Below are 57,318 nucleotides of genomic sequence, written 5' to 3'. Positions count from 1 at the left end.
ATCCTGCCGTTCGACACCACCATCGTGCCGATGGTGTATCTCGTGGCGAACCTGCCGTGGGTCGGCTTCGACGGCCTCACCCCGGTGCTGGAGTTCGGGTGGCTCAACACCTACCGGGTGCAGATCATCCCGTTCATCGTGAACGCGTTCTCGATCTTCCTGTTCGCCCAGTACTTCACGAGCCTCCCCAAGGGACTTGAAGAGGCAGCCGCGATCGACGGGGCCGGATGGCTGCGCACCTACTGGCGCATCATCGTGCCCCTCTCCAAACCCGTGTTCGCCACGGTCGCGATCCTCACCGTGGTCACCTCCCCCGCCACCTGGAACGCCTACCTGTGGCCGCTCATGACCGTGCAGAGCGAAGAACTGCGCCCCGTCATGGTCGGCGTCCAGTACTTCTTCCAGCTCGACACCGCCTGGGGCGAAGTGATGGCCTACATCACCATGATCACCGTGCCGATGGTGATCGTGTTCCTCGTCTTCCAGCGCGCGTTCATCCAGTCCATCGCCTCAGCGGGCATGAAGGACTGAACTCCCCCACCCACTAGTAAGGACACTCATGCTCAAGCTCGCCGACCACTGGGTCTGGGACTCCTGGTACGCGACCGACCCAGAAGGCCGACACCACGTGTTCTTCCTGCGCGCCTCCCGGGCGCTGCAGGAAGAGGGCCGCCGCCACCACCGCGCCTCCATCGGGCACGCCGTCTCCGCGAACCTGAAGGACTGGACGCTGCTGCCGGACGCACTGGTCTTCGCCGACGCCCCCGCCTGGGACGACCAGGCCACCTGGACCGGCTCGATCGTGCGCGAGGACTCGGGCCGGTGGCGCATGTTCTACACCGGCGTCTCCCGGGCCGAGGGCGGGAACATCCAGCGGATCGGCTCGGCCGTCTCTGACGACCTGCTGGTCTGGCACCGCGAACCGGGCCCGCAAGTCGAGGCCGATCCGCGCTTCTACGAGCGGTTCTCCCCCGAGTCGGACTGGTTCGACGAGGCCTGCCGCGACCCATGGGTGTTCCGGGCCGAGGACTCGTGGCACATGCTGTTCACCGCGAGAACCGAGGGACCCGAGGCGACTCGCGAACGCGGCGTCGTCGGGCACGCGCGCTCGGCGGACCTGGAGACCTGGGAGGTGCTGCCGCCGCTGAGCCGGCCGGACGCGCTCGGCTTCGGGCAGATCGAAGTCACGCAGCTGCACCAGGTGGACGGCCAGTGGCTGCTGCTCTTCTGCTGCGGCAAAGGCGAAGCGGCCGATGCGCGCCGGGCGCTGGACGAGACGGGCGACAACTACGTCGTGCCCGTCGACGATCCGCTGGGCGGACTGGACGGCGTCGTCTTCGACATCGCCAAGGCCCGCCCGTTCGAGCACGAGAGCCTGTACGCCGCACGACTGCATGATGTGGACGGGCAGACGGTCATCATCGGCTTCCGCAACCTCGAGGACGGCGAGTTCGTGGGCGAACTCGTGGACCCCATCCCCGTCCGCTGGGACGGGGAGAGGCTGGTTCGCGCGTGATCGGCGTGATCGGTGAGGCCCTGATCGACTTGAAGGTCGAGCATGAGGACGCCGGGCATCCGGTCGCGCACCCGGGCGGCAGCCCGATGAACGTGGCGGTGACCTTGGGGCGCTTGGGCTCCGAAGTGGCCTTCCTGGGGCGGGTCTCCGGAGACGCGTTCGGGGAGCTGCTGCGGTCGCACCTGGCCGAATCGGAGGTCGATCCGCGTTGGATCGTCGACGCGGACGAGCCCACGAGCCTCGCCATCGTCTCGGTCGACGCGGGCGGCTCGGCGAGCTACGCCTTCCACGTCGACGGCACCGCCGATTGGCAGTGGCGGTCCGCCGAACTGCCGCGCAGTCCGGGACTGGACGCGGTCCACGCCGGGTCGCTCGCGCTCGCCCTCGACCCCGGCAGCACGGTGGTCGAGCAGTGGCTCGCCGACCTCAGCGCCGACACCACGATCAGCCTCGACCCGAACGTGCGCCCGGCGCTCCTCGACGACCGCGAGGCCTATCGGGAACGGCTGAAGCGCTGGCTCGAGTTCGCCGCGATCGTGAAGGTCTCCGACGAGGATCTGGAGTGGATCTGGCCCGGGACCGACCCGGCGGATCTCGCCGCTGAGTGGATCGCGAAGGGCCGCAAGCTGGTCGTGATCACGCGAGGCGGCGAGGGAGCGCAGGTCTGGGTCGGCGGCGAGTCCTTCGCGGTGCCCGCCGCGCCGGTCGACATGGTCGACACGGTCGGCGCGGGAGACTCCTTCAGCGGCGCGCTCCTGGACTGGCTCGACCGCAACGGCCGCCTGCGACCGGAGGGTTTGGAAGGCTTGACGGCCGACGAAGCCCGGGACGCCGTCGGATTCGCGGCGAAGGTCGCGGCCATCACCTGCTCGAGGGCGGGGGCGAACCCGCCGTACCGATCGGAATTGTGACTTCCAACCATTCGAAATGGTCGATCCGCATGAGCGGTTCGGCCATTTCGAATTAACCGATATTAACCTCTAATATCGATGGATTTAACTACGTTTAACCAAATACGATCTTGGAAGTCAAGTCCGATTTCAGTGCACGAGTTTGGAGCGACGATGCTGCGAACCTCAAGAAGGAACCTCCTGCGCGCCGCCGCCCTCGGCGGCACGGTGAGCCTGATGGGAAGCCCCGCTTGGGCGCAAGACGAGACCTATCGGCCCGTCTATCACTTCTCCGTCCCCGACCATTGGAAGAACGATCCGCAGCGGCCGATCTACGTGGACGGCAAGACCTACTACTACTACCTCTACAACAAGGACTACCCGACTCCCGGCACCGGCACCTCTTGGCGGATCGCCGCCTCACACGACAATGTCGCCTTCACCGACCTCGGCACCGCCATTCCGAAGGAGACGAACCCGAACGGCTCGATCTGGTCCGGCTGCCTCGTGGTCGACGAGGCGGACACCGCCGGATTCGGCGCGGGAGCGATCATCGCCCTCGCCACCCAGGAGGACCGGTTCGCGACGGCCCCGCACCGCCAGGCGCAGTTCCTCTTCTACTCCACCGACGGCGGCCGCACCTTCGGCCGCCATGAGCCGGCCGTGCTGCCGAACCCCGGCGTCGTCGACTTCCGCGACCCGAAAGTCATCTGGGACGCGCAGCACTCGCAGTGGGTGATGGCCCTCGCCGAGAACGACAAGATCGGGTTCTACCGCTCCACGGACCTGAAGAGCTGGGCGTACACCGAAGGCTTCATCAAGCAGGGCATCGGGGTCCTCGAATGCCCCGACCTGTTCTGGCTCGAATCCTCCACCGGTCCCGGCCGCTGGGTGCTGGGCGCCAGCGCCAACGCCAAGGGCTCCGGCGGGCCCGCGACCTACGCGTACTGGACGGGCGAATGGAACGGCACCACGTTCGTCCCTGACCACCCGGACCCGAAGTGGCTGGACCACGGCTGGGACTGGTACGGAGCGGTCACCTGGGAGCGGCGCACGGGCGGCCGGATCGACCCGAGGACCCGTTACGCCATCGGATGGATGAACCACTGGGACTACTTCGGCGACACCCCTTCGTGGGGGGCCGACGGGTTCAACGGCATCGACTCGATCGTGCGGGAGATCGCCCTGCACTGGTACAGCCCAACGGAACCGGTGCTGCTCTCGACGCCGGTCCGCACGCTCGCCGACCGGGCCGCGCGGACGGTGAGCCTCGGCGACGTCGCGGTCGACGGCATCACGCCGCTCGACTATCGCGGCCGCGCCTACGAGGTCCGGACCAGGGTCGCCTGGAACCAGCTCGACAACATCGGGATGCAGCTGCGGTTGTCGGCGGACGGCTCGCGCCACGCCGACGCGGGCGTCTACCTCGCCGGTGGCTTTGCGTACCTCAATAGGGCCTACACGGGGAACCCGGACCCGACGGGCCGGTGGATGGAGAGCCGCACGCCGTTCGACGCCGCGCGGAAGGAGGCGACGCTGCGGATCCTGGTCGACAACCTGTCCGTGGAAGTCTTCGTGGACGATGGCCGCTACGTGCACTCGAGCCTCGTGTACGCCCGGCCGGGGGACGACCGCCTGGCCCTGTTCACGGACGGCGGCCCGGCGGTGTTCAACGACGTCACCATTACCGAGTACCGCCAGATCTGAGCTGGCGGGCTCGCGGCTCGACCCTGGACCGGGAGCGGCCATCGCACGGATGGCCGCTCCCGGTGGCGTTGCTCCCCTGGCGTTCGCGCTATTGAAGTCAGCGCCGGTCCGGGGGCTGCGATCGGGCGCTGCCCGCACCACTTTCCCACCACAATGGCTCCACGCCGCCGCGTAAGACTGGTTCCTCTCCGCACGGCAGCACCGCAAGTCGCCGCTCGGCCCGAGCGGCGGTGCGCGACTCCACCCGATCGGCCAGGAAGGGAAAACCCCCTATGCCAAGAACTTCTGCGAAACGCCTGAGCCTCAGAGCCATATGCATTTCCGTCGTCACCTTCACGACCGTCGCGGTGACGGCGGGAGTCGCCTGGGCGGCCTACACCGACAACATGTACCCCACGCAGTACTTGACGGTGGGGTGCTTCAGCATCAGCGGCCCCAGCGGGCCGGGCTTCTGCCAGACCGACAACTCGGACCTCACGTACTACATGGACAGCGGCGGCAGCAACATGCTCGAATCCGGCGACCGCACTGTCGTCCACAATGTCATGAACAACATCTACGAGCCGACCGACCTCTCCGTCACCTACGACTCGACCCCCTCGTTCTCCGGCAGCGCCGAGACCGACATCGTCTACGAGGAGAGCGCTGTGGGCCTGTCCTCGACCGCCGACGGCGCGACCTTCTGCAACAACGCCGCCACGACGCTCAAATGCGACCAGCAGTACATCCGCATCCGCGGCGGCGGGCACTACAGGCAGGGCCTCACCTGCCATGAGACCGGTCACGCCGTCGGTCTGACTCACGGCCAGGACGCGTCGCCGAGGAAGAGCAACACCGACGAGAAGCTCGGGTGCATGGAGAAACCGACCGATGCCGACGAAGGACTCCAAGCGAACAACATCGAGAACATCAACGCCACTTACTGAGGAGGGTCCATGAGCATCCGCACCCGTATAGCAGCGGCCGCCGGCATCATCGCGGCCGCCTCCGTCACCGGCATCATCGTCGCGGCCATCGCCGCGCCCGCAGGGGGCTCCTCCACGCAAGGGGCCGCCGAATCCCAGCCGGAGGTGATGCTGGGACAGGGCGGTGACCACCTTCCGAGCGTGACGGCCGCCGACTGGGTCACCTATGCCGACCATGTCGTCGTCGTCGAGGCCGTGGAAGAGCAGGCCATCGCGCCGACCGCGGAGGAACTCGAACGCGGCGAGGGCATCATCGGCCGCATCGTCTCGCTCACGGTCGAGGACGTTCTGTGGTCGAGGGAAGGGGCCGCACAAGCGGCCCCCGCCACCTGGGAGTACTCGGGCCTCGGCTGGTACTTCGCAGATGGCGACACCACCAATACGGTCGAGATGGCGCTCATCGACCTTCCCCGGATCGAGGTCGGCCACCAGTACGTCATGGCCATCCGCTGGGAGAAGGCCGTCTGCGACGAAGACGGCGAGTACACCCGGGCCCAGTGGCGCGGCCTCGGTGAGGGCTCGGAGATCCCTTACGACGGCGGCACGATCGGCAACGGCGAGTCCGAAGGCACGGTGCAGGACGCCGCGGCCTTCGCCACCGCTGCCGAGGACGAGGTCGACCAGGGCGTCGAGGAACTCCTGGCCGGTGAAACCGCCGACGCGCTCGTCAGCGCGCTGAACAGCGCGGTGCCGGACACCGCGGCACAGGCCGAGATGACGACCATGGACGCCGAGACCTCCTGCGTGTAGGGATCCGCTCGACCAGAGAGCGGCGGGGGCCGTGAACGGTCCCCGCCGCTCTCCGCGGCTTCAGGCTTTCACCGGCTGCGAGTCCTCGTCCGTCCCACTCGATCCGGGCGGATGCAGCGCACCGAGTTTGGCCCTGACCTTCTCCGCGTCGGCATGGCCGACGTGCTCGAGGATGGCCAAGGCGCGCCGCCAAGTTCGCCGAGCCGCTGCGGAATCGCCGTTCGCGTGCTGGGCATCGGCCAGGTTGACGAAGGTGGTCGCCTCGCCTTGGCTATGGCCGAGGTCTCGGTACAGGGCGAGGGCGCGCTGATAGAAGGCGATCGCTTCGGATTGCCTGCCTAGGCAGTGGTGGGTGTAGCCGAGGCTGTCCAGTGCGGCGGCCTGGCCGTGGCGGTCCCCGATCGCCTCTAGGAGTGCCACGGCTTCTTCGCAGTAGGCCAACGCCTTCCGGTGGTCTCCGGACTGGGAGTGGGCCCACCCGATCCCGTTGAGCGCGTTGGCTTGGCCGACGCGATGTCCTGTCGCCCGGTACAGGTCGAGCGCGCGTTGCGCGCTTTCAAGCGCCTCGGCGTTCCGACCCTGCCTTGTCCAAAGTCGACCGTGCATGAGATGGGCGTGGGCTTCACTGACACGGTCGTTCGAGTGTCGGCACAGGGCGAGCGAGCGGTCGAGGAGCGCACGGGCGTCCTCCGTTCGGCCCAGCTGGCTGTACGCCTCGGCGAGCAGACGGCTGAGGCGGGCCTCGGCGTCGGAGTCGCCGAGCGTTCGGGCGGCCTTCATGGCGGTCTGCCAGACGGCGGTCTGGTCCTCCCAAGGCCCGCGGTCGAGGTGGTCCCTGAGGGTGTAGGCCAATTGCCAGCAGTGCGTGTCGAAGCCGTGCTCGGCCGCATGATGGACGGCCGCTGTCAGCGCCGCCCCCTCGGAGGCGAACCACACCATCGCGGCTCTCCCGTCGGCGAGCCGGACAGGCGGAACCCCAGAGGGCGCAGTGGAGAGTCGGATCGGATCGCGGTTCGGGTCGACCAGTCGACTGGCGGCGTGGGCGGTGTGGAGGTAGAAGTCGAGCAGTCGACGCGTCGCCTCCTTTCTGTCGCTGCACGTGTCGACGGCGTCGGCGAGCTCGGCGGAGTACGCGCGCAGGAGGTCGTGGAAGGCGAACCGTCCGGGAGTCGGTTCGGTGAGGAGGTTGCCGCGGGTCAGTTCGACGAGCAGCCGACTCCCGGCAGACGCGGTGGTCCCTGCGACGGCCGCGGCCGCCGCCTGTGTGATGTCCGGTCCTGGATGCGTGCTGAGGAGCCGGAACAATCGGGCCGCGTCGGCAGTGAGGGCCTGATACGACCAGGAGAAGACGGTGCGGAGATCGATCGCGGGGTCGGGATCGGCGAGCACGTCGAGGCGGTCGCGCGCATCGTGCAGCGCCGCTGCGAGGGACGTCAGCGAGAAGTCCGGCCGGGTCGCGGCTCGGGCAGCCACAATGGCCAGTGCGAGGGGAAGTCCTTCGCACGCTTCGGCGATCCGTTCGGCGGCCTCGGGTTCGGCGGCCGTCCGCCCGTCCTGGATGCGGCGCTCCAGGAACCGCGCGGCCTCCTCGGGGTCGAGGCCCACCAGGGCGATCGGCCGGGCACCGTGAGCGATCAGCCCGGAAATGGAGTTGCGACTGGTGACCAGTACCAGGTCCGAAGCGGTGCCGGGCAGGAGCGGACGGACCTGGTCGAAGTCGCGGGCGTTGTCGAGGACTACGAGCACCCGCTTGTCGGCCAGCAGACTGCGGTACAGAGCGGCCTGGGCGTCCAGATCGCTCGATATCTGGTTCGGCGGTGTGTGCAGTGCTTCGAGGAAGCCCCGGACGGCCTCGCCCGGCGTCACGGGCTGCCCGACCGGATCGAAGCCGCGCAGGTTGACGTACAGCTGCCCGTCGGGGAACCGGTCGGCGACCCGGTGCGCCCAGTGGACCGCGAGGGCGGTCTTCCCGATCCCGGCGGCGCCGGTGATGACCGCGGCCGTGGCCGCGCCGGTCGACTCGGCCGGAGCGGCAAGCAGTCTGTCCAATGCGGACAGCTGTGCTACTCTGCCGGTGAAGTGGGCGGCCGAGGACGGCAGCTGCCTCGGTACCGTCGGCCGCGAGACGACGCCTCCTCCGGCCGGGTCGCGATCCGGGACAGCGAGCCGCAGTCGGGGGTCGTACCGCAGGATCTGCTGGTGCAGCTCCTCGAGCGGCGGTGAGGGCTTGATGCCCAGCTCCGCGTCGAGCAGGCGGTACAGGCGCTGATGCGCCGAGAGCGCCTCGGCCTGCCGTCCGGCACGGTACAGACCGAGCATGAGCAAGCGCCACAGGCCTTCGCGCAGCGGATGCGCCACTGTGAGCGCTTCCAATTCGGCAATGGTGGTCGTCGGCATGCCCGATTCCAGCTCTGCGGCGAGACACCGCTCAAGGACCTCCAGCCGCAGCTCGTCGAGCAACCTGGCCTTGTCTCGCACGGCCGGGGCATCGATGTCGGCGAACGAGGCGGCACCGCGCCAGAGTCCGAGCCCTTCCCGGAGCATGGCGCCCCCTTCGCCCGGCCGATTGCCCTGCAACGCCTGTCGGCCTTTGGCGGCAATCACCTCGAACCGGTGCGCGTCCACGGCCTCGTCTGCGGCCTCCAGCACATAGCCCTTGTTACGGCCGCGAAGCACCGGGCCGCCCTCGTCGCCGCGCAGGCGCTTCCGCAGTTGGTACACATAGGATCTCAGGGTCGCGTCGGCGGTCTTGGGCGGGTGCTCGCCCCACAGCTGATCGATCAGCCAGTCCTGGCCGACCGGCCGGTTCAGGTTCAGCAGGAAGAGCGCCAGCAGCGTCCGCGGTTTTGCGGCGTCCAAGGCCGCCGCCCGACCGTTCACCGCCAGCTGCAGCGATCCCAGCACCCGAAATTCCTGCGCGTTGGCGGACAAGTCGACTCCCTGCGGTGTGGATGCGAGCAGAGCAAGCTGTTCACTCAGAGGTCATACGCCGTGCGGAACATTCTGGTTGCAAGGAAGCGAGCGACCCCCGGCGGCGGTCTGACGATGGTGCTGGCGCTGCCGCAGACGAAGGGGCCGACGAGCTGACTCGGGCGTAAAGAAATCGTCAAGATTCGGATTGGGTATACCCGTGAGCTCGGCAAGTCCTCCTGGTACGCGGTGTCGTGTCGCGTTCGCTCGGCATGCCGCGAGGTTATCCTGCTTCCGCGGGCCGGTCCGGTGCCGCGAACTCCAGACCACAGGAAGGCCGAGTCCTGCAAACCGTCCTGCGCGCCATACTCGACGGCTTCATCCGGCAGCCCGTCCGCATCGTCCCAGTCGCTTTCGCCGCGGGGATCCTCGCCGCCACCGGACTGCTGATGCTGCCGGTCGCGCAGGCCGATCCCGGCAGCACCCGGTTCGTCGACGCGCTGTTCACCGCCACCTCGGCGATCGCCGTCACCGGCCTGGTCACCGTCGACACCCCGACGCACTGGTCCGGGTTCGGCGAAGCGGTCATCCTCGGCTGCATGCAACTCGGCGGCCTGGGCATCATGACGACCGCGGCGTTCCTCGGCATGCTCGTGAGCCGCAAGCTCCGCCTGCGGTCGAAGCTGATGACGCAGGCCGAACTGCACCCGTCGATCAGCCTCGGCGACGTCAGGAGCGTGCTCCGTTTCGCCATGCTGTTCACGCTGGTGGTCGAGGGCACGTTCGCCGCGATCCTGGCCCTGCGGTTCCATTTCGCGTACGACCTCGGTGCGGGCGAAGCGACCTGGCACGGCGTGTTCCACAGCGTCGCCGCGTTCAACAACGCGGGATTCGCCCTCTACAGCGATTCGATCATCGGCTTCGCGACCGATCCGTGGATCAGCCTGCCGCTCGCGTTCGGCACGGTGCTCGGCGGCCTCGGCATCCCGGTGGTCTACGAGCTCTTGCGCCGCCGGAGCCAGCTGACCTGGTCGCTCCACACCAAGATGACCCTGGCGGGCACGGCCGTCCTCCTCTTCGGCGGCTGGCTCGTCCTGCTGGCCCTGGAGTGGTCGAACCCGGGCACGTTCGGCCAGTTCGCCTGGCACGAGCGGTTCCTGCCCGCGTTCTTCCAGTCGGCGGTGCTGCGCACGAGCGGCTTCAACTCGATCGACGTGGGCCAGTTGAACGACGACTCGCTGCTGGTGTCGATGGTGCTCATGTTCATCGGCGGCGGTTCGGCCTCGACCGCCGGGGGCATCAAGGTCACCACGTTCTTCATGCTGATGCTGGTGATCTGGGCCGAGATCCGCGGCGAGCGGGACGCGTCGGCGTTCCGCCGCAGCCTCCCGATGCCGGTGGTCCGCGAGGCGCTCACCGTGGCCCTGGTGTACCTCGCCCTCAATGTCGTCGCCGTCATGCTCATGCAGCGCTTCGAGCCGGACATCATGCTGGCGCCCATCATGTTCGAGGTGGTATCGGCGGCCGCCACAGTGGGCCAGTCCACCGGCATCACCTACGACCTGGGCGATCCGTCGAAGTGGCTGCTGGCCATCGTCATGTACGGCGGGCGCATCGGCCCGGTCCTGTTCGCGACCTCGCTGGCGATGGCCACCCGCAAGCGCCTCTACCGCTACCCCGAGACCCGCCCGCTCGTGGGCTGACCGGCCGCGTCCCGGTCCACTTCAGGTGAGCACGGGGCGATGCCGTGCTCGCCGCCGCGCTTTCCAACGCGGGCCCACATGACGCGCTGGATGAAGAGGGTCGCGATCCCGGCGAGGAGCATGCCCGCGAGGTTGACGCCGAGCTGCACGAGCGAGGCGCCGACCTCGTCCCAGTGCGCGAGGGCGATCGCGACGGCGATGTTCCCGGCCGCGGGCACGGTCGTGACGGAGATGAAGACGCCGACGAGCGTGGAGGATTTGCGGGCGGTCATGGAGAGGATGCCCGCGACGCCCGCGAGCACGGCCACCACGAAGGACCAGCGGTCGGGGTGGATGATGAAGCTGGTGAGCGGGCGGTCGTCGAGCATCGTCGGTTCGATCCAGCCCAGGAGGCGGCTCGCGGCCGCGCAGGCCAGGGTGATGGCGATGGCCACGGCGAAGCCGAGGGCGAGGGTGCGGCTGGCGGCGCCGATGAGGCGCAGGTTGCGTTGCAGCACACCGAAGCACATGGCGGCGACCGGCCCGAAGTCCGGGCCGAGGACCATCGCGCCGACGATGAGGATGGGCTGGTCCAGGAGCGTGCCGATCGCGGCGATCTGGACCGCCAGCGCCAGGAACGCGAAGTAGGACCAGGTCATCCGCGTCTCGGCGGCGGTGCGCGCGGCGAGTTCCTCCCAGACGACGGCGTCCTCGGATTCGCCGGGGGCGGCGTGCTGGGCGGTCTCGGCGGCGGAGGAGATCGAGAGGTCGATCTGCTCGACGCTGATGCCGCCGGTGTCCTTGAGGCCGAGGGCGCGCAGGTCGGCGAGGACCGAGTTGGCGCCTTCTCTCGCGACGTCGAATTCGACGACGTCGCCTTCGGGGTCGTAGGCGGCGCCGGGCAGTTTGATCACGTTGACGGCTGCCGGGCAGTCGGCGACGAGGCGGAGGACCTCATCGGTGCGGGCGGCGGGGCTGATGACGCGGACATGCAACACGAGGGGAATTCTCCCCCACTCCTGCCAGCCCGGCAGGGCCGGTCAGGCCCGCCGGGCCCATCTGGCCCGGTACTTCCAGGCGGCGGACCGCCACCGGGCCCGCATCAGGTTCGCCGCCACGCGAAGCCGCCACATGCGTCTACTCGCTGAAGATGCGGACCTGGGCATCGGAGCTGTCGATGTCCACGATCACCTCGTCGAGGTGGTTCACGAACTCCTCGAGCTCGTCGGGCTTGAGCTGTGTCAGGTCGAAGGGCACGCCGGATTTGGCCATCTCGGCGTTGGCCTTCTCGAGCGCCTGCGCCGGGACGAGGGCCGAGAGCCGGACTCCGGCGCGCAGGAGCGCGATGGGGGTGCGGATGTTGACGCGCCCGGGTTCGCCGTTCTCGACGTATTCCACGACCAGGCGCAGGTACTTGGCTTTGCCTTTGGGTCGGCCGGGGGTGCTCGGCGCGGGCTCGCCGGGCTCGATGGCGGCGAGCAGCCGCTCGGCCTCGTCCACGGTGATGGTGCCTGCGGCCAGCATGTCCAGGATGGCTTTGCGCTGTTCGTTCATTGCGGTTCCTCTCTAAGCGGATGGTCACGAGCACGGCGTTGCGGCCCTGCTCGATGTCGAAGCGGGCGCCGGGGAGCGCGGAGATGACGCGCCAGACGCCGGCGATGGTGGGTAGCACTTTCATGTCGAAGATCAGGCAGGCGATGACGCCGCCGATGAGTGCCAGGAGCAGGATCGGCGAGAACACGATCGCTACGAGGAGCACGGGGATCCAGAGTCTGATGGTGCGGTGGCCGGGGCGTTCGAGGCGGACGGTGACGAGTTGGGGCATCACGCCGGTCCCTCCAGTTCGGATAGTGCTTGCTCGGCGGTGATCTCGCCGCGGCGGAGGCGGTCGATGACGTCGGCGCGGGAGGGCGCCGGGTCGGTCTCGATGAAGTCGAGGGCCTGGGTGATCCGGTTGAGACGCGATTTGATGGTGGGGTAGCTGACGCCGAAGGTCCGCTCCATCTCCTTGATCGAGCCGTGGCACCGCACGAACGCGGTGACGAAGACCTGGTCCTCGACGCTGAGCTGAGCGAGCTGCGGGAGCTCGAACGCGCCCTCGATCGCGACGCCGCTGTCGTCGAGCCGTACGCGTTCGACGGTGAACGGGCGGCCGCGGGTCAGGTTCGTGAGTTCCTGCCAGTCCATTGCCTCATCTGCCATATTTCAAGTTGTACTCGCGAGAATCTTAATTTTCAAGAGTCAGAGATTAATTTTCTTAAGGTTGAGCTTGGGAATGTCGTCGGCATCTGGAACGACTACCTCTCGCCGCTGCTCTACCTCAGCGACACCGGCATGATCCTGCGCCAGGTCACCGCCGCGGCTTCCCTCTCGGCCGACGAACTCAACTCGGACGTCCCGCCGCCCGCCCAGGGCATCAAGTCCGCCGTCGTCATCATCGCTACGATCCCGGTGTTCCTGGCGTATCCGTTCCTCCAGAAGCACTTCGCAACAGGCATGCCCATCGGAAGCGTGAAAGGCTGACCATGATCCACCTCGCAGGCGACTCCACCGTCGCCCCCACCGACGGCGGCGCCACCTCCGGCCACGCCGACCTGCCGCTCCTCGGCTGGGGGGACGAACTCGCCGCGTTCCTCCAAGAGCCGGTAAGCAACCGCGCCTTCGGCGGCGCCACCACGAAGACCTTCCGCGAGCAGGGCAACTGGAAGCTCATCATCGACGATCTCCAGGCGGGCGACACCGTCGTCTTCGGCTTCGGCCACAACGACCAGAAGGAACCCGACGAGCTCGCGGCCGAAGGCGGCTACCGCGAACGCCTCACCGCCTTCATCGAAGAGGTCCGCAGTGCGGGCTCCAGACCCGTCCTCACCACCAGCGTCGAGCGCCGCATGTTCACCCCCGAAGGGACACTGCGGTACTCGCACGGCCCCTACCCGGCCGAGGTCCGCCGCCTCGGGCACGAACTCGACGTCCCCGTCATCGACCTCAACGCCTTCACCCGCTGGCTCTACACCTGGCTCGGCCAGGACGAGTCCGCCGCGCTCTTCGTCCACGGCGCCGCCGCCGCGCGCGGCATCGACGTCAGCGCCGACCTCAAGAAGGACAACACCCACTACACGACCGCCGGAGCCGCCGCCGTCGCCCGATACGTGGCCGAAGCACTCCGCGCGCTCGACGGCGACGGCACCGACGCCGTACCCGCCGGGCTCGAGATGGTCCGCATGTGAACATGTAGCGCATCCGCTGGCCCGGCCTTCGGACCTCGAAGGCCGGGTCGCGGAAGGCCCTGTCGGCGTAGCACACCGCGACGACGGGATGGTGCTCGCGAGCACTGTGGACGGCCCTCCCCATCGGCGATCACTGCCTGAACGCTCTTGAGAGGGGGCGCTGGCAGCGTTCATCCCCACCAGTTCTAACCCGATCACCGACGTCTTTAGGGGCCCCGGTCCCGTTTCACTGGCGGTTAGAGCGGGCAGCGACGAGGAGGTGGACGGGCGGGGTTGGTTCGTCGGTGGCGGGTTGACATGCGTTGGGGTGCAGGGGCTCTGGTGGAACTGGGGGCACGGCCGGGGCGCCGAATGTGAGGGTTTTCCCTGCGTGTGGGTGATGACGGCGGGGTCTGTAGTGGGGATAATTGAGAGTACGTACAGGGATACGGAATCCGTGTAGGTGAACGATATGGTGGTAAGCAGACTACGACATAAGCCTCTGGCCATATGCCTGCATTGCACGGACGTTGAGATCGGTGTCGGAGCCATGAGGAGCTCCGGCGTCACTTGGCCACGGCCCTTTGCGATGAGCTGTTGAACTGTCCTGGCAGGGACAGGGACACGGCATGCACCCCCCGGACCGGGGCGAGACCCGGGACGGACAGCGGCAGGCGCTTGAACGGTGCCTGCCGGCAGGTCCAGGCCCGATCAGACGATCAGGAGCCAAGGGCCAAGGAAGCAGAGGCCAGCGGCCCCCGATCTGCAAGTGGGAGTGAGGGTCTGGAGGCCAGCGCCCCGATGTGCAAGAGGGGCAAAGGCTCAGAGGCCAGTGCCCTGAAATGCAAGAGGGGCAAAGGCTTGGAGGCCGGTGCCCCGAAATGTCTCGGCGGCAGGGGTCTGGCGGCTGGTGCCTGCGAAGGAAGGTCAGGGCCGCTGATCGAAGGCTCAGGCGAAAGCCGAAGCCTGAATCGGAAGCCTAGGCCAGGGAGGCCGAGGCGCGGGAAGCGCGAGGAGCAGCGGGAAGGAGGCGAGAAGGACATGACGACCACGACCATGCGCACGGCCCGCACCGCAGCCGCGACCGAGGCGACGCCCGCCGCTGACGGCTCCCGCATCGCCTCCCGCTTTGTCGCTCCGCCGTCCACCACCGTCGCTGCGGCTTCGAGCCGGACTCACCCGGTCGCTTCGGCACCGGCACGAATCCGCCCGGCCCGGCCGGTAGCGGCAACCGGCCCCGCCCGGCCCGCATCGCCTGCCGGGTGGCGGCGACCGGCCCCACCCCGGCGACGCACCCCCGAGCAACCGCTCACCCCTCCATCGCTGCCCGCCTGAACCGTGTGCCGAAAACAACCCGGCCCCGGCTAGCCACCCCGAGCGAACGCCCACCCCTCCATCGCTGCCCGCCTGAACCGCACGCCAAAGACAACCCGGCCCCGACCGGCGGCCCCAGGCGAACTCCCGTCCCTCCATCACCGCCCGTTTGAAGTCGGCCCGAAGGTGACCCGGCCCCCGGCCAGCCACCCCGAGCAACCTCTCGCCACTCCGTCGCTGCCCGCTTGAAGCTAACGAGTAAATAAGGCCGGCCCCGGTCTATTCATTGAGCAGCTTCTTCATCTGGGCCGTCCATTCCTCAGCCAGCCTGCGGCCGTTGGGGAACTGGTCTCCGGGGTCCCAGCGCCAGGCGATGATCATGGCGAGCATCAGGATTCGGGACTGGCGCAACAGGTCGTGGTCGACGCCCGGGTAGTGGTCGGCGACAGGTTCCGGAGCGTGGGCGAGGTCGAATTCGATGGGACCTCTGCAGCAGGTCTCGAAGTCGATGAACAGCGGCCCGTGATTCGTGGCGAGCAGGTTCCCCGGGTGCGGTTCGCCGTGCAGCAGTTGGTCCTTGCCGCGTTCGGCAACTTCCCGCCCCAGGTTGCGCAGGGTGTCGGCGAGCAGTTCCCGGTCCGGCTCGGGGAGTGCCGGGCTGCATTCGCGGTCAGACAGGATCTGCCGCGCTTCGTTGACGCGGTCAATGAAGTGGGGTGCGGCGATCCGGACATCGCGCATGCCGATATGCAGTCGTTCAAGCGCTTCGGCGTAGTCCGCAGGGGCGACCGTTCCTCTGCCCTCGTAGTAGGTCCACAGTGTCACCGTGAATCCGTCGCGTTGGTGGACGACCGGCGGCACTCGCGGATCGAGTGCCGCCACGGGACTGCCGGACGCCGCGAGGTTCTGGGCGAGGTCGATTTCGAACTGGGAGACCTGTTCGGCAATCGGCGCAACCCTGGCCATCGCGTCGCTTGGCAAGAGCCGCAGCGCGAGTTTGTTGGAGTTGTTCAGGACGATCGCGTCGTCGGCATGAAGTCCGAGGGACCCGGCGACCGACTTGGCCGCGGCCACCGCCCGCTCGAGCGCTGTTGCCTCCATCGTCGCCGAACCCCTCTTCCTCTGCGGTCTATCGCCTCCGCTGCACGGTGAGCACGTCGGAGGTGTTGCCCGCGTGGTCGGTCGCGCGGGCCTCGACGACATCGTACGGGCGGAACCGGATCGGGTTCGAGTACGTTTTCCATTCGCCGCCGTTGACCCGGTATTGGATCGCGGCGGCACCGGAGCCTTCGCCGGTGGCCGCGAACGCCAATCGGGTCTTGGCGGGCGAGGTCCAGGCGTAGGCGAGCTCGGGTGCGGTCGTGTCGGCGTCGGAGGAGGTAGGCTCCGGTGCCTTGGATCTCGGTGACCAGCTGGTCAGCGCCGCCTGCGCGGGTCCTCGGAAGGGTTGGCGTACAAGGGCGGGCGGCCGTGTTCGATCGCTTCGGGGCGCAGTTCGTAGTGCCAGGGCTCGTTGGCGTAGATCTGGCAGAGGCCCTACGGTCGGCCTCCTAGGCGACGGGAAAGTCGAAGTACGTGTCCGGGAAGGGCTCGTGCTTCAGCGTGTAGTGCCACCACTCCCATTGGTACGCGGCGAACCCGCAGTCCTCCATGATGGATCGGAGAAGCATCCGGTTCGCGGCCTCGCCGCGCGTGAGTCCCTTCGCCCCGTGGTGTGAAACCGGGTCCATCAGGTCGTGGTGGCCACCCATGGGGAGGGGTGCGCCGGTGTCGGGACGGCAGAGCGTCAGGTCGACGGTGCTCCCTCGGCTGTGACCTGATTTCGGTGCCACGTAGTGTTTCGCGACCATCTCGGAACGCTCGATGTTCGGGTAGTGGCTCGCCTTCGTGCGGCCGTCCTCCGGCATCGCCGCCCAGCGCAGGAAGTGGTCGACGGCGCGCTGCGGCCGGTAGGCGTCCCAGAGGAGCAGGCCGAGGCCAACGGCCTCCGCTTTGCCCTGCGCCTCAAGCAGAGCGGCGCACAGGGCTCGCGTGCCGATGACGCGGTCGGTCAGGTAGCCGTCGACGGGGGCGCCGGTGAAGTTGTCGGCGGTGGCGTACTTCGCGTCCCAGCGTATGCCGGGCGCCAGGTCGTCCACGTAGGCGAAGTCATCGCGCAACGGCCGTTCCCTCCAGTGCCAGTGCGATCATCCGGTCGAGCACCTCAGCGAGCGGCAGTCCCGAGGCCGCCATCATTCTCGGATAGCGGCTGTAGGAGGTCAAGCCGGGCATGGTGTTGACCTCGTTGAGGACAACGGTGCCGTCCTCCTTGAGGAACAGGTCCACCCGCGAGAGGCGCCCGACAGCCGAGGGCGCGGTAGATCGCCTCCGCCGTCTCCTGGACGAGCGCCCGCGACTCGGCGGGGATGTCGGCGGGGACGATGAACGTGGAGTTCTCGGAACCGGACTGGGGCGCGTCCTCCTGGTGGATCCTGAAGAAGCCGTGGGAGAGTGCGACCCGGTCCACCTCCCTTGTCTGGTCCGGCGGTCGGCGTAGAAGATCCCCTCCTCGCCTTCGAGCACGTCCAGCGCCGCGCCGCCGAGCCTGCCGCTCTCCAGGGCCGAGACCAGGGCCTCGGTGTCGATGAGGGCGCCGCGCCCGGTACGCCGCCGCCCGGGCCGACATCGTGCTCGCGGTCGGCGCAGCCGCCACGCCAATCGCCGACGGCGCGGGCGCACGCGCCGTCGCCTTGCGCGGCAACGGATCAGCTGTCGCCCGACTCTGCGGACTCTTCGCCCCCGGCGACATCGTCCTGGTCAAAGCCTCCCGCGAAGCCCGCCTCGACGAGGTGGTCGATGCCGTAGCCGCCGAGGAGTCCCAGTGAGACCCGCAGAGGGGCCTGGGCCACGTTGACCGCCTCGCGGATCTGGGCGGCCAGGGCCATGCGGCCGTCATCGAAGAGGGCGGTGCGCATGAAGGTGAAGGCGCGCAGGCGCCCGTACCGGTCCACTGTGGCGCGGCAGAGCCTGCCGGAGGAGTACGCCTCGCGCCGATAGGCGTCGCCTCTGCCCTTGCCCGAGCCGATCTCGGGGAAGTCGTCGTACTGGCCGAGCTCCTTCGCGCGGCGCCAGCGCTGCTTCTCGGCCGCCACCCAGGCGCGTACGAGGCACATGCCGAGCGTCCGGCCGCCGACGCGCTCGACCCCGCGGAGGAGTTCGAGCTCGCGCAGCGTGCCGTCGAGGTTGATCGTCACCTTCACGGCGTTGTGCGGGTCAGAGCCGGTGAACTCGGCGGTCGGCTCCACGATCTCGTCGGCCCGGTCCAGGAAGGCCGGCTCGAGCTTGGCGATCTCGCGGATGACGAGGTGCCGTGCGGTGAGCACCTGGCGCACGCTCATGCCGCCGCTGGAGGATCCTTCTACAGTGGAGCGAATGACGCGCCTGACGCCGCCCGCGTACTGCGGGTGGCGCTCGCCGACGCGCTCGACCAGTTCGAGCACCTGCTCCCGGGACGGGTGCCTGCCGAAGTGGTGTGCGAGCGCGGTCTCGAACACGCGGCGCACCAGAGCGTGGTAGGCGAATCGCTCCTTCTCGGGGAGTTCGCGGTAGGCGATGCGGGCCTCGCGGCTGCCGGTCCGGATGTAGGTGACGAGCGCCCTCGGGCCGGGCACTGGTGGGGTCATCGCGGTCCTTGTCCTGGGCGGGTCATCGAAACCCGCCCAGTTTACAAAGCGACCACAATTCCAAAATGGACGTTACGGGACGGTGTACCCGGCGGCGCGGACGAGTTCGTACCATTCGGGGCGCGTCAGCGGGATGTCGGAGCCCTGGGCCGAGGCGGCCACGCGCTCGGGGTTGGTGGTGCCGATGACGACCTGCATCTGCGCCGGGTGGCGGGTGATCCAGGCGACGGCGATCGCGATCGGCGGGACGCCGTACTTCGCGGCGAGCCGGTCGATCACGGCGTTCAGCTCCGGGTAGCGCTCGGAGCCGAGGAACGGACCGTCGAAGAAGCCCGCCTGGAACGGCGACCACGCCTGGAGGGTGATGCCGTGCAGGCGGCAGTAGTCGACGATGCCGTCGTCGCGGGACACGGACTGGTCGAGGCCCTGCATGTTCGCGGCCACGCCCTGGGCGATCAAGGGCGCGTGGGTGATCGAGAGCTGCACCTGGTTCGCCACGATCGGCTGGTTCACGTACTTGCGCAGCAGGTCCATCTGGCGGGCGGTGTGGTTCGAAACGCCGAACGCGCGCACCTTGCCGGCGGCGGACAGGTCGTCGAACGCGCGGGCGACCTCCTCGGGCTCGACCAGGGCGTCGGGGCGGTGCAGCAGCAGGATGTCGAGGTAGTCGGTGTCCAGCGCGGCCAGGGACTCGTCCACGGACTCGACGATGTGCTCGTAGGAGAAGTCGAAGTACGGGCCGGGGTGCATGATGCCGGTCTTGGTCTGGATGACCAGGCGCTCGCGCTCGGAGGGCGTGAGCTGCATGGCCTCGGCGAAGCGGCGCTCGCAGCCGTGGCGGCCGCTGCCGTAGAGGTCGGCGTGGTCCAGGAACGTGATCCCCGCGTCGGTCGCGGTCTTGAGGAGGGTGCGCACCTCCTCGTCGGTCTTCTCCTGGATGCGCATCAGGCCGAGCACCACGTTCGGTGCGGTGATGTCGGTGCCGGGCATGGTGAAGGTCTTCATCGGTCTCTCCTCGCCGGAGCTGGGAACGCGAAGCCCCAGGTGGGCCCGCCTCGCCCATGCTAGGGACCGCTAATCTAGAAGTCCAACAACTGGTCATTCTAGGATTGAGAAGCACGGGGCATCATTCATGGATCTGCGGCAGATGGAGTACCTGGTCGCGCTGGCGGATGAGAGGCACTTCACTCGCGCCGCCGAACTCACCGGCATCTCGCAGTCCGGCCTGTCCGCGGCGATCCGCGGGCTCGAAGAGGAACTGGGCACGAGCCTGTTCATCAGGACCACCCGGCGGGTCGAGCCGACCGAGGCCGGGTTCGCGCTGCTGCCGTTCGCCAGGGCGATGCTGGAGCAGGCGGCGGGCGCGCGCGACGCGGTCGTCAAGGCCAGCCGCGACCTCGCCGGGACGCTGCGGATCGGCGCCGAGCAGTGCCTCGGCCTGGTCGACATCGCGGCGCTGCTCGACCGCTTCCACCGGCGGCACCCGCGCGTCGAGACGCACTTCGTGCAGTCCGGTTCGCACGACCTGCTCGGGCTGCTGCGCGCCGGAGCGCTCGACGTCGCCTTCGTCGCCACCGATCGGCACCTGAGCGGGTTGCCGCGCTTGGAGATCGGCCGTGAACCGCTGCTCGCGCTGCTGCCCCACGACCACCCGCTGGCGAACCGCGCCTCGGTGCGGTGGGAGGCGCTGGCCGACGAGTCGTTCATCGACTTCGGACCGGCGTGGGGCGTGCGGACCTTGAACGACGACGCGTTCGCCGCGCGCGGCGTGCACCGCCGCGTCCGCTGCTCGGTCAACGACGTCCACACCCTGCTGGATCTGGTGTGCCGAGGGCTCGGCATCGCGGTGGTGCCGCGGCACGTGGCCGCCAAACCGCAGGCGAGCGGGCTGCGGGCCCTGCCGATCGCGGCCGAGGACGCACCTGAGTGGACGGTCTCGGCGGTGTCCTCCGGCCGGGACCGGGCCGACTCCCCCGCCGCTCACCTCCTCGACCTGGTCAAGGAGCCGCGCGGCTAGGTGCTATCGGTGGTCAGGACTCGGCGGTGAACCGCTTCGTGATGTCCGCGATCACCGGCCGCGCCACGACCCAGAGCATGGTCGCGAACGCCCAGGCGAGCAGGAGCATCACGGCTTCCGACGTCAGGAGCACGGCGGCGGTCGCCACGATGAGCAGCGAGAGCATGCCCAGAGAAGACTTCCAGGAGAGGAAGAACTCCGCTGCCGCCACCCGCAGCACGTCACGGAAGCGGAACGAGAAGAACGAGGACACCACCAGCAGGTGCCCCGACCACACGGCGAGCACTGCCAAGAGCACCGCGCACACCGGCCGCAGGAACCCGCCCCCGGCGACCTGCCCCGCGAAGAGCACGTTGACCGCGAGCACCGTCGCGAGCGCCAGCACCGGCACCGACCAGGCCAGCGTGTCGCGCAGGTTCATGCGGAGCCCGCGCAGCAGCGGGCGCGCCGGGCTCAGGTCGGGCTCCTTCGCCCACGCCCGCTGCGCGTACAGCGCCGCCGAGAGCGCGGGCGCCGCCGGCAGGAGCGCGGCGACGAACCACGCGACGTTGCCGGGGACCGGGGCGAGCAGCATCCACGCCAGCAGCGTCGGCAGCCCCGCGACCGCGAGGAACACCCCGAGGACGAGGTACCGGTAGACCGCGGCGGTGAACCGGGAGAGCACTCCCGGGCCGATCTCCCCCGCGTGCTGCTGCGTGCTCATGCTGCCGCCCCTTCCCTTGCCTTCACTAGCCCTTGACCGATCCAAGCATGACGCCCGAGACGAAGTACCGCTGGACGAAGGGGTAGATCGTCAGGATCGGGATGACGGTGAGGATCATCGTCACCGCCTGGATGTTCGCCGAGACCTGCGCGGTCGTGCTGCCCGCGGCCGCCGCCCCTTCGGACGCCGTCGTCGACGCCCCCGCGATGAGGTTGCGCAGGAACAGCGTGATGGGGAACAGCTCGCTCTTGTCGAGGTACAGGAACGCGGCGAACCAGTCGTTCCAGAACGCGACCGAGTAGAACAGCACCATCGTGGCGATCACGGCCTTCGACAGCGGCAGCACGATCCGGCCGAAGATGCCGTACCAGCCGAGCCCGTCGATCTGCGCGGCCTCCTCGAGCTCCTTCGGCAGGTTCTCGAAGAACGCCTTCATGACGAGCAGGTTGAACACCGAGATCGCGCCCGGGAGCACGAGGGCCCACATGGTGTTCTTCATGCCCAGCGCCGAGATCAGCACGTAGTTCGGTACGAGGCCGCCGTTGAAGAACATCGTGAACACGGCGATGCCGATGAGGACCTTGCGGCCCTTCAGGTGCGGCTTCGACAGCACGAACGCGTAGGTCGTGGTCAGGACCATGGCGATCGTCGTGCCGACCACGGTGTACAGCACCGTGTTGCCGTAGTTGCGCCAGAACATGTCGTTCGACATCACGGCGCCGTACGTGTCGAGGTTGAACCCGACCGGCCAGAAGCTCACTTGGCCGGCCTTGATCGCCCCGGAGGAGCTGAACGACTGGGCGAGCACCGTGATGAACGGGTACAGCATCCCCAGGCACAGCAGCACGAGCAAGGTCGCGTTGAACGCGCCGAAGACGCGCTCGCCCCTCGTCCGCTGCGTCGTTCGCGGCTTCACCGACGCCAGGTCGGTCGTGCGCACATCGGTCACCACAGGCTCGTTCCCGTCGTCCGCCGCGAGATCAGGTTCGCGGAAAGCACCATCACCAGGCCGATCAGCGCCTGGAACAGGCCGATCGCCGTCGCGTAACTGAGATTATTCGACACGAGGCCGACCCGGTAGAGGTAGGTCGAGATGACGTCGGCCGTCTCGTACGTCAGCGGGTTGTAGAGGAGGAAGACCTTCTCGAAGCCCACGTTGAGGAACATGCCGATGTTGAGGATCAGCAGTGTCACCATCGTGGGCCGGATGCCCGGCAGCGTGACGTGCCAGGTCTGGCGCCACCGGCCCGCGCCGTCGATCTTCGCCGCCTCGTACAGGGAGTCGTCGATCGAGGTGAGCGCCGCCAGGTAGAGGATCGTGCCCCAGCCGACGGTCTGCCACACTTCGGAACCCACGTAGATGAAGCGGAACCACTCGGCGCGCTGCAGGAACGGGATGCCCTCGCCACCGAAGGCGCCGATCACCTGGTTCACGGTGCCTTCCAGCGACAGGAGCTGCATGACCATGCCGACGATGATGACGATCGACAGGAAGTGCGGCAGGTACGAGATCGACTGCACGAGCTTCTTGAAGTACTGCTGCCGCACCTCGTTCAGCATGAGCGCCAGCACGATCGGGAGCGGGAAGCAGACCACCATGGTGAGGCTGCCGAGGACCGCCGTGTTCGTGAAGACATGCCAGAAGGACGGGTCCTGGATGAACATCTCGATGTAGCGCAGGCCGACCCATTCGTCGCCGAAGATGCTGCCGCCGGGGCGGAACCTCCGGAACGCGATGACGTTCCCGACCATCGGGCCGTACTTGAAGATCAGGAAGAAGATCAGCGGCACGATCGCCAGGGTGTAGAGCTGCCAGTCGCGTTTCAACGCGGTCTTCCAGCTCGTCTTGCGCTTGCGGGGCCGCGCCTTCGGCTTCGCCGTGGGCGGGCGCGGCGGCGCGGCGGGCGCCGCAGCACCCCCGCGGGCCTCGGCCCGCGGGGACTGCTCGTCTTGAGTGAGGGACATAGACACTCCCTCCCGTCCGCGCCGGGGCCGCGGCCCCGGCAGGCGGACTAGGAGTTCTCCTCCTCGAAGCGGTCGCGGGCGGTGTTGATGAGGTCGACATAAGCCTGGAGGCCGGCGGCCTCGAGCTCGCCGACGTAGGCGTCCCATTCGGCGATGTCGCGGTCGCCCATGATGAACTGCAGCGTGGCGGTGTCCACAGTGTCCTTCAGCGGGGTGGACATGAGCGAGGCCTGCTCCAGCTCCATCTCCTCGAGCGGGGCCGGCGGGTTCGGGTCGCGCGGCGTGCGGGTGGAGAGCACGGAGTCGATGTACTCCACGAACGAGGCCGCGTTGTAGGACTCCTTGAGCGCCCGGGACTCGGTCGAGTCGGCGAACACCGCGTTCGACCAGCCGAGGTCCTTCTGGATGTCGGTCGCCGCGCCGGGGTTGATGCCGTAGGCGTCGAGGCGGTACTCCGGCTTGAGGGTGATCTTGCCGGAGGCGTCCTTCGTGTAGGTCTCGTCGAGCACGCCCCAGCGGAGCAGCTCGCGGGCCTCCTGGTTGTAGTAGAGCCAGTCGAGGAACTGCAGGATGGCGACGAAGTTCTCCGAGTCCGCGATCTCCGCGTTCAGCATGAAGCCGTTCCAGAAGTTGCGCGGCTCGCAGATCTGGCCGGCCGGGCCGCCGGGCGGGGCGATCTGCAGGATCTCGTAGTTGCCTTCGCCGACGGTCTCGTTGAGGGCCGTCGCGAACTCGATGGCGGTGCCGGCCGAGCCGGACGCCGCGAACACGAGGTTGGCCGCGACCTTCTCGGTCACGCTGCCGCCGCCGGAGCCGTCGTTCGCCGCGGTCATCGAGTCGGTGTCGAGCAGGCCGTCCTCGACGAGGCCGCGGAAGTACTCGACCATCTGCTTGTAGCCGTCGGTCGCGGCGGTGTACACGAGGCCGCCGGAGCCGTCGTCGATCATGCCGCTGCCGAAGCCCCAGCCCGCCTGCGCGCCGAACGCGTGGGCGGCGTAGTTCAGCATCGAGGCGCCCTCGAAACCGTCCGCGAGCGGCTTGGAGTCGGGGTACTCGGCCTTGATCTTGACCAACGCCGCGCGCATCTCGTCCCAGGTCTGGGGGATGCCGCCGGCGACGGTCTCGAAGACGTCCTTGCGGATGACGAGGGTGAACACGGGCACCGACACCTCTTGGAGGCCCGGCAGCATGTAGTACTTGCCGTCGGCCTGCTTCAGGTTCTCGATCATCTCGCCCAGGTCCCACTCCTCCACGTACTTCTGGAAGTTGGGCATGTGCTCGACATAGTCGCTCATCGGCAGGATCGCGCCCGAGGAGACGAACGAGTTCTCCTCACCGGTGTAGACCAGCGGGATGACCGTGGGCGCGTCGCCCGCGCTGATCAGGAGACTGCGCTTCTCGGTCGCGTCGCTGAACGGGATGTTCGTGACCTCGAGCTTGACGTTGGTGCGCTTCTCGATCTCCTTGAAGAACTGCCACTTGTCGGTGATGGGAAGGTCGGGCCAGTCCGTCCAGAGCACGGAGAGGGTGAACGGTTCCGTGGCCTTGAACTGGGTGTCCGCCGCGAAGTTCTCCATCGCGCCCTTCGACTGGGCCTCGACGTCCAATTCGCCGCCGCCGTCGTCACTGCACGCCGCGAGCGCGGCCATGCCTGAAGCGGCGAGCGAGAATCCGATGACTCCGCGGCGGGTGGCTCCGATGGGCGTCCGCCCGAACACACCTGACATGTCTCTCCTCCTTGAGGGATTGCCCAAAAAACCGCCCCTGCGGTCCGCTTCGGCGAGCGAGGGATTTCACTGCCGTACCGATCGAAACTTTCGGGGCTATTTCCGATAACTTCCAGAGCTTAGTTACCGCAAGCAGTGATGTCAATGAATCTCTTTTCGTGACCCATACAACACGTAGAGTGAGAATCGAGAGGCGGTGGGCAATGCGGAGGAACGGCGGCAAACATGTCTATGCGACCGCGATTCCCCCAGGCAGCGCCGGTTTTTTCGGCTGCCCTCGCCCGCTTTCCCGGAAAGCTCGCCTTTCGCGTCGATTCACCGGTTCCCCGCCGAATGCCCCGTCCGCGGCAAGCCTTATCCACGTCGACTCAGGCCAGGAAGCGACCGGAACTTTCAAAGATCCGTTGGCCCTGCGTGATCTGCAACCTGATCGATATCTTCGCTTGACAAATTTCCTGAGTCGAGTCATAATTGAGTCAACTCGGCAGATCGTCGAGATCGCAGAGGAGACATCATGCACACGCAAGACCGCGGCGAATCCGTCATCACGTCCTACGCCCAGGCGCCCGCCCGCACCGTCACCGCCGGGGGCGTCGACTACGCCTACCGCGAGCTGGGACCGAAGGGCGGCATCCCGGTCGTCTTCTTCGTCCACCTCGCCGCGACCCTCGACAACTGGGACCCGCGCATCGTCGACCCGATCGCGCGGCACCGACACGTGATCACCTTCGACCAGCCCGGCGTCGGCGCCTCCACCGGCACGGTGCCGGACAGCGTCGAAGCGATGGCCGACGACGCCCTGGCGTTCATCGACGCCCTCGGCCACGACCGGATCGACGTCTTCTCCTTCTCGCTCGGCGGGATGGTCGCCCAGGCGCTCGTGGTCAAGCGGCCCGAACTCGTGCGCAAGCTCGTCCTCACCGGCACCGGCCCGAAGGGCGGCAAGGACATCGACAAGGTCGCCGGCGTCACCTACTACGACATCCTGCGGGCCGCGTTGACGCGTTCGGACCCGAAGGAGTTCCTGTTCTTCAACCGCAACGCCGCCGGCAAGTCCGCCGGGAAGGCGTTCGTCAAGCGCCTCGAAGAGCGCACCGAGGACCGCGACGCGCCCATCAAGCTGCGGGCGATGCAGACGCAGCTCAAGGCCATCAAGCGGTGGGGCCGCGGCGCGCCCGACGACCTGTCGGCGTTCACGCAGCCGACCCTGATCGCCAACGGCGACAACGACCGCATGGTGCCCAGCGTCCTCTCCGAGGACCTGCACCGCCGCATCAAGGAGTCCGAGCTGATCATCTACAGCGACTCCGGTCACGGCGGGATCTTCCAGCACCACCGGGAGTTCGCGCCCGTCGCCGTGCGGTTCCTCGGCGAAGACCGATAGGAGGCGGCACGATGCCGCACACACTGCGCTACACCAAGAAGCCGCTCGTGTCGTCGATCCCGCTGTGGGTCCGCACCGACCGTCCGCGCCGAGAGGGCATGGACTACTGGAAGGGCCCGCACTCGGGGATCATCAGCGCCACACCGGGACTGGAGGAGTACCGCCAGATCCACCTGGCCGAGGCGAACCGCGGGCTGTGGCCCGCCACCGACGGCGTCGAGACGGCCATCCCGCCCGATCGCCGGATCGACGGCCTCGCCGAGGTCACGATGAAGTCGCTGCTCTCACCGCTCTCCGGCCGGAAGCAGACGAAGCTCGCCTACGCGGACGAGGTGAACGTCTTCCGCCGCACACTGCTGTATCTGGGACCGCCGAACTCGGCCCGCTGGTACGACGTCGCCGCGCCTGGCCGGCAACCCCGTTCCCGGGCCCTGATCTACCTCCGCAGACGTGAAGGCGTGAGCACCGCCCGGTTCCGCAGGCACTTCAGCGAAACGCTCGTGCCCGCGCTCGCGGGCGCCGGCGAGCTGTCGGAACTGCGGACGCAGGTGTTCATGCCCTGGAGCGAGAGGCTCTGGAACACACCGAGCGTGGCGCACGACAACCCGGTCGAAGCGCGGTTCCACGCCTCGCTGGTCCTGGGCTTCACCGACGAGGAGGCGCGCCGGGCGTTCTTCGCGAGTGACGCGGTCGCGAGGGCCTCGGCCGGGCTCGCCGTGTTCGCCTCCGCCGTCCACGCCTACGACGTGGCCGAGGCGCTCACCTTCGTGCAGGGCGGCAGGATCCTTCCGCACCATCTGCGGTGACCGGCTGCCGTGGAAGAATGCGCGGTGGCGCCGCCGCGCCCACACCAACGCAGCCATGCCCCTCAGCGGGCATGGCCGGCATCGATCGCGAAGGAGACGTTATGTCCACCGCCCCCCAGCGGGTCGGACGGCGTGAGCGGAACAAGCAGGAGAAGCTCGACCGCATCACCGCCGCCGCACGCGAACTGTTCGCCGAGCACGGCGTCGACGAGGTCACCACCCAGCAGGTGGCCGAGCGTGCCGACATCGGGACCGGCACGCTGTTCCTCTACGCGAAGACCAAGGGCGATCTGCTGCTGCTCGCCCAGAACTCCTCGTACGCCGACGCCCTCGAGCGGGGCAGGGCCGCCGCCGAGGCCGCCGCGGACACGCTCGAGGCGGTCATGGCCGTCGTCCGCCCGGTCGTCGAATGCAACCGCAAGCAGGTCGACAACGGCCGCACCTACCTGCGGGAGATGGTGTTCGGCGACCCCGAGGAGCCCAACCGCCGCGCCGCCCTCGAGCTCGCCTTCCAGACCGAGGAGGCGATCGCCGCCGCGCTCGCACGGGACCCGCGCATCGAATCCGGCACCGCTCCCGTCCTCGCCCACGTCGTCTCCGCCGTCATGTTCCTCAGCATGGCCGCCGCCGTCAACATCGACCGCAGCGTCGAGGAGGTCCTCCAGGAGATCGGCGACCAGGTCCGGACCCTCCTGCCGCGCTGACGCTGTCGCAAACCCGACTGGCGCGCAACCGCTTCGGGGACCCCGATTGTCGGTGCCGGCCTGGATGATGGGCCCCGCTGGTGTCGGCGGTCTCGGGAGGTCGGATGCGAAGCAGAGCGGGCTGGCTGGCGCGGTTGGTGCCGCGTCAGCGGCGAAACGGCGAGCGCGAGGCGGCGGCCACCGCCGCGGCGCTTCCCGAACTGGAGGACATCGCCTGGTACCGCCACGCGGAGGACGCCGAGACGGCGTCGTTCTGGCGCATGGCGCGGCAGCTGCCCGGCCTGGTGGCGCGGGCGCTGCGGACCGCCTGGACCGCTTCCCGGGGATGGACCGTGGCGGCGATCGGCCTCAACGTGATCGCCGGGGTCGCGACCACCACGGCGCTCCTCGCGGTCTCGGACGCCACCGCGACCCTGTTCGCGGCACCGCCCACATGGGAACGCGTGCTCGCCGCGGGCCCCGCGCTGGGGCTGCTGGTCGGCGCGACTGCGGCCCGCGCGGGCCTGGGCATCGGCGCCGGGTTCGCGCAGTCGCGGCTGAACCCGCTGGTGCTCAACCGGACCGAACGCGAGTTCTACCGCCTCATCACCGAAGTGCCGCGCTCGGCGTTCGACGACGACACCTTCGCCGACCGCCTGAAGGCCGCGAAGGACCGCGGCTCGCGCGCGGTCGTCGACCTCGTCGGCGACGTCGTCGACCTGGTGACGGCGGCGGTCACCGTCACCGCGGTGGCGGCCGCGCTCGCGGTCATCGAGCCGGTCCTGATCCCGCTGCTGTTCGCCGCGGCGCTCCCCACGGGCTGGGCCGCGGTCCGCTCAGCGCGGCTCATGTACGTCTCGAACCGCTCGCGGGTGTCGCGACGCCGTCGACTGTGGATGGTCGAGTGGCTCATGGACAACCGCTGGACGGCCGACGACCAGCGCTACCACGAGGCGGGCCCGTGGCTGCGCGGCCAGCACCAGGTCATGGTCGACCAGGAGACCCGCGCGGACTTCGACGTGATCCGCTCGCAGACGCTCACGCGAGCGCTCGGCCAGATCGTCGCGGGGATCGCCGTGGCCTGCGTCTACGGGGTGCTCCTGTGGATGCTCGCCGCCGGTACCGTGCCGCTCGCCGTCGCCGCCGCCGCGGTCGTGGCGATCGGGCAGGGCCGTGCCGGGATGGAAAGCCTCCTCGTCGCCGTGAACACCGTCTATGAGGACGGCCTGTACGCGGCCGACCGGCACGAGTTCGACGCCATCGCGGCCGAACGCATCGCCGCGCAACCGCACCTCGCCGATCCCGCCCCGACCGGTGCGGGCCCGCTGCCGGTGCCCGAGGTGATCGAACTGGTCGACGTCTCGTTCCGCTACCCCGGCAAGGACACCGACGCGGTCATCGGCGTGAACCTGGTGATCGAACGCGGTCGAACCTTGGCGCTCGTGGGCGAGAACGGCTCGGGGAAGACGACCGTGGCGAAGCTGCTCTCCGGTCTGTACACGCCCACCTCGGGGCGGATCCTGTGGGACGGCGTCGACATCACCCGCATCGATCCCGCGCGGTGGCGCTGCCACGTCGCCGTGATCGCCCAGCAGGTGCAGCGGTGGCCGTTCACCGCGGAGCTCTCGGTCCGGCTCGGACGGTCCACCGCGCCGGCCGACCGCGAACGGCTCGTCGCCGCCGCGCGCGACGCGGGCGCGCTCGACATGATCGAGGGCTTCGAACACGGCTGGAACCAGCTGCTGGACACCGAGTTCCGCGGCGGCACCGACCTCAGCGGCGGCCAATGGCAGCGGCTCTCCTCGGCCCGCGGCCTCTACCGCGACCACGGCGGGCTGCTCGTCGCCGACGAGCCTTCGGCCGCACTCGACGCCCGCGCCGAGGCGCTGCTGTTCGACACGCTGCGCGCCCGCGCGGGAGCCGCCTCGACCGTGCTCATCTCGCACCGGCTCCAGGGCGTGGTCCACGCCGACACCATCGCGGTCCTGGACGAGGGCAAGCTCATCGAACTCGGCCCGCACCGGGAGCTGGTCGCCGCGGGCGGCGTCTACGCCGACCTGTGGCGACTGCAGTCGCGCTCGTACGCGGCACCGGAATGAACTCGGCTCAGGCGGAGGATTCGCGGAGTTTGAGTTCAAACGGGGCGGTGAACTGGCGCGGGGGGACGGCGGGGTCGGCGATGCGGGCGAGGATGAGGTCGACGGCCTTGGCCGCGATCCACCCGTGGTCGGGGGCGACCGTCGACAGCGCGGGGATGAACTGCGCGGCGACGGGAATGTCGTCGAAGCCGATCACGCGCACGTCGTCGGGGACCGAGACGCCCCCGTCCCGCAAGCCGCGCAGCACGCCGACCGCGACCGAGTCGCTGAACACCACGACCCCGTCGACGCCGAGACCGGAGGCCGCGATGCGCCTCCCCGCGTCGCGCGCGCCCTCCCACGAGAACGAATCGAGCACGAACCTCAGTTCCGGATCGGGCCGCAGGCCGCGGTCCTCGAGCGCCGAACGGTAGCCGTTGTAGCGCCGCGTGACCATGTTCAGGCGGTCGAGGCTCGATCCGGTCACGACCGCGATCCGCTCGCAGCCCTGGTCGATCAAGTGCGCCGTGGCCGCGGCGGTGCCGGTCTCGTTCGGCAGCATGATGTGGTCGAACCGGCCGCCGCCGCCCTGCTCGCCGAACATGACGATCGGGAAACCGACGGCCGACAGCAGGGGCAGCTCGGGGTCGAGCTCGACCGCCGAGAGGAAGAGCCCGTCGAGCTGAAGCCAGCGCGACTGCGCGACGGCGGCGGCCTCGCCGTCGGCGAGCGCGCCGGTCTCCCCGATCGTGACCTCGTAGCCGCGCCGGCGGGCCTCCTCGATGAGGAGGGAGCCGAGCATCCCGTAGTAGGGGTTGCCGACCTGGGGCACGGCCACGCCGATCACGCCGGTGCGTCCGGATCGGAGGCTGCGAGCGGTCAGGTTGACCTGGTAGCCCGATTCGCGGATTGCTTCGAGCACGCGTTCGCGGGCGGCGTCGCTGACTCTGACGCGGTTGTTGACGACGTTCGAGACGGTCATGGTCGAGACGCCCGCGAGGCGCGCCACGTCGCTCATGGTGACTGTCCTGCGCCGCACCGGTACTCCACTCCGTCGGTTCCTGGGCCGGGCGTCGCGGTGCCGAGGGGGCAGGGGTGTCCGCGGCGGGCCCTGGGGTACGAGTCTATCGACCTGCATCCGGTCTCCGCGTTGGTGAGGCCGGGGCGGGCGTGCATCATTTTATCGATTCATCGGCGCATTGATTCACTGACATCACTCTGGTTTCGGTTTTCGCCCTGATCTCAGTGAGCCACAAGCGCATTCAGACCCTCGACCAGCACTGAAACCGCCATCTGCCTGCGGAGGCGGAGCCGCTTGCGCGGTGGCGGATTCGCCGCTACGCTGAAACGGTTCAAATATCGATACAATCCGATATCTCGATATTTGTTCACCCGTAAAGACACCGCGGGGTTCGGGGGCCGTGCCGGAGCGCCCGGACCCCGCGGCCACACCCTGTGCCGAGCCAGGTTCACTCCTCCAAAGAGATTGGAGCGCTCATGCGCTGCTCCCCCATCCGATGGCTGCGCCGTTCAGCCGCCCTCCTTGCGGCCGCGGCGGTGGCCGCGGCAATCCTCGTATTCTCCCCCGCATCGGCGTCAGCCGCTCCCGACACCGCCTCCTGGTACGTCATCGAGTCGCGGTCCTCAGGACTCGTGTTCGAGATCGAAGGGGCCTCCACCGCGACCGGAGCCCGTCTGGTGCAGAACCACCGCACCGACGCGCAGAGCCAGCAGTTCCGGTTCGTCGACTCCGGCGGCGGCTACTACCGGATCCAGGCCCGCCACTCGGGCCAGGTGCTCGACGTGTGGGAGCAGAACCGCGCCGACGGCGCGACGATCGCGCAGTACACCGACCAGAACTCGACCAACCAGCAGTGGCAGGTCCAGGAGAGCGGCGGCTACGCCACGTTCATCAGCCGCTTCTCCGGCAAGGCGCTCGACGTCTGGGAGCGCTCGACGACCGCGGGCACCCGCATCAGCCAGTACACGCCCAATGGCGGCGCGAACCAGCAGTTCGAGCTGATCCCCGTCGAAGGCGAAGGGGAGCCCGGCGGCCTCGAAGGCTGCACCGGCACCTCGCCGATCACCTGCAGGTACAACGTGGCACCGGGGACCTACGACGTCACCGTGGTCCTGGGCGGGGCGCAGGCGGGATCCACTGTGGTCACGGCTGAGGCCCGGCGCACCATGCTCGGTACCACGGCCACCGCCGCCGGGCAGCAGGTGACCAAGCACTTCACCGTCAACGTGCGCAACCCAGAAGGCCAGCCCACCGGGTCCACCGGCAGCCAGGGACTCGACCTGTACTTCGGCGGATCGGCGCCGCGCCTGAGCAGCGTCACCGTTACGCCCGCGCGGCAGCCGCAGCTGTTCCTCGCCGGCGACTCCACCGTCTGCGACCAGTCCGTGCGCCCGTACACCGGCTGGGGCCAGCAGCTCCCGCAGTACTTCCACCAGGGCCTGTCGGTCGCGAACTATGCCGACTCGGGGGAGAGCTCCGGGTCGTTCCTGGCGAACTCGCAGCTGTTCCCGACCATGCGGCCGCTCATCCGGCCGGGCGACGTGGTGCTCATCCAGTTCGGGCACAACGACAAGCAGACGAACGCCGCGACCTTCCGCAGCAACCTCACCCGGCTGATCGACGGCGTCGAAGCGCAAGGGGGCGTCCCGGTCCTCGTCACGCCGATCGTCCGCCGCTCGTTCAACGGCGACGGCACACTGAACAACGGGACCGCCCTGCACGTCAACGGCGTCGGCGTGGACCTCCCCCGCGAGATGCGCAACCTGGCCCAGCAGCAGGGTGTGAAGCTCGTCGACCTCACCGCTCTCACGAAGCAGATGGTCGAGCAGCTCGGGCCGGAGCGCTCGAAGGCGCTGTTCCTCACCAATGAGGCGGGCGACAACACGCACACCTCGGAATACGGCGCCGACCAGTTCGCGCAGCTCGTCCGGGGCGAGCTGCGCAGCCAGGGCATCGTGCCCGCGGCCCTGTTCCGCTGACCGCCCGCGGCCGGGCGGCGGTGTCAGCCGCCCGGCCTTCCATTCCGCCGCAAGACATGTGAACGTGCACGCAAATATCGCTCCTGAACGGACGAAACCGTCCGCGGGAGCGGTCGTTGTTTCAGAACTGCAATCATTTTATCGAAATAATGTTGGTGCAAAAGCCTCATAAGCGTCATATTAGTCTTGTGCTCAGTGAGGCATGTCGTTATGTTGATGTAAACGTTCACAGTGCGACATCGGAAGCCGATGCCGGCATCCCTCAACTGAGACAAGGACACGACATGCGAGGTAAGGGAGTTGTCGCCGTCGCGGCGGCGGCCGCGTTGGGACTGGCCGCCTGCGGCGGCCCCGCAGAGGAAGAACAGCCCTCCGAACTGGAATGGGACGCCGAGTCCGGCCAGTACGTCGTCGAGGAGGCGATTGCCTCCGGCGAAGTGCCGCTGAAGGTCTGGTTCGAAGAGGACTACCTCGCCGAGGCCGTCATCGCGGCCTTCAAAGAGGAGTTCAAGGACGAGTACCCGGACATGAAGATCGAGTACGAGCTGGTCGGCAAGCACGACGCGGTCGACAAGATGGCCCTGGCCGGCGAAGCCGGGACCGGCGCCGACGTCTTCATGACCTTCTACAACGAGATCCCCAACGCGATCGACGACGGCACCGCCGCGCCGCTGGGCGAGTACACCGGCGTCCTGAAGGAGCGCATCAGCGAGGCCTCCACCGGCGTCGTCTCCGTCGAAGACCAGATGTACGCGGTCCCGGTGACCACCGAATCCCTCGGACTCATCTACAACGCCACACTGCTCGAGGAGCTGACCGGCTCCCCCGAGCCCGCCGCCACCTGGGAGGAGATCCAGGCGCTCGCCGCCGAGTACAACGACCCGGGCGCCAACCGCTGGACGATGCGCATGTCCACCATGGAGATCTACCGCGCCTACCCGATCCTCTCCGCCATGGGCTGGCAGGTCTACCCCGACGGCGACGTGGACAAGCCCGGATTCGACGACCCGGCGCTGACCGCCGCGCTCGACTACTACGCCGGCCTGCGCGACATCTACAACGTGCCGAGCGCCGACAGCACCTGGGAGGTCATCGAAGAGGGCTTCGCCAAGGGGGAGACCCCGTACGTCATCACCGGCCCCTGGAGCTTCTCGCTCTTCGACACCGGCGCCGACGAGAACGGCTTCGAATACGGCGTGACCACGCTCCCCGGGGTCGCGGGGGGCGAGGCCCCCGGGTCCTTCGCGGGCATGCACGTCGCCGCTGTCTCCGGATACTCCGAGTACCCCGCCGCGGCCCGCGTCTTCGCGAACTTCATGGCCTCCGACGCCGGCGCCGCCGCCGTCTACGCCTCGAGCGGCCAGATCCCCGCGCTCAACCAGGAACTCCTCTCGGGCATCGAAGGCATCGCGGACGACCCGCACGTGGCGGGCATCGTCGCGCAGTCGGCCAACGCCGAACTCATCCCGCAGGTGCCGGAGTACTTCTGGGAGGTCGGCGACACGATGGTCGTCGACGTGTGGGACGGCCTGTCCGACTCCGCCGCCGCGCAGGAGAAGGCTGTGACCAGCTACAACGAACTGCACGGACTCTAGGGACCGTCAGCTGTGAGCACTACTGAGACCTCCGAACTCCCCGCCCCGGCCCAGTCGCGCCCTCCCCGCGCGCCGGGCCGGGCGGGCCCCGGGCTCCCCGCACCGGTGCCGGGCCTCGCTTCAGCACTGGTGTGGGGGGCGGGCCAGCTCCTCAACCGCCAGGCGGGCAAGTCCGCGTTCTTCCTCACGTTCTTCGCCGGCGCGGTCGTCTGGGAGATCGCCACCGGCAACTACTACGCCGGCATGGAGTTCACCCCGCGCTCGAACGGCGGGTTCTTCATCCGGGGCCTGTGGGGACTGTTCACGCTCGGGACGCAGCCGCGCGAGATGACCCTCACGGGCCTCACCGAAGGCGACAACTCGATCGTCCTCATGGCCAACGGGCTCATCGCGCTCCTGACGCTGGCGCTGCTGGCGATCATCTGGATCTGGAGCATCCGCGATGCGGCCCGCTACCGGGCCGCGCTGAACGCCGGAGGCCCGACCGAGACGTCCGGCGATTACTTCAAGCGCCTGTGGGAGAGCGCCTTCGCGTTCATCGCGCTCTCCCCCGGGCTGGTCCTGCTGGTCTTCATGTCGGTGCTGCCGGTGCTCTTCGGCATCCTCGTGGCGTTCACCGACTACAGCCGGGACAACCTCCCGCCGAGGAACCTCGTCAGCTGGGTCGGCTTCGAGAACTTCGCGACGATCTTCGCCGTCCCCTCGTGGGCCGCGACGTTCGGGGGCATCCTCGGCTGGACCGTGGTGTGGGCCGTGATCGCCACGATCACGACGTACGCTGCCGGGCTGCTCATCGCGGTGATGCTGGCGAGCAAGCGGGTCCGGTTCCCGCGCGTGTGGCGCTCGGTGTTCCTCCTGCCGTGGGCCGTGCCCGCGATCGTCTCCGCGCTGGTGTTCCGCTCGATGTTCAACGGCCAGTTCGGACCCGTCAGCCAATGGCTGGTCGACATGGGCATCACCGACGAGCGCGTCTACTGGTTCACCGACCCGACCAACCCGAACCTGGCACGCGCGATCGCGCTCCTGGTCAACCTGTGGCTCGGCTTCCCGTTCTTCATGGCCCTGGTCGGCGGCGTCCTCGCGAACATCCCCGAGAGCTACTACGACGCCGCCCGCATCGACGGCGCCGGGCCGCTGCAGCAGTTCCGCTACATCACGCTGCCGATCGTCCAGCGGACGGTCACACCGCTCATCATCTTGTCGTTCGTGCACAACTTCAACAACTTCGGAGTGATCTACTTCCTCACCGAAGGCGGTCCAGACAATGTGGACTACCGGTTCGCGGGGAGCACCGACCTGCTCGTCACCTGGCTGTTCAAGCTCACGCTCGACAATCGCCTCTACAACATCGGCGCGGTGATGAGCCTGGTCATCTTCATGATCGTCGGCGTCATCTCCGTGGTGAACCTCAACCGCACCAAAGCGATCCGGGAGCTCTGAGCCATGGCCGCCATTCCAGCGAAGACCGGGGGCCGCCCCTCCGCGGCCCGCCGCGGGCAGAGCATCGAGAGCCGCCAGCGCGTGCGCGACGGCGCGACCGGCGCGCTGATGCACCTTGTCCTGTTGATCGTCGCGGTCATCGTGATCTACCCGCTCGTGTGGGTCGTGGGCTCCTCGTTCGGTCCCGGCGGCGGGCTGGCCAACGCCACCCCCATCCCCGAGAACGCGACCTTCGACAACTACGTGCACCTGTTCACGCGGACGAGCTACGGGCGCTGGTACCTCAACTCGCTCTACGTCGCCACGATCAACATGGCCGGGTCCGTCGCCCTCTCCGCACTGTGCGGCTGGGTGTTCGCGCGCATCCGGTTCCGCGGGCGCAAGGCCAGCATGCTCGGGATCCTCATCCTCCAGATGTTCCCCAGCTTCCTGACCGCGATCGCGGTGTACATGCTCTTCCTCAACTTCGGGCTGCTCGACTCCCTCACCGGTCTCGCGCTGGTGAGCATCGCGGCCGCCCTGCCCTACAACACCTGGCTCATGAAGGGCTACACCGACAACCTGCCCGCGAGCCTCGACGAGGCCGCCGCGCTCGACGGCGCGGGGCGCCTCACGATCTTCCGCAAGATCGTGCTGCCGCTCATGCGGCCGATGCTCACGTTCGTGGCCATCACCAGTTTCACGGCGCCGTGGATGGACTTCATCCTCCCGCGGCTGCTGCTGCAGAGCAACAGCAAGCAGACCGTGGCGCTCGGGCTGTTCCAGATGATCACCGACCAGTACAGCAACGACTTCACCACCTTCGCCGCCGGCGCGGTGGCGCTCGCCCTGCCCATCACGATCCTCTACATCGTCCTGCAGCGTCACCTGGTCACCGGTGCCATGGCCGGCGCGGAGAAGGGATGAGCCCGCTCGGCCTCTTGGAGGCCCCCTGAACCCGGCGGCGTCTCCTCACCGCCGCCGCGGGCGCGGCTACGCGCCCCGAATCGCAAAGGAGCGACACATGAGACGAATAGTCGCGGTGGCCCTCGCCGCCGCATTGAGCTTCGTCGCCTTCGCCACCGCCTCCCCGGCCCAGGCCGTGCGGGACGACTTCTACATGGGCATCGACCCCGGGACGCTGATCGACGTCGAGCGGTCCGGGGTGGTGTTCTCCGACGGCGGCGCGCAGGACGACGCGCTGAGCATCATGGCCGACAACGGCGCCAACCTGGTGCGGCTGCGGCTGTGGAACAACCCTTACAGCGCTTCGGGCCAGCCGTACGGCGGCGGTACGAGCGACCTGGCGAAGACCATCGCGATGGCGCAGCGCGCCAAGGCCCTCGGCATGGACGTCCTGCTCGACCTCCACTACTCGGACTTCTGGGCCGACCCGGGCAAGCAGATCAAGCCGAAGGCCTGGTCGAGCTTGTCCTACAGCCAGTTGACGACCGCGGTGCGCGACTACTCGCGCAGCGTCGTCTCGCAGATGGCCGCAGCGGGAGCCACCCCGGACATCGTGCAGGTGGGCAACGAGATCACCAACGGGATGCTGCAGCCGACCGGCAGCACGTCGAACTGGTCGCAGCTCGGCGGCCTGCTGAAGGCCGGCATCGAGGGCGTCCACCAGGGCGGCAGCGGCATCGAGATCGCACTGCACCTCGACCGGGGCGGCAACAACGCCGCGTACCGGACCTGGTTCGACAACGCCCGCAACCAGGGCGTCCCGTACGACATCATCGCCATGTCGTACTACCCGTACTGGCACGGCACCATGAGCCAGTTGCGCGCCAACATGAACGACGTGTCCGCGCGCTACGGCAAGGACGTGCTCATCGTCGAGACCGCCTACGCGCACACGCTGACCGACTGCGACGGACGCGGCAACATCTTCACCGCCTCGCATGCGCAGGAGTCGGGCTACCCGGCGACGGTCGCGGGCCAGACCCAGTTCCTGCGCGATCTGCGGAACGCCGTCCAGGCGGTCCCGAACGACCGGGGACGGGGCCTGGTGTGGTGGGAGCCGGCGTGGCTCGGCAACACCTCCTGGGCGACTCAGGCCGGCATGACGTACATCAACGACTTCGCCGGCGAGAGCAACTCGTGGGACAACCAGGGCCTGTTCAACTGCAGCGGCGCTGCGGTGTCCACCTTGGACGTCTTTGCCGAGACGACCGGCGGCGGCGATCCGGGCACGGGCCAGAACGTGCTGACCAACGGCGGTTTCGAGAGCTCCGGGAGCCCGGCGTCCGGCTGGAGCGTCTGGGGTGCGAGCAGCGCCGACACCAGCGCCGTCTTCAGGGAGTCGCGCGGCAGCGTCTACGAGGGCTCGAGCAAGCTCACGTTCTGGAAGAGCACCGCGTACACCGCGTCGGCCTACCAGAGCGCGAGCGTCGCGAACGGCACGTACACGCTCACCGCCTGGGTCATGAACGGCGGCGGGCAGAGCACCGCGCGCATGTACGCCAAGAACCACGGCGGCACCGAGCGGCAGGCGAGTCTCCCGGTGGCCTCGACATGGACGCAGGTGACGATCTCGGGGATCCAGGTGACCAGCGGCCGGATCGAGGTCGGCTTCTACACGGCCGCGAACGGCGGCAACTGGATCAACCTCGATCAGGTCCGGTTGGTGCGGACCGCTTGAGTCGGGCGGGGAGGCCGTCCGAACCGGGGGCGGCCTCCCCGCGCTCAGGCGGCGACATAGTACGGAGTCCAGGGAGCATGACGAACGTGGCAGCGAAACGACCGACGATCAACGATGTCGCCGAGGTCTCAGGGGTCTCGCGCGGCACGGTCTCCCGTGTCCTCAACGGACGGGCGAACGTCTCCCTGGCCGCCGAGCTCGCGGTGCGCCGGGCGGTGGCCGAGACCGGGTACGTGGTCAACCGCGCCGCCCGCAGCCTCAAGACCAGCCGCACCGGCTCGATCGTCATGGTCCTTTCCGAACCGCAGGAGCGCCTGTTCGAGGACCCGAACTTCTCGGTGCTCATGAGGGCCGCGACGAACCGGCTCGCCGAGCGCGACATGTCGCTGGTGCTCATGATCGCGGGCGACGCGGGCGGGCGCGACCGGGTCGCCCGCTACCTGCGCGCCGGCCACGCCGACGGCGCGCTGCTCATCTCGACCCACGCCGACGACCCGCTCGTGGAGGCCGTCGAGCGCTCGCAGGTGCCCGCCGTGGCCTGCGGCGCGGTGCTCGGGAGGGAGAGCGTCATCCCGTATGCGGCGGCCGACGACCGCGGCGGGGCCAGGCTGGCCACGCGGTACCTGGTCGACCAGGGGCGGCGCAAGATCGGCATGATCACCGGCCCGCTCGACACCCCCGGCGGGGCCTTGCGGTTGGAGGGTTTCACCGGTGTCCTGGGCCGCAAGGTGACCAAACGGATGGTCGTCCACGGCGACTACACGCAGTCCGGCGGCGAGCGGGCGATGCGCGAGCTGCTGGAGTCCTTCCCCGAACTGGACGCGGTCTTCGTCGCCTCCGACCTCATGGCGGCGGGGGCGCTCCGGGTGCTGCAGGCCGCCGGGCGCAGCGTGCCGGGGGACGTGGCCGTCGCCGGGTTCGACGATTCGGCGCTCGCCACCGCGACCAGCCCGATGCTGACCACCGTTCGGCAGCCCCTGGACAGGATCGCCGAGGAGACCGTGCGCCTGCTCATCGCCCTCTTGGACGGGGAAGAGGCGACCTCGGTGGTGCTGCCGACCGAGCTGACCGTCCGCGACAGCGCTTGACTGTGACCTGCGAAAGCCCAGGTCAGGAGTGCATATCGAAGTTCTTGACTATATCAACGTATATCGATACAATAAACTCCGCTGTGAACGTTCCCACGAAATCTTCTTCACCAGCGACCCTCACGACTCTCCTTGAAGGAGCACTCATGTCAATGCAACGACGGACCTTCCTCGGCCTCAGCGCGGCCAGTCTGGTCGGTGTCGGTGCCGCGTCCCTGTTCGGCGCAGCCCCGGCACTCGCCGAACCCGCACCGGCCAACCCGTTCCCCGTCGGCGTGCGCCGCTACAACTGGACCCGCGGCACCCGCGCGGTCACCACGTACGTCTACTACCCGGCGTCCACCGGGACCGTCGGCGCCAACCCGGTGACGGACGCCCCGGTCGCCAACGGGGTCTTCCCCGTCTACAACTTCACCCACGGCTTCCAGAGCAGCCCGCAGAACTCGCTGTTCATCATCAGGCGACTGGCCGAGGCGGGCTTCATCGTCCCTGCCCCCCACTTCAACCACAACCCGAGCGACGTCGGCAACGGCGAGACCCCGAAGGACGTCTCGCAGGCCATCACCAACACCCTCGCGCTCAACACGAGCGGACCGCTCGCCGGGCACATCCGCACCGACATCGGCGTCGGCGTCTCCGGGCACTCCCTGGGCGGCATGACCACCCACGGCCTGCTCACCCGCTGGGCCGACAGCCGCATCATCTCCGCCAACCCGCAATCGTGCACCGACCAGGGCACCCCGTCCAGCTCGATCAACGCCAAGGTCCTGTTCGTCCACGGCGACCGCGACGACCTCACCGGGTACAGCTCCGCCCGGCAGGCGTACAACGAGATGACCTGGCCCAAGGCGTTCCTCACCTTCGTCGGCGGCACTCACACGAGCTTCTGGAGCGACCAGCGCTTCCCGCGGACCGTGGTCGACTGGGCACGCTGGACCATGTACGGCGACACCGCCGCGCGCGACCGCCTCCCCGCCGACGCCTCCGGGTCCGGCACCAGATGGGAGGCAGCACTGGGCGACACGCCCAGCGGACCCGGTACCTACCGACTGGTCGCGCAGCACAGCGGCAAGTACGCCGACATCGACGCGCTCTCCACCGCGGCCGGCGCGAGGCTCCTCCAGTGGACGTCCACCGGCCGGACCAACCAGCAGTTCGAGTTCATCGACACCGGCGACGGACACGTCAAGATCAAGGCCCGCCACTCGGGTCTGGTGCTGCAGGTCGCGAGCAACGACAGCGGCGCGGACATCACCCAGCAGTCCGACACGAACGCCACCAGCCAGCAGTGGCGGCTCACCGACCACGGCGGCGGGGTCGTCAGCATCATCAACCGCCAGTCCGGACTGGCCATGGACGTCTGGGAGAAGTCCACCGCCGACGGCGCCCGCATCTCCCAGTGGGCGTACAACGGCGGCACCAACCAGCGGTTCACCCGCCAGGCCGTCTGAAGGCCGGCCGAGTAACCGACACGGGCGGCGTCCGCACTATGCGGGCGCCGCCTGCAGTGCGCCCCAACCCAACACGCAAGGAGCGATCATGCGAATGACCGGCAGTCGACGAACGGCGAGGACGACCGCGCTCGCGGCCGCACTCGTGATGGCGGGAGCGGGGGCCGGCGCCCTCGGGCCGCCCGAGCCCGCCTCGGCCCTGTACGGGGAGGCGGAGGTCAAGCCGATCGAGAGCAACCTGGCCGCGAAGCCGTGGGTGGAGGCGACCGCCGCCAGCGGCGAGGGCACCGCCGCGCTGGCGGTCGACGATGATCCCGCGACCGCTTGGCTGGCAACCGAGTCCGCGCCGGGGCAATGGCTGCAGATCGACCTCGGCGGGGCCTACGACAACCTCCGCAAGGTCCACGTGGCCTTCCCCGACCCCGGCGCCGTCTACCAGTACACCGTGGAGGCATCGGCGGACGGCGAGGAGTGGGATCGCATCGCGGACCGGTCGGCCGACTCGACGCCGGGCGCGGGCGGCGTGGATTTGTTCACGCTGCCCGGCACCAGGTTCGTGCGGGTCGCCGTCACCGGGGCCTCGCCCGGAGCGACGGTCGGCGTCAGCGAGCTGCGGGTCTTCAACTACCTCCGGGACGACGTCGTCCTGGGTGCGGACCTGTCCTGGATGGACGACCCCAGCGGCCGCGAGTACTGGGGCGATCCGCAGGCGCAGGACCGCGGCGCGGGCCCGCTCCTCCTGGACGTGATGCAGGACCGGGGCCTGGAGTACACGCGCCTGCGGGTGTTCAACGAGCCGCGCAACGAATCCACGGGCAATCCGAGCCCGGTCCCGTACCAGGGGCCCGAGCGGACACTGGCCTCGGCGCAGCGGGTCGCCGAGCGCGGCCTCGGACTCGGCATCGACTTCCACTACGCCGACTCGTGGGCCGACCCGGGCAAGCAGCCCAAGCCGCGCGCCTGGGCCGAGCTGGAGTTCCCAGAGCTCACCGAAGCGATCTACGACTACACGTACGACTATGTGGCCCGGCTGGTGGCGCAGGGGACCGTGCCGGACAAGGTGGCGGTCGGCAACGAGATCGCCAACGGGTTCATGTGGGGCAGTGAAGCGGTCGGCGCACCGTCCACTGAGGCGGTGCACGCGGGCGCGAACCCCGCGTACTTCCGCAACCAGGCCGCGATCTACCAGTCCCAGCCCGGCGGCGGCATCCTGTGGCAGTACCGGTACTCCGAAGACCCGGCCGAACGCCAGCTGTACCTGGACTCCTGGGACCGGTTCACGACCCTCCTGGCCGCCGGGATCGCGGCCGTGCGCGACGCCTCTCCCGAGTCCGAAGTGGAACTCCACTCGGTGGTCGGGCGGATCAGCGGCATGGGCAAGGCGGGAGAGTACTGGGAGCAGCTCACCACCCGACTCGGTGCCAAGGGCCAGGACTTCGACGTACTCGCCCTCTCCTACTACCCCGAGCACCACGGCAGCCTCGCCCAGATGGAGTCGAACCTCCACACCCTCGCGACCACCTACCCGCAGTACAAGCTGGAGATCGCCGAGACCTCGTACCCTGCCACCGGCGGCGGCACCCAGCAAAACTCGGTGTTCCCCCGAACCGTGCAGGGCCAGGCCGACGCCATCCAGCACGTGTTCCAGATGGTCAACGACGTCGTCGACAACCAGGGGGCCGGGGCGCTCCTATGGGAGCCCGCCAACTGGCAGTCGATGTTCCGCTCGGTGCCGGGCATGGCGAACACCTCCGAGCCCAACGCCTCGATCGACGTCTACAACCGAAGCCGCGCAACGCACGTCCTCGAAGACACCGTCTACGCGGCGGTCGAGACCGGCGGGACGCCCGCGCTGCCGGACACGGTCCAAGTGCTGACCACCGTGGACGGATCCGAGGCGGCGGTACCGGTCGCATGGGGCGGACTGCCGTCCACCGGGACCGCCGGTCGGGTCACCGTCGCCGGTACGACCGAGTACGGCCAGGTGACGGCGATCGTCGACGTCGTGGACGAGTACGCACCGGTCGGATGCGACACGGAGGTGAGCGGCGTGCACTACGGGCCGCTCGCGGTCGCCTCGGGCACGACCTGCCTGGGAGCAGGCGCGCGCGTGTTCGGCCCGGTGAACGTGGCAGAAGGGGCCTCGCTGGTCGCGGACGGCGCCCGCATCACCGGCCCCGTCTCCGCCACCGGCGCGGCACTGGTGATGCTGTGCGGCACGCAGGTCACCGGACCGGTGAACCTCGCGGGCGGCGCCTCGGTGACCGCGGGCAACCCGGTCCTGGGCTGCGACCCGAACCGGGTGTTCGGCCCGGTGACGGTGACCGATACGACCGGGTGGAACGTGATCGCGGGCAACGAGGTCTCAGGCCCCCTGTCCTGCACCGGGAACCAGCCGGAGCCGGTCGACAACGGCTTCGCGAACGAGTCGCGGGGGCCCAAGTCCGGGCAGTGCGCCTCGCTCTGAGCCGGTCGGCGAAGCGGGGGGGGGGGGGGGTGGGGGGGCCCCCCCCCCCCCCCCCCCCGCCCCCGCCCCCCCCCCCCCCGGGCGGGGGGCCCCCCCCCCCCCCCCCCCCCCCCCCCCCCCGCCGCGCTAGCGGCCCAGCCAGCCGCCGTCCACCGGGATGACCGTGCCCGAGACGTAGTCGGAGGCGGCGCTGGCGAGGAAGACCGTCGCGCCCGCGAGGTCCCCGGGCCTGCCCCAGCGTCCGGCGGGGATGCGTTCGAGGATCGCCTTGGAGCGGTCCGGATCGTCTTGCAGCGCTTGGGTGTTGTCGGTGGCGATGTAGCCGGGCGCGATCGCGTTCACGGTGACGCCGCGCCCCGTCCACTCGTTCGCCAGCGCGCGGGTGAGGCCGGCGATGCCGGACTTGGCGGCCGCGTAGCCGGGGACGTTGATGCCGCCCTGGAAGCTCAGGAGCGAGGCGGTGAAGACGATCTTGCCGCCGCCGCGTTCGAGCATGGAGCGGCCGACGGCTCGGGTGAGCGCGAACTGGCTGGTGAGGTTGACCTGGAGGACTTCGTCCCAGTACGCGTCGGAGTGCTCGGCGGCGGGGGCGCGGCGGATGGTGCCGGCGTTGTTGACGAGGATGTCGACCGGTTCGGCGGCAAGGGTTTCGGCGAGTCCGGCGACCTGCGCGGGGTCGTTGAAGTCGGCTTGGATCGCGCGGAAGGCGCGGCCGAGTCCGGTCACCCGCTTTCCGATCGCGGAGCCTTCGGGTTCGATGGTGGCGCTGACGCCGATGATGTCCGCTCCGGCGGCGGCGAGGGCTTCGGCCATGGCGAAGCCGATGCCGCGTTTGGCGCCGGTGACGACGGCGAGGCGGCCGGTGAGGTCGAAGAGGGTCACGGTCACTCCTGTCCGGCTTGGACGTCGATGAGGATCTTCATGGCTTCGCCGCCGGTGAGGGCGTCGAAGGCGGCCTGGATGTCGCGGAGGGGGACGGTCTTGGTGATGAGGGCATCGGCGGGGATCGCGCCGGTGTCGAGGAGGGCGACGGCGGTGTCGAAGTCGTCGCGCTGGTAGACGCGGGCGCCGAGGAGGCGCAGTTCGCGCCAGAAGACCCGCTGGAGGTTGACGGGCCGCGGTTCGGGATGGATGGCGACGACTACGAGGGTGCCGCGGACCTTGGCGTAGTCGACCGCGCCGAGGACCGCGGCGGCGGCGCCGGAGACTTCGAAGACGACGTCGGCGCCCGCGCCGCCGGTCCATGCCTCCACCCAGGCGACGGTGTCCTCGAGGGGGTCGAGGACGGTGTATCCGAGGTCGGCGATGGCCTTGCGGCGCTTGGGGTCGAGTTCGATCATGACGACGTCGCCGCCGAAGGAGCGGGCGACGGCGGCGATGAGGACGCCGATGGGTCCGCCGCCGATGACGACGGCCTTCTGGCCGGGTTCGAGTTCGGCGCGGCGCACGTCGTGGACGGCGACGGCGGTGGGTTCGACGAGGGCGGCGTGCTGGAGCGAGAGGGTGGCGGGCAGGCGGACGAGGAGTCCGGCGTCGACGTTCCAGCGGCTCTGGAGGGCGCCGGGCGAGTCGATGCCGACGAAGTCGAGGTTCTGGCAGATGTGCGAGTTCCCGGCGAGGCAGGCCGGGCAGGTGCCGTCCCAGGCGAGGGGCATGACGGTGACGGGGTCGCCGAGGTCCCAGCCTTCGACGCCGTCGCCGAGGGCGGCGATGATGCCGCTCATCTCGTGGCCGATGACGGCGGGGGTGTCGACCCGGGCGTCCATGTGGCCGCTGAGGATGTGCAGGTCGGTGCCGCAGATGCCGTTGTATGCCACGGCGATCTGCACTTGGCCGGGTCCGGGCGGGGAGGGTTCGGCCTCACCGACGGTCATGGTCCGGTTGCCTGCGTAGTGTGCGGCGAGCACGGCTGCCTCCTCGGGGGACGGGTGCGGGTCGGTCGCCGATGAGGATCGCACACATCCCGCGATTGCGCAATCGTTTGCTCAACGGCTGGGCGGATAGGTGATACTGGAGCTGTGGCGAAACTCAGCGATGTGGCGGCCCGGGCGGGCGTCTCGGTGTCGGCGGTCTCCAGGGTGCTCTCGGGCGACCCTTCGGCGCGGCTCAGCGAGGCGACGCGGGAACGCGTGCGCAAGGCAGCCGGGGAGGTCGGCTACCACCCGAACTTCGCGGGCCGGGCACTGAAGCTCGCGCGGACCGATGTCCTGGCGCTCATCGTGCCTGACGTGACGAACTCCTTGTTCGCCGAGCTCACGCGCGGGGTGGAGGACGAGGCGGTCGCACGCGGCTGCGTCATGCTGCTGGCCCGCAGCGAGGACATGCAGCCGGGTGGCAGCATGTTCGACCGGCTCCTGGGTGAGGGCCGGGTCGACGGGATCGTGCTCCAGCCGCGCGACGACACCGATCCGGAGGAGCTGGCGCAGTCCGTGGGCGAGCGCGCGCCCCTGGTCACCATTCACCAGCCGATCCCCGGCGCGAGCTCGGTGGTCGTGCCGGACGCGCTCGCGGCGCGCCGTGCGACCGAGCACCTGATCGCCTTGGGGCACCGGAGGATCGGGTTCGCCGGCGGTCTCGCCGGTTCGCCGACCGCGCGGCGGCGCGCGGCGGGGCATCTGGAAGCGCTGGAGGAGGCGGGGCTCGAGCAGGACCCGCACCTGGTCACGTGGCGGGGCTACCGGGAGCAGGACGGGCGGGCCTCCACGGCGGAACTGCTGGCGCTGCCGGAGCCGCCCACCGCGATCGTGGCCGCGAACGTGAACGCGGCGGTCGGGGTGCTCGCGCAGGCCCGGGCGCAGGGACTGGCCGTGCCCGACGCGCTGTCGGTGGTCGCGATCCACGACGCGTGGACGGCCGGGCACACGTGGCCGCCGCTCACGTGCGTGCGGATGCCGCTCTACGAGCTCGGGCGGACCGCGGTGGCCGCGCTCGCCCATGTCATCGACGGCGGCGCGATCGAGCACCGCAGCGTGGAGGACCCGGAGCCGGTGCTCATCAGGCGCGAATCGGCCGCCGCCCCGCGCGGCTGACGCGTCTCCCCCTTGCGAAGGACGGCGGTCCCGGTTAAGGTCAACGCCTGATCAATCGTTTGCGCAAACGGCGGCCCTACCGGCCCCGCGGCGCGCCGGGCCGCAGACCACCGACTGAACCGAGGAACGCCCCATGACCACCATCGAGGCCGTCGAGGCTCACGATGTCCGCTTCCCCACCTCGCAGACCCTCGACGGCTCGGACGCGATGAACAAGGACGGCGACTACTCCGCCGCCTACGTCATCGTCCGCACCGACGACCCCGGGCTCGCCGGGTACGGCTTCACCTTCACCATCGGGCGCGGCAACGACATCGTCACGGCCGCCGCCCTCCACTGGGCCGTCAGGCTGATCGGCCGCGACCTCCAGACCATCGCGAACGATCCGGGCGCCCTCTACCGCGAGCTCCAGTCCGACTCGCAGTACCGGTGGCTCGGCCCCGAGAAGGGCGTCGTCCACATCGCACTCGCCGCCGTCATGAACGCCGTCTGGGACCTCATCGCGCGCGCCGCGGGCAAGCCCCTGTGGCGGCTGCTCGCCGACATGACCCCCGAGCAGCTCGTCGACGCCGCCGACCTGCGCTACCTCTCCGACGCGCTCACTCGCGAAGAGGCCCTTGGGATCCTGCGCGACAAGTACGACTCCCGCGGCGAGCGCGTCGCCGAACTCGAGGCCCGGGGCGGCTACCCGTGCTACACCACCAGCGCGGGCTGGCTCGGCTACAGCGACGACAAGCTCCGGCGGCTCCTCCAGGAGGCCGTGGACCAGGGCTACCGCCACGTCAAGCTCAAGGTCGGGGCCGACCTCGAAGAGGACCGGCGGCGCCTGGCCATCGCCCGCGAGGTCATCGGCTGGGACGCCAAGCTCATGATCGACGCGAACCAGGTGTGGGACGTGCCGGAGGCCATCGACTGGGTCAAGGCCCTGGCCGAGTTCGAGCCGCACTGGATCGAGGAGCCCACCAGTCCCGACGACGTGCTCGGCCACGCCGCCGTGCGCCGCGCGGTGGCGCCGATCGGCGTCGCCACCGGCGAGCACGGCATGAACCGGGTCCTGTTCAAGCAGATGCTGCAGGCCGAGGCGCTCGACTACCTCCAGCTCGACTCGGCAAGGCTCGCCAGCGTCAACGAGATCCTCGCCGTCTACCTGATGGCCGCGAAGTTCGGCGTGCCGGTCTGCCCGCACGCGGGCGGCGTGGGCCTGTGCGAGCTGGTGCAGCACTTGTCCATCTTCGACTACGTGGCGGTCTCGGGCACGTTGGAGGACAGGGTGACCGAGTACGTGGACCACCTCCACGAGCACTTCACCGACCCGTGCCTGGTGGAGAACGGCAACTACCTGCTCCCCTCCCGGCCCGGCTACTCGGCCGAGATGCACACCGCCTCGATCGAGGAGTACGCCTTCCCCGACGGCGGCTACTGGAAGCGCCGCGGCTGAGGCGCGGCGCGACTCCCGTGCGGGCGAGCGGCTCCAAGCCGCTCGCCCGCTCGCCCGCTCGTCTTCGGCGCGTCGGCGCCGGCGCTGCGCCAAGCCCCATATATCGAACCATTTACATGTGTCCGCACAATGGATACTCTGTCGTGAGCTCTCTCATTTTCGACAGATCCTCCGAACGTTTCGAGGGCTACCGAGAATCCCTGCGTGACACCTGTGGCGCGCGAGCGCCGGAGAGGTTCCCCCATGAAGACCCCGCATCCGAGGCGCCGCCGCATCGCGGCGGCGGTGGCCGCCGTGTTCGCCGCGGCCCTGCTGAGCACCGCCGCCGATCCGTCGCCCGACCCGGCACAGGCCGACAACCCGATCATCCAGACCGTCTACACCGCCGACCCCGCGCCGCTGGTCCACAACGGACGCGTCTACCTCTACACCGGGCACGACGAGGACGGCTCGACCTGGTTCACCATGAAGGACTGGCGGGTCTGGTCCTCCGACGACATGGTCAACTGGACCGACCACGGCTCACCGCTCAGCCTCGAGACCTTCAGCTGGGCGCGCCAGGACGCGTGGGCGGGCCAGGCCGTGGAGCGGGGCGGCAAGTTCTACTGGTACGTCCCGGTCATCAACGACGCCACGGGCAGGCCCGCCATCGGAGTGGCGGTCGCCGACAGCCCCACCGGTCCGTTCCGGGACGCCCTCGGGCACCCGCTCGTCCAGAACGGCGAGATCGACCCCACCGTCTTCATCGACACCGATGGCCAGGCGTACCTGTACTGGGGCAACCCGAACCTGTGGTACGTGAAGCTCAACGCCGACATGATCTCCTACTCCGGCTCCGTGACCCAGATCCCCCTCACCACGCAGGGATTCGGGACGCGGCCCAACAGCACCGAGCGGCCGACCCTCTACGAGGAGGGGCCGTGGGTCTACAAGCGGGGCTCCTTGTACTACATGGTATTCGCCGCGCAGTGCTGCTCCGAGCACATCGCCTATTCGACCTCGCCCGGACCGACCGGACCGTGGACCTACCGGGGCACGGTCATGCCGACGCAGGGCTCCAGCTTCACCAACCACGCCGGGGTGATCGACTACAAGGGCGGCTCGTACTTCTTCTACCACAACGGCGCGCTGCCGGGCGGCGGCGGCTTCACCAGGTCCGTGGCGGTGGAGCGGTTCACCTACAACGCCGACGGCACGATCCCGCAGATCAACATGACCTCGGCCGGAGCGCCGCAGATCGGGACCCTCAACCCCTATGTGCGCCAAGAGGCCGAGACGATCGCCTGGACGTCCGGGGTCGAGACCGAGCGCTCCGGTGAGGGCGGCATGAACGTCGGCTGGATCGAGAACGGCGACTGGATCAAGGTCAAGGGCGCGGCCTTCGGCACCGGCGCGAACCAGTTCACCGCCCGGGTCGCCTCGGCGACGACCGGCGGCCGGATCGAGGTCCGACTCGACGGACAGAACGGGCCGCTCGTCGGCACCTGCACCGTCGGCGGCACCGGCGGCTGGCAGACCTGGACGAGCGTCTCCTGCCCCGTAAGCGGCGCGACCGGGACGCACGACCTGTACCTGAAGTTCACCGGCGGCAGCGGTTCCCTGTTCAACTTCGACTGGTGGCGGTTCGATGCCGGGGCCGGGAGCGGCGGCGGCGACCTGCAGGCGGTAGGGGCCGGCAAGTGCCTCGACGTGCCGAACGCGTCGACCCAGCCCGGTGTCCAGGTGCAGATCCGGGACTGCTCGGGCGGCCCCGGGCAGCAGTGGACCCACTCGGCCGCCGGTGAGCTGTCTGTCTACACGGGCGGCTCCCGGCTCTGCCTGGACGCTTCGGGCAATGGCACGGCCAACGGCACGGCCGCGGTCACCTGGAGCTGCCACGGCGGGGCGAACCAGCGGTGGAACGTCAACGCCGACGGCACCATCACCGGAGTGCAATCGGGCCTGTGCCTGGACGTCTCCGGCGCATCGACCGCCAACGGCGCCCTGGTGCAGTTGTGGACCTGCCACGGCGGGAGCAACCAGCGATGGTCCCTCTGATGAGCCGCGCCGGCGCCCCGTCGGCGGCATAGCGAACACATGAGCGGGCGGCTCTTCCGGGCCGCCCGCTCGATCGTACTTGCGCAACCGAGGTTCAAGGCGGCGCGCTCACGGAGCGCGCCGCCTCGCCGATCGCCGCCGCCAGCGGTGCCGCGCAGTGCGAACGGGCCTCCCGCGAGGGAGGCCCGTTCATCTATGCGCGGTGCTGAGGGCGCACCGGTCCGGGGGTCAGCTCAGGGACCAGTTCTGGCTCGAGGAGCCGTTGCACGAGGCCAGGACCACCCCGGTGCCGTTGCCGGTCCCGTTGTTGACGGTGCCGAGGCACAGTCCCGACTGGACGCCGGTGATGGTGCCGTTGGAGTTGAGGTTCCACTGCTGGTTCGTGCCGCCGTGGCAGTCCCAGATGATGGCCCGCGTCCCGGGCGAGGTGCCCGCGCCCTCGGCGTCGAGGCACTTGCCGCCGTAGACGCTGAGCCGCTTCGAGGTCGTGTTGTAGACCCACTGCTGGTTCGAGCCGGTGTGGCAGTCCCACAGCTGGACCGTCGCGCCGTTCGACTGCGACTGCGCCGAGACGTCGAGGCAGCGGTTCGCGCCGGTGTTCTTCACCTGGTCGGTCTCGGCGGGCGGGGTGGAGGAGAACTGGCTGATGAACCGCCAGACCTCGCCCTTGACCCAGCTGCGGGCGCCGCTCTCGCAGCCGGTGCAGCCGTCGACCGGGCCCTGCTGGTGGCCGCCGTCGAACGCGGCCCACTGGACCGGGAACCCGGCGCGGCAGGAGTAGGTGGAGGTGATGTGGGTGCCGCTTCCGGCGGCGGGCTCACGGGGGCTCATCGACGCGCAGCCGTTGTTGGCCACGAACCGGTCGCGCATCGCCCGGGCGTTCGGCATGCTGTCGTTGACGCCCTGGATGCCGAAGTACGCCACGGCGCCCGTGCCGCCGCTGCAGCCGCTCACCGGGCCGGGGACGGCGATGGCGATGACCGCGCGGAACACGTTCGGCCGCGCGCACGCCAGCGCGTAGCTGATCGCCCCGCCGTAGCTGAAGCCCAAGGAGAACCGCTGCGACTCGTCGACGCAGAGGTCGGCCTCGATGCGGCGGATCATGTCGTCGAAGAAGACCACGTCGATGCCGTTGGAGTTGGCCCAGGCGTTGTTCTGGCCCTGCGGGGCGACGAAGATCGCGGAGCCGTTCGCGAGCGCGTCGAGTCCGTAGTGGGCGTAGACGGCGCCGTCGGTGCCGCCGGAGGCGACGTCGTTGGCGGTGCCGCCCCACCAGTGGTTGCCGAAGATCAGCTTGTGGGGCTTGGTGTTGTCGTAGCCGGCGGGGATCTTGAGGATGAAGCTGCGGTTCTGGCCGCTGCTCTGGATGGTGTGGGTGCCGCTGGTGAGGGTCGGGGTCTTGCCGCAGCCGGAGCTGGCCGCGGCGCCCACATCGGCGGTCGCCGCGGGTTCGTCGGCGGCCTGCGCCGTCGCGCCCGCGGACAGCACCATCAGTGCCGCGGCCGCGAGGCACGCGAGGACGGATCTGAATCTCGACATCAGGGGAAACTCCTTGGGTTCGGGCTCTTCAGAGCCCGCACTGACTACCGGCGACGCATGAGAGGTCCATTGCGGAGGCGCGATCCTCCCGGTCGCCTGGGATCGCTCCCAGTTGAGCCGGATCGGATCGTACGAAGCCTTGAATATTGATGCCAGTCTATATAGATTGGATCAATGCAGTCAATACCGGAGCAGTTTCAGATCTTTGCGGCCCGATGTCCTTGCGGGTGAAGGCGATACATCGGATGTTCGGATCAGCGCGCGAGCCGGTCCGGATCGCCCGTCGCCCCCCGGCGGACGAGCCAGGCCTCCGTGATGTGGGCGAACATGGCCTCGGCGGCGCCCTCGGGGTCGCCCGCCGCGATGCGCTCGAGGATGCGGCGGTGGCCCCGGTTCGAGGCCTCGCACATCGAGCGCTCGGAACGCCCCATGTACCGGGCGGTGTTGATGACCTGACCCTCCAGCGAGCGGACGACGGCGCGGGCGATGCGGTTGCCCGAAGCGCGCATGACGGTGTCGTGGAAGGCCCGGTCGTGCTCGTGATAGGACTCCGGATCGTCGACCAGGGCGTCCATGCGGTCCACCAGCTCCCGCATCCGGCCGACGGCGTCCTCGTCCGCGACCCGGGCGGCCACGCCGGCCATGTCGGATTCGAGAAGGCGGCGGGTGACGACGAGGTCGTCGAGGATGCCGAGGGTCGCGTCGTCGTCGATGGTGGCGGCGAGCACCAGCTCGTCGAGCAGGTTCCACGAGGTCGAGGGCAGGACCGCGGTGCCCGAGCCCTGCCGGATCTGCACCAGGCCCTTCTCCTGCAGGACCTTCACGGCCTCGCGGATCACAGTGCGGCTCACCGAGAACGTCGCGCAGAGCGCGTGCTCGGCCGGAAGCGCGGACCCGGGCGGGTAGTCGCCGCGCACGATCCGCCGCACCAGCTCCTCAGTGACGGCCTTCGCCAGGTTGGTAGGCCGGCGCGACCACGCGGGCGGCGCCGGTTCCTCCACGGTCGGGCGCTGCACTGCCGTCATCGATCCTCCGTCCGCCGCCTTCAGGTCGCCGCCCAGTATACGTCATCACTCCATTGACGTAAGACGTCATACAAGTTATGTTTACGGGCGACCGTGCGAGCCGGACCCCCCGGCACCCCCTACGGAGAGTGATCTGCGATGAAGCGACGAGCACTGTGGTCGACGGCCCTGATAGCGCCCCTCGCGCTGTACGGATGCGGCAGCGCCGCCGGACCGGACTCCGGAGGCGGAGGCGGTGACACCCTGGTGGTCTGGGACTGGAAGTCCGGCGACGAGACCGCCAAGTCCTATATCGAGCAGGCGAAGGCCGACTTCGCCGAGAAGCACCCCGGCGTCGAGGTCGAGTTCGTGGCGCAGCCCTTCGACCAGTACTACAACCTGCTCGGCACCGCGATCCAGTCCGGTGAAGGGCCCGACGTGATGCTCTTCAACGGCGGCGGGCAGCTGCGCGACCGCACCGATGCCCTGCTGCCCCTTGAGGACTACCTCGTCGAGGACATGGAGCGCCTGGCCGGGTGGGAGGCGTTCACCGCCGACGGCCACGTCTACGCCGCGCCCGTCACGCTGCAGGGCCACCCGATCTACTACAACAAGGCGCTGTACGAGCAGGCCGGGCTCGACCCCGAGGCCCCCGCCGCCACCTGGGACGCGTTCCTCGCGAACTGCGAGCAGATCACCGAGGCCACCGGCGCCGACTGCTTCGCCATGGGCAACAAGGAGGGCATCGGCATCCAGTTCTTCCTCTCCGGGATCGGACCGGGCGTGCTCGCCCCGGCCGAGTACGACGCCTGGATCGCCGGCGAGCGGGACTGGACCTCCCCCGGCGTGCGGCGGATCTTCGAGCTGTGGGTCGAGGCCGAGCAGGCCGGGCTGAACAACGACGGCGTCAACTCCACCGCGATGTTCAACGACGAGTTCGCGATCTTCGACGCGGGCGAGGCCGCCCACGTCATCGGCCTCATGTCCGATGTGGGCCACTGGAAGGACTTCGGCGAGTTCCTCGGCGCCGAGAACGTCGGCGTCATGCCCGCCCCGCTCGTCAACCCCGGGGCCGCACCGAGCCTCCCCTACGACGGCGGCATCGGCTACGGCGTCGCCGAATGGACCGAGGACCCCGAACTCGCGGCCGACCTCGTCCGCTCGCTCTCGTCCACGAAGGCGCTGGAGGCGTTCTACGCCGACGCGGGCGCGATCGCGGCCGACACCACGATCGACGCCTCCGGCGCCGGACCTGCCACGGCCGCCATCGTCGCCGAGCTCCCGACCGGGAAGCCCGCGCTGCACGTGGCCCTCTCCGCCGAGACCCTCGAACTCATGGGACGCCTGTCCCAGCAGCTCCTCAGCGGATCGGTCACCGTCGACGACGCGCTCGGCCAGCTCGCCGCGAGCGACCAGGCGGGCTAGCGATGCCGAGCACCTCCACGCCGCTGCGGGCGCCCGTCCGCGACCGCAGCGGCACCCCGACACCGCGGCGCCGCGTGAGATCCGGGCGCGGCGCCGCGGGCCGGTCCCGCTCCGAACGCCTCGCGCCCTACCTGCTGGTCGCGCCCGCGGCGCTCATCATCGGGGTGTTCCGCCTCTACCCCTTGGCACTCGGCGTGAACTTCTCGTTCACCGGCGACGGCGACCGCAACGGCCAGGCCGTCGGGCTGGACAACTACACCGCGCTGTTCGACGATCCGCTGTTCATCGCGTCCATGCGGAACGTGGGCCTGCTCGTGCTGCTCCTGCCGGTGGCCGTGGCCATCCCGGGGCTCCTGGCCACGTTCATCTACCTGCGCGTGCCCGGGCACCGCGTGTACCGGAGCGTCTACTTCTTCCCGGCCGTGCTCTCCCCCGTGATCATCGGCGCGATCTTCAACCTCCTGCTGGCCTTCGACGGCCCCGCCAACGCCCTGCTGGGCGCCGTGGGCCTCGGGCCCGTCGACTGGCTCGGCGACCCCGGCATCGCGATGTACGCCGTCGTCGGCGTCCACATCTGGGCGACCTTCGGCATGGCGCTCGTGGTGTTCCTCGCCGGATTCGCCACATTGGACGTCTCGCTCATCGACGCCGCCCGCGTCGACGGCGCCTCGCTGCCGAAGGTGGTGCGGCACGTGATCGTGCCGGGGCTCTCGCGCACGATCCAGTTCGTCGTCGTCACCACCATGATCGGCATGCTCACCTCGATGTTCGGCCTGCTGTACGTCATGACCGGCGGCGGCCCGGAGGGCTCGACCTACCTGCCCGAGTACTACATCTGGTTCCAGCAGGGCCAGATGGGGCGCCCGGCCCTCGCCTCCGCAGCGTCCACAGTGCTCTTCGGAGTGATGCTCGTCGTCGGGCTCGCCCAGATCGCGGTCCTGCGCCGTGCCGGGAGGGAGGACTGATGTCGCCGCTCAGAGCGGGCCGGTGGCTCGCCGCGATCCCCATGGCCGCCTTGGCTATCGCCACCGTCTACCCGCTGGTGTTCACCGCCAACGTCGCCATGAAGACCCGCCACGAGTACGTGCTCGACCGCTTCGCCCCGGCCGAGGGCCTGCGCTGGGACGCCTTCGCCGAGGCCTGGGGCAGCGCCGACATGGACCGCTACCTCGCCAACTCGCTCCTCGTCGTCACCGGCGCGGTCGCGCTCCTGCTGCTCTTCGGATCGATGGCCGGTTTCGCCTTGAGCCAGTTGCGGTTCCGCGGGTCGCGGGTGCTGTTCCTCGCCTGCCTCTCGGCGCTGTTCATCCCGTTCCAGGTCATCATGGTGCCGCTCGCGCGCATCATGGGGCAGACCGGGCTCATCGACACCTACCCCGGGCTGATCCTCGCCTACACGGCGCAGTTCCTGCCGTTCACGGTGTTCCTGATGACCAGCTACTACAGCGGCATCCCGACCGAGATCATCGACGCCGCCCGCATCGACGGCAACTCGGTGTACGGCGTCTACGGCCGGATCATGCTGCCGCTCGGGCGGCCCGCGCTGCTCTCGGTGGGCATCCTCAACGCCCTGTTCTGCTGGAACGACGTGCTCATCGCGCTGCTCCTGATGCCCTCGGCCGAGCACCGCACCCTCATGGTCGGGGTCACCTCGCTGCGCGGCCAGTACTCCGCCGACATCCCCACGTTCGCCGGGGGCGTGCTCATCGCGGCCGTCCCGGTCCTCGTGCTCTACCTCTGCTTCCAGCGCCAGATCACGGCCGGCGTCACCGCCGGCTCCACGAAGGGATGACATGCGGATCACCGGTTACCGCACGCTGACGACGATCCAGGAATGGGCGCGGCCCGTCGGCGACGCCAACGGCGCCTTCGCGGACGGCGTGACCACCGTCCCGATCGTCCTGGTGGACACCGACGAAGGCCTCACCGGCGTCGGGATCGGTTCGCACGTCGAGATCGAGGGCGTCTTCGCCGCGATCGAGGGCGAGGACCCGCGCAGCGTCACCGCGCTGTACGACCGGATGCTGCGGCACGCCTTCAAGGCCGGGCACGGCGGCGCCGTGTTCGCCACGATCGGCGCGCTCGACACCGCCCTGTGGGACCTCAAGGCGCAGACCGCGGACGAACCGCTGTGGCGCCTCCTCGGCGGCCGCGACCGGGTCGTGCCGGCCTACGCGTCCGGGCTCGACATCGGACTGGACGACGAGGACCTCGCTGCGGCCTACCGCGTCTACGCCGACCGCGGCCTGCGGTCGGCCAAGCTCAAAGGCGGCCTCGACGTCGAGGCGGACCGGCGGCGGCTCGCCCTGGTGCGGGACGTGCTGACCGACGCGGGCGTCGCACGGCCGGGGCTGATGCTCGACGCGAACGAGACGTGGTCGCGCAAGCAGGCCGTGCGCCATGTGCGCGAACTCGAGCGCACGGTGGACCTCGCATGGGTCGAGGAACCCGTGCGGCGCTGGGACGCCGAGGGCCACACGGTGGTGCAGCGGGGCGTGAACGCCGCCGTGGCGAGCGGCGAGAACCTCACCGGGCTCGAGCAGTTCCGCCCGCTCCTCAAGGGGGGCGGGCTCGACATCGTCCAGACGGCCGCGGTCGGGGGCGTCACGCACTTCCTGCGGGTCGCCGCACTCGCCCACGCCTACGACCTGCCGGTGAGCCCGATCGGCAATATCCCGGTCGGCCTGCTGCACGCCGCCACCTCCGTGCCCAACCACCTCGTCAGCGAGCTGCAGGACCTGCGGCCGCCCGTCGGCATCACCGCCGACCTCGACATCGAGGACGGCGCGTTCGTCCTCGGCGACGCGCCCGGCCTCGGACTCACCGTCCATAAGGGAGTAATCTCCGAGCTCGGCCGCAGGCCGGGCCCGGCGGACCCCGCCGGGCCGGGGGTCCGGCCCGAACGCGCGGGCCTGCACTGGTAAACGACCGACGCCTGTTCGCGACCGACAGGCCGGCCCATAGACCCGACCGATCCCCGACTCGTCGGCGACAAGCGGACCGCGAGGCACCGCCCGCCGACCGGCGAGTCCCGTAAATATCGATGAATGTGCACTGATGAATTGGCAGTGCGGCAACCGCCTCGCCGACACTGAGGTGTTCTCATCCTGATTGGCGCTCTTGGTAGTTGAGAGTGGCGATGGCGCGGGCGATTTGGGTGGCCCGGTGTGGGTCGCAGCGGAGTTTCCGCAGGATGCGCCACTTCTTGAGTTCCGCG

At 69.2% G+C, this 57,318-nt stretch carries 46 protein-coding genes and 4 pseudogenes (1 of these 50 only partly in view); 29 read left to right on the top strand and 21 right to left on the bottom strand.

The features are described 5' to 3' along the window. The 6 genes from O1R50_RS17375 to O1R50_RS17350 all read left to right on the top strand — a co-directional run. Positions 1-531, top strand: the 3' portion of a protein-coding gene (locus O1R50_RS17375; RefSeq protein WP_270111401.1) for a carbohydrate ABC transporter permease. 357 nt of this gene lie to the left of the window's left edge; only the last 531 of its 888 coding nucleotides appear in the window; its start codon lies beyond the left edge, outside the window; the stop codon is at positions 529-531. A gap of 28 nt (positions 532-559) precedes the next feature. Beyond that, on the top strand, positions 560-1,516 hold the full coding sequence (locus O1R50_RS17370; protein WP_270111400.1) for a glycoside hydrolase family protein: 957 nt from the start codon (positions 560-562) through the stop codon (positions 1,514-1,516). Next, on the top strand, positions 1,513-2,427 hold the full coding sequence (locus tag O1R50_RS17365; RefSeq protein WP_270111399.1) for a carbohydrate kinase family protein: 915 nt from the start codon (positions 1,513-1,515) through the stop codon (positions 2,425-2,427). The genes O1R50_RS17370 and O1R50_RS17365 overlap by 4 nt, the downstream gene beginning before the upstream one ends. A 153-nt stretch (positions 2,428-2,580) precedes the next feature. Continuing rightward, a complete protein-coding gene (locus tag O1R50_RS17360) occupies positions 2,581-4,113 on the top strand; it encodes a glycoside hydrolase family 32 protein (RefSeq protein WP_270111398.1) in 1,533 nt (510 codons plus the stop codon). A gap of 272 nt (positions 4,114-4,385) precedes the next feature. Beyond that, entirely contained in the window at positions 4,386-5,039 is a 654-nt protein-coding gene (locus O1R50_RS17355; RefSeq protein ID WP_270111397.1) for a hypothetical protein, read from the top strand. A 9-nt stretch (positions 5,040-5,048) separates the two neighbouring features. Beyond that, positions 5,049-5,828, top strand: coding sequence for a hypothetical protein (locus O1R50_RS17350; protein ID WP_270111396.1), 780 nt, complete (start codon positions 5,049-5,051; stop codon positions 5,826-5,828). Positions 5,829-5,888: 60 nt separating this feature from the next. Here the strand turns inward: O1R50_RS17350 and O1R50_RS17345 are convergent, their stop codons facing one another. After that, positions 5,889-8,759 carry an AfsR/SARP family transcriptional regulator gene (locus tag O1R50_RS17345; protein WP_270111395.1) on the bottom strand — a complete coding sequence of 957 codons (2,871 nt, stop codon included), beginning with the start codon at positions 8,757-8,759 and terminating at the stop codon, positions 5,889-5,891. Between the two features lie 251 nt (positions 8,760-9,010). On the opposite strand from O1R50_RS17345, the gene O1R50_RS17340 reads away from it, so the two are divergent. Beyond that, positions 9,011-10,441, top strand: coding sequence for a TrkH family potassium uptake protein (locus O1R50_RS17340; protein WP_270111394.1), 1,431 nt, complete (start codon positions 9,011-9,013; stop codon positions 10,439-10,441). Here O1R50_RS17340 and O1R50_RS17335 read toward each other — a convergent pair. The 3 genes from O1R50_RS17335 to O1R50_RS17325 form a co-directional block, all read right to left on the bottom strand. Beyond that, complete coding sequence (locus tag O1R50_RS17335) at positions 10,411-11,418, bottom strand: DUF389 domain-containing protein (RefSeq protein ID WP_270111392.1); 1,008 nt, start codon at positions 11,416-11,418, stop codon at positions 10,411-10,413. The two genes, O1R50_RS17340 and O1R50_RS17335, sit on opposite strands and share 31 nt — an antisense overlap. A gap of 139 nt (positions 11,419-11,557) precedes the next feature. Continuing rightward, complete coding sequence (locus tag O1R50_RS17330) at positions 11,558-11,974, bottom strand: SHOCT-like domain-containing protein (protein WP_270111391.1); 417 nt, start codon at positions 11,972-11,974, stop codon at positions 11,558-11,560. Between the two features lie 270 nt (positions 11,975-12,244). Beyond that, entirely contained in the window at positions 12,245-12,607 is a 363-nt protein-coding gene (locus O1R50_RS17325; protein WP_408612734.1) for a DUF2089 domain-containing protein, read from the bottom strand. A gap of 93 nt (positions 12,608-12,700) precedes the next feature. Here O1R50_RS17325 and O1R50_RS17320 point away from each other — a divergent pair. Beyond that, positions 12,701-12,943, top strand: a pseudogene (locus O1R50_RS17320) (ABC transporter permease); the annotation flags it as partial. A gap of 2 nt (positions 12,944-12,945) precedes the next feature. Further along, on the top strand, positions 12,946-13,647 hold the full coding sequence (locus O1R50_RS17315) for a GDSL-type esterase/lipase family protein (protein ID WP_270111388.1): 702 nt from the start codon (positions 12,946-12,948) through the stop codon (positions 13,645-13,647). 1,572 nt (positions 13,648-15,219) lie between these two features. Here the strand turns inward: O1R50_RS17315 and O1R50_RS17310 are convergent. From O1R50_RS17310 to O1R50_RS17280, 8 genes and pseudogenes are all read right to left on the bottom strand, one after another. Then, the gene (locus O1R50_RS17310) at positions 15,220-16,041 is read right to left on the bottom strand and encodes a phosphotransferase enzyme family protein (protein ID WP_270111386.1); all 822 of its coding nucleotides are present in this window, start codon (positions 16,039-16,041) and stop codon (positions 15,220-15,222) included. 28 nt (positions 16,042-16,069) lie between these two features. Then, entirely contained in the window at positions 16,070-16,252 is a 183-nt protein-coding gene (locus tag O1R50_RS17305; RefSeq protein WP_270111385.1) for an OmpL47-type beta-barrel domain-containing protein, read from the bottom strand. Positions 16,253-16,356: 104 nt separating this feature from the next. After that, positions 16,357-16,476, bottom strand: a pseudogene (locus O1R50_RS26405) (peptidase M15); the annotation flags it as partial. A 14-nt stretch (positions 16,477-16,490) separates the two neighbouring features. Then, positions 16,491-17,099, bottom strand: a complete 609-nt coding sequence (gene vanX / locus O1R50_RS17300) for a D-Ala-D-Ala dipeptidase VanX (protein ID WP_270111384.1) — start codon at positions 17,097-17,099, stop codon at positions 16,491-16,493. Then, positions 17,089-17,449: pseudogene (locus O1R50_RS17295) on the bottom strand (D-alanine--(R)-lactate ligase); the annotation flags it as partial. The pseudogene O1R50_RS17295 and the gene vanX, both read right to left, overlap by 11 nt. Positions 17,450-17,466: 17 nt before the next feature. Then, a pseudogene (locus tag O1R50_RS17290) lies at positions 17,467-17,583 on the bottom strand (NAD(P)-dependent oxidoreductase); the annotation flags it as partial. Positions 17,584-17,684: 101 nt separating this feature from the next. Further along, positions 17,685-18,602, bottom strand: a complete 918-nt coding sequence (locus O1R50_RS17285; RefSeq protein WP_270111383.1) for a hypothetical protein — start codon at positions 18,600-18,602, stop codon at positions 17,685-17,687. A gap of 72 nt (positions 18,603-18,674) precedes the next feature. Beyond that, on the bottom strand, positions 18,675-19,607 hold the full coding sequence (locus tag O1R50_RS17280) for an aldo/keto reductase (RefSeq protein WP_270111382.1): 933 nt from the start codon (positions 19,605-19,607) through the stop codon (positions 18,675-18,677). A 127-nt stretch (positions 19,608-19,734) separates the two neighbouring features. Here O1R50_RS17280 and O1R50_RS17275 point away from each other — a divergent pair, with 127 nt between their 5' ends. Beyond that, positions 19,735-20,619, top strand: coding sequence for a LysR family transcriptional regulator (locus tag O1R50_RS17275; RefSeq protein ID WP_270111381.1), 885 nt, complete (start codon positions 19,735-19,737; stop codon positions 20,617-20,619). 13 nt (positions 20,620-20,632) lie between these two features. Here O1R50_RS17275 and O1R50_RS17270 read toward each other — a convergent pair whose 3' ends face one another. The 4 genes from O1R50_RS17270 to O1R50_RS17255 are packed head-to-tail and all read right to left on the bottom strand — an operon-like array spanning position 20,633 to position 25,014. After that, a complete protein-coding gene (locus O1R50_RS17270; RefSeq protein WP_270111380.1) occupies positions 20,633-21,322 on the bottom strand; it encodes a hypothetical protein in 690 nt (229 codons plus the stop codon). A gap of 25 nt (positions 21,323-21,347) precedes the next feature. Continuing rightward, positions 21,348-22,274, bottom strand: coding sequence for a carbohydrate ABC transporter permease (locus O1R50_RS17265; RefSeq protein ID WP_408612733.1), 927 nt, complete (start codon positions 22,272-22,274; stop codon positions 21,348-21,350). Next, on the bottom strand, positions 22,268-23,287 hold the full coding sequence (locus O1R50_RS17260; RefSeq protein WP_270111378.1) for an ABC transporter permease: 1,020 nt from the start codon (positions 23,285-23,287) through the stop codon (positions 22,268-22,270). Before O1R50_RS17260 ends, O1R50_RS17265 begins: the two co-directional genes overlap by 7 nt. A gap of 47 nt (positions 23,288-23,334) precedes the next feature. Then, positions 23,335-25,014 (bottom strand): ABC transporter substrate-binding protein, encoded by a 1,680-nt coding sequence (locus O1R50_RS17255; RefSeq protein WP_270111377.1) that lies wholly within the window; start codon positions 25,012-25,014, stop codon positions 23,335-23,337. 514 nt (positions 25,015-25,528) lie between these two features. Between O1R50_RS17255 and O1R50_RS17250 the strand changes: the two genes are divergently transcribed. The 4 genes from O1R50_RS17250 to O1R50_RS17235 all read left to right on the top strand — a co-directional run bounded on the left by O1R50_RS17250 (position 25,529) and on the right by O1R50_RS17235 (position 29,986). Then, positions 25,529-26,398, top strand: coding sequence for an alpha/beta fold hydrolase (locus tag O1R50_RS17250; protein ID WP_270111376.1), 870 nt, complete (start codon positions 25,529-25,531; stop codon positions 26,396-26,398). Between the two features lie 11 nt (positions 26,399-26,409). Then, positions 26,410-27,204, top strand: coding sequence for a hypothetical protein (locus O1R50_RS17245; RefSeq protein ID WP_270111375.1), 795 nt, complete (start codon positions 26,410-26,412; stop codon positions 27,202-27,204). A 101-nt stretch (positions 27,205-27,305) separates the two neighbouring features. Next, the gene (locus O1R50_RS17240; protein WP_270111374.1) at positions 27,306-27,908 is read left to right on the top strand and encodes a TetR/AcrR family transcriptional regulator; all 603 of its coding nucleotides are present in this window, start codon (positions 27,306-27,308) and stop codon (positions 27,906-27,908) included. 104 nt (positions 27,909-28,012) lie between these two features. Beyond that, entirely contained in the window at positions 28,013-29,986 is a 1,974-nt protein-coding gene (locus O1R50_RS17235) for an ABC transporter ATP-binding protein (RefSeq protein WP_270111373.1), read from the top strand. A 7-nt stretch (positions 29,987-29,993) separates the two neighbouring features. On the opposite strand, the gene O1R50_RS17230 is transcribed toward O1R50_RS17235, so the two are convergent. After that, positions 29,994-30,983: a LacI family DNA-binding transcriptional regulator gene (locus tag O1R50_RS17230; RefSeq protein ID WP_270111372.1), complete on the bottom strand. Its 990-nt coding sequence runs from the start codon at positions 30,981-30,983 to the stop codon at positions 29,994-29,996. 479 nt (positions 30,984-31,462) lie between these two features. Here O1R50_RS17230 and O1R50_RS17225 point away from each other — a divergent pair, with 479 nt between their 5' ends. The 8 genes from O1R50_RS17225 (at position 31,463) to O1R50_RS17190 (ending at position 43,629) form a co-directional block, all read left to right on the top strand. Further along, positions 31,463-32,965: an RICIN domain-containing protein gene (locus O1R50_RS17225; protein WP_270111371.1), complete on the top strand. Its 1,503-nt coding sequence runs from the start codon at positions 31,463-31,465 to the stop codon at positions 32,963-32,965. A gap of 284 nt (positions 32,966-33,249) precedes the next feature. Further along, complete coding sequence (locus O1R50_RS17220; RefSeq protein WP_270111370.1) at positions 33,250-34,560, top strand: extracellular solute-binding protein; 1,311 nt, start codon at positions 33,250-33,252, stop codon at positions 34,558-34,560. Positions 34,561-34,572: 12 nt separating this feature from the next. Further along, positions 34,573-36,000 carry a carbohydrate ABC transporter permease gene (locus tag O1R50_RS17215; protein WP_270111369.1) on the top strand — a complete coding sequence of 476 codons (1,428 nt, stop codon included), beginning with the start codon at positions 34,573-34,575 and terminating at the stop codon, positions 35,998-36,000. 3 nt (positions 36,001-36,003) lie between these two features. Further along, positions 36,004-36,906, top strand: a complete 903-nt coding sequence (locus tag O1R50_RS17210; protein ID WP_270111368.1) for a sugar ABC transporter permease — start codon at positions 36,004-36,006, stop codon at positions 36,904-36,906. Positions 36,907-37,003: 97 nt separating this feature from the next. Then, entirely contained in the window at positions 37,004-38,623 is a 1,620-nt protein-coding gene (locus O1R50_RS17205; protein WP_270111367.1) for a glycosyl hydrolase 53 family protein, read from the top strand. A 77-nt stretch (positions 38,624-38,700) separates the two neighbouring features. Next, positions 38,701-39,711, top strand: a complete 1,011-nt coding sequence (locus tag O1R50_RS17200; protein WP_270111366.1) for a LacI family DNA-binding transcriptional regulator — start codon at positions 38,701-38,703, stop codon at positions 39,709-39,711. Positions 39,712-39,857: 146 nt separating this feature from the next. Continuing rightward, positions 39,858-41,162, top strand: coding sequence for an RICIN domain-containing protein (locus O1R50_RS17195; RefSeq protein ID WP_270111365.1), 1,305 nt, complete (start codon positions 39,858-39,860; stop codon positions 41,160-41,162). 88 nt (positions 41,163-41,250) lie between these two features. Continuing rightward, the gene (locus O1R50_RS17190; RefSeq protein ID WP_270111364.1) at positions 41,251-43,629 is read left to right on the top strand and encodes a glycosyl hydrolase 53 family protein; all 2,379 of its coding nucleotides are present in this window, start codon (positions 41,251-41,253) and stop codon (positions 43,627-43,629) included. A gap of 126 nt (positions 43,630-43,755) precedes the next feature. Here the strand turns inward: O1R50_RS17190 and O1R50_RS17185 are convergent, their stop codons facing one another. Beyond that, positions 43,756-44,511 (bottom strand): SDR family oxidoreductase, encoded by a 756-nt coding sequence (locus tag O1R50_RS17185; RefSeq protein ID WP_270111363.1) that lies wholly within the window; start codon positions 44,509-44,511, stop codon positions 43,756-43,758. Positions 44,512-44,513: 2 nt separating this feature from the next. Next, complete coding sequence (locus O1R50_RS17180; RefSeq protein WP_270111362.1) at positions 44,514-45,536, bottom strand: zinc-dependent alcohol dehydrogenase; 1,023 nt, start codon at positions 45,534-45,536, stop codon at positions 44,514-44,516. A gap of 111 nt (positions 45,537-45,647) precedes the next feature. Here O1R50_RS17180 and O1R50_RS17175 point away from each other — a divergent pair, with 111 nt between their 5' ends. From O1R50_RS17175 to O1R50_RS17165, 3 genes are all read left to right on the top strand, one after another. Then, a complete protein-coding gene (locus tag O1R50_RS17175) occupies positions 45,648-46,658 on the top strand; it encodes a LacI family DNA-binding transcriptional regulator (protein ID WP_270111361.1) in 1,011 nt (336 codons plus the stop codon). Positions 46,659-46,791: 133 nt separating this feature from the next. After that, positions 46,792-48,096, top strand: coding sequence for an L-fuconate dehydratase (locus O1R50_RS17170; protein ID WP_270111360.1), 1,305 nt, complete (start codon positions 46,792-46,794; stop codon positions 48,094-48,096). A gap of 243 nt (positions 48,097-48,339) precedes the next feature. Next, entirely contained in the window at positions 48,340-50,133 is a 1,794-nt protein-coding gene (locus O1R50_RS17165; protein ID WP_270111359.1) for a family 43 glycosylhydrolase, read from the top strand. Between the two features lie 228 nt (positions 50,134-50,361). Here the strand turns inward: O1R50_RS17165 and O1R50_RS17160 are convergent, their stop codons facing one another. Continuing rightward, positions 50,362-51,672: a ricin-type beta-trefoil lectin domain protein gene (locus tag O1R50_RS17160; protein WP_270111358.1), complete on the bottom strand. Its 1,311-nt coding sequence runs from the start codon at positions 51,670-51,672 to the stop codon at positions 50,362-50,364. 254 nt (positions 51,673-51,926) lie between these two features. Beyond that, positions 51,927-52,697, bottom strand: a complete 771-nt coding sequence (locus tag O1R50_RS17155; RefSeq protein ID WP_270111357.1) for a FadR/GntR family transcriptional regulator — start codon at positions 52,695-52,697, stop codon at positions 51,927-51,929. Between the two features lie 138 nt (positions 52,698-52,835). Between O1R50_RS17155 and O1R50_RS17150 the strand changes: the two genes are divergently transcribed. The 4 genes from O1R50_RS17150 to O1R50_RS17135 are packed head-to-tail and all read left to right on the top strand — an operon-like array spanning position 52,836 to position 57,025. Next, entirely contained in the window at positions 52,836-54,101 is a 1,266-nt protein-coding gene (locus tag O1R50_RS17150; protein ID WP_270111355.1) for an ABC transporter substrate-binding protein, read from the top strand. Between the two features lie 2 nt (positions 54,102-54,103). Next, positions 54,104-55,066 carry a carbohydrate ABC transporter permease gene (locus tag O1R50_RS17145; RefSeq protein ID WP_270111354.1) on the top strand — a complete coding sequence of 321 codons (963 nt, stop codon included), beginning with the start codon at positions 54,104-54,106 and terminating at the stop codon, positions 55,064-55,066. After that, positions 55,066-55,893: a carbohydrate ABC transporter permease gene (locus tag O1R50_RS17140; RefSeq protein WP_270111353.1), complete on the top strand. Its 828-nt coding sequence runs from the start codon at positions 55,066-55,068 to the stop codon at positions 55,891-55,893. Before O1R50_RS17145 ends, O1R50_RS17140 begins: the two co-directional genes overlap by 1 nt. A gap of 1 nt (position 55,894) precedes the next feature. Next, positions 55,895-57,025, top strand: coding sequence for a mandelate racemase/muconate lactonizing enzyme family protein (locus tag O1R50_RS17135; protein WP_270111352.1), 1,131 nt, complete (start codon positions 55,895-55,897; stop codon positions 57,023-57,025). Positions 57,026-57,318: the final 293 nt, after the last annotated feature.

This window comes from Glycomyces luteolus (genome assembly GCF_027622875.1).
Classification (GTDB): domain Bacteria; phylum Actinomycetota; class Actinomycetes; order Mycobacteriales; family Micromonosporaceae; genus Glycomyces; species Glycomyces luteolus.
The sequence above is the reverse complement of the archived record's forward strand: the minus strand, read 5'-3'. Positions and strand labels throughout refer to the sequence as shown.

What these genes read in the sequence shown, in the direction of transcription:
- O1R50_RS17165 (WP_270111359.1), top strand. Translation starts at nt 48,340, where the DNA reads ATGAAGACCCCGCATCCGAGGCGCCGCCGCATCGCGGCGGCGGTGGCC.
- O1R50_RS17210 (WP_270111368.1), top strand. Translation starts at nt 36,004, where the DNA reads ATGGCCGCCATTCCAGCGAAGACCGGGGGCCGCCCCTCCGCGGCCCGC.
- O1R50_RS17330 (WP_270111391.1), bottom strand. Translation starts at nt 11,974, where the DNA reads ATGAACGAACAGCGCAAAGCCATCCTGGACATGCTGGCCGCAGGCACC.
- O1R50_RS17245 (WP_270111375.1), top strand. Translation starts at nt 26,410, where the DNA reads ATGCCGCACACACTGCGCTACACCAAGAAGCCGCTCGTGTCGTCGATC.
- O1R50_RS17190 (WP_270111364.1), top strand. Translation starts at nt 41,251, where the DNA reads ATGCGAATGACCGGCAGTCGACGAACGGCGAGGACGACCGCGCTCGCG.
- O1R50_RS17145 (WP_270111354.1), top strand. Translation starts at nt 54,104, where the DNA reads ATGCCGAGCACCTCCACGCCGCTGCGGGCGCCCGTCCGCGACCGCAGC.
- O1R50_RS17275 (WP_270111381.1), top strand. Translation starts at nt 19,735, where the DNA reads ATGGATCTGCGGCAGATGGAGTACCTGGTCGCGCTGGCGGATGAGAGG.
- O1R50_RS17230 (WP_270111372.1), bottom strand. Translation starts at nt 30,983, where the DNA reads ATGAGCGACGTGGCGCGCCTCGCGGGCGTCTCGACCATGACCGTCTCG.
- O1R50_RS17250 (WP_270111376.1), top strand. Translation starts at nt 25,529, where the DNA reads ATGCACACGCAAGACCGCGGCGAATCCGTCATCACGTCCTACGCCCAG.
- O1R50_RS17235 (WP_270111373.1), top strand. Translation starts at nt 28,013, where the DNA reads ATGCGAAGCAGAGCGGGCTGGCTGGCGCGGTTGGTGCCGCGTCAGCGG.
- O1R50_RS17360 (WP_270111398.1), top strand. Translation starts at nt 2,581, where the DNA reads ATGCTGCGAACCTCAAGAAGGAACCTCCTGCGCGCCGCCGCCCTCGGC.
- O1R50_RS17140 (WP_270111353.1), top strand. Translation starts at nt 55,066, where the DNA reads ATGTCGCCGCTCAGAGCGGGCCGGTGGCTCGCCGCGATCCCCATGGCC.
- O1R50_RS17370 (WP_270111400.1), top strand. Translation starts at nt 560, where the DNA reads ATGCTCAAGCTCGCCGACCACTGGGTCTGGGACTCCTGGTACGCGACC.
- O1R50_RS17255 (WP_270111377.1), bottom strand. Translation starts at nt 25,014, where the DNA reads ATGTCAGGTGTGTTCGGGCGGACGCCCATCGGAGCCACCCGCCGCGGA.
- O1R50_RS17285 (WP_270111383.1), bottom strand. Translation starts at nt 18,602, where the DNA reads ATGACCCCACCAGTGCCCGGCCCGAGGGCGCTCGTCACCTACATCCGG.
- O1R50_RS17160 (WP_270111358.1), bottom strand. Translation starts at nt 51,672, where the DNA reads ATGTCGAGATTCAGATCCGTCCTCGCGTGCCTCGCGGCCGCGGCACTG.
- O1R50_RS17170 (WP_270111360.1), top strand. Translation starts at nt 46,792, where the DNA reads ATGACCACCATCGAGGCCGTCGAGGCTCACGATGTCCGCTTCCCCACC.
- O1R50_RS17260 (WP_270111378.1), bottom strand. Translation starts at nt 23,287, where the DNA reads ATGTCCCTCACTCAAGACGAGCAGTCCCCGCGGGCCGAGGCCCGCGGG.
- O1R50_RS17200 (WP_270111366.1), top strand. Translation starts at nt 38,701, where the DNA reads ATGACGAACGTGGCAGCGAAACGACCGACGATCAACGATGTCGCCGAG.
- O1R50_RS17325 (WP_408612734.1), bottom strand. Translation starts at nt 12,607, where the DNA reads ATGGACTGGCAGGAACTCACGAACCTGACCCGCGGCCGCCCGTTCACC.
- O1R50_RS17280 (WP_270111382.1), bottom strand. Translation starts at nt 19,607, where the DNA reads ATGAAGACCTTCACCATGCCCGGCACCGACATCACCGCACCGAACGTG.
- O1R50_RS17240 (WP_270111374.1), top strand. Translation starts at nt 27,306, where the DNA reads ATGTCCACCGCCCCCCAGCGGGTCGGACGGCGTGAGCGGAACAAGCAG.
- O1R50_RS17315 (WP_270111388.1), top strand. Translation starts at nt 12,946, where the DNA reads ATGATCCACCTCGCAGGCGACTCCACCGTCGCCCCCACCGACGGCGGC.
- O1R50_RS17350 (WP_270111396.1), top strand. Translation starts at nt 5,049, where the DNA reads ATGAGCATCCGCACCCGTATAGCAGCGGCCGCCGGCATCATCGCGGCC.
- O1R50_RS17220 (WP_270111370.1), top strand. Translation starts at nt 33,250, where the DNA reads ATGCGAGGTAAGGGAGTTGTCGCCGTCGCGGCGGCGGCCGCGTTGGGA.
- O1R50_RS17270 (WP_270111380.1), bottom strand. Translation starts at nt 21,322, where the DNA reads ATGAGCACGCAGCAGCACGCGGGGGAGATCGGCCCGGGAGTGCTCTCC.
- O1R50_RS17195 (WP_270111365.1), top strand. Translation starts at nt 39,858, where the DNA reads ATGTCAATGCAACGACGGACCTTCCTCGGCCTCAGCGCGGCCAGTCTG.
- O1R50_RS17310 (WP_270111386.1), bottom strand. Translation starts at nt 16,041, where the DNA reads ATGGAGGCAACAGCGCTCGAGCGGGCGGTGGCCGCGGCCAAGTCGGTC.
- O1R50_RS17205 (WP_270111367.1), top strand. Translation starts at nt 37,004, where the DNA reads ATGAGACGAATAGTCGCGGTGGCCCTCGCCGCCGCATTGAGCTTCGTC.
- O1R50_RS17340 (WP_270111394.1), top strand. Translation starts at nt 9,011, where the DNA reads ATGCCGCGAGGTTATCCTGCTTCCGCGGGCCGGTCCGGTGCCGCGAAC.
- O1R50_RS17135 (WP_270111352.1), top strand. Translation starts at nt 55,895, where the DNA reads ATGCGGATCACCGGTTACCGCACGCTGACGACGATCCAGGAATGGGCG.
- O1R50_RS17225 (WP_270111371.1), top strand. Translation starts at nt 31,463, where the DNA reads ATGCGCTGCTCCCCCATCCGATGGCTGCGCCGTTCAGCCGCCCTCCTT.
- O1R50_RS17150 (WP_270111355.1), top strand. Translation starts at nt 52,836, where the DNA reads ATGAAGCGACGAGCACTGTGGTCGACGGCCCTGATAGCGCCCCTCGCG.
- O1R50_RS17155 (WP_270111357.1), bottom strand. Translation starts at nt 52,697, where the DNA reads ATGACGGCAGTGCAGCGCCCGACCGTGGAGGAACCGGCGCCGCCCGCG.
- O1R50_RS17355 (WP_270111397.1), top strand. Translation starts at nt 4,386, where the DNA reads ATGCCAAGAACTTCTGCGAAACGCCTGAGCCTCAGAGCCATATGCATT.